This is a genomic window from Streptomyces cupreus (genome assembly GCF_014257025.1).
GTDB lineage: Bacteria > Actinomycetota > Actinomycetes > Streptomycetales > Streptomycetaceae > Streptomyces > Streptomyces cupreus.
In genome coordinates this window covers 1-48,284 of record NZ_JACMSF010000060.1, presented here as the reverse complement: position 1 = coordinate 48,284, position 48,284 = coordinate 1, and the positions used below count along the sequence as shown (strand labels likewise).

The following is a 48,284-nucleotide window of genomic DNA, read 5'->3' as shown; positions in this document are numbered from 1 at the left end:
CCCACAGCGTCGACCTTACGACCAGCAAACCCGACATATGACACCGGGTGCGGCCGCCGGGGCGTCTTTGACGCAACCCTGACGGACCGCACCCGGCGGCGGGGTCCCCGGCTCAGGAGGGGTGTGCCGCAGCTGCGCAGCGGAAAGGGCCGCACCCCGAGGGGTACGACCCTGTGCCACCTGTCTGTCTATCGGACCTCGGTGATCTCCGGACCACGCTGCAACTGCCCCATGCCGCCGGAGAACCGGGATCCGGCCTCCTCTTGCTGGACCCCCTCGGGGACCATCTGGGCGTCGTTCGGCAGCTTCAGGACGATCGGGTCGCGGGGCGCCATCGGGCCCTCGCCGCGGACCACGACCGTGTCCCGGAAGATCTGCTCCAGCAGCCCGGCCGCCTGCGGCTGCACCGCGCCCTGGCCCGAGATCACTCCGCGCAGGAACCAGCGCGGACCGTCCACACCGACGAACCGCACGACCTGGAAGCCGCCCGTGCCGTCCGGCAGTTGGACCGGGACCTGCGCCCGCAGCTCCCAGCCGAGGGGACCCTCGACCTCGTCGATGATGCCGCCCTGCTGGGTGATGCCGGCGCCGATCTCCTCGCGCACCTCGCCCCAGATGCCCTCCCGCTTGGGAGCGGCGAAGGCCTGGAGTTGGATGGCGCTGTCGCGCAGGACGACGGTCGCCGCGACGATCGCGTCGCCCGCGACCTCGACCCGCAGTTCCATGCCCTCGACTCCGGGCACGAAGAGCCCGCCCAGGTCGACCCGGCCCTCGCCGGGCTCGCGCACCTCGGTGCTGTCCCACGGACCGTCGGGCCGCGGCTCCGGCTCCAGACGCACGCGCTCGCGCGTGCCCTCGTCGTCCGCCTCGGTGTCGACGCCGTCGACGACCTGCTCGGGCTCGCCGGCCGCGTCCTCGGCGGCACCCTTCTTCTTGCGACGTCCGAACACGTCACTGTCCTTCCCGGTCGGATACGACCGAAGCGTATCTAGTCCCACCCGTCGTGCCGCCGTCGGCGGCCTGACCGCTTGTGCCGCGCCCGCCGTCCACGGCTGCGTGCCCACCGGTGGACCCGAAGCCCCCCTCGGCCCGCGCCGAGTCGGGAAGCTCCGCGACCTCCTGGAAGCGGACCCTCTCGACCTGCTGGACGACCAGTTGGGCAATCCGGTCGAAGCGCTCGAACCGCACGGACTCGCGCGGGTCGAGATTCACCACGATCACCTTGATCTCCCCACGGTACCCGGCATCAACCGTCCCCGGGGCATTCACGAGGGCGACACCGCAGCGGGCGGCCAGTCCGGAACGTGGGTGCACGAAGGCCGCGTACCCCTCGGGGAGCGCCACAGACACCCCCGTCGGCAGCACCGCGCGCTCCCCCGGCTTCAGTTCACAGGCCTCGGTGGTGCGCAGATCCGCGCCCGCGTCGCCGGGATGCGCGTACGACGGAAGCGGTACGTCCGGGTCGACGCGGCGGAGCAGCACGTTCAGAGGGTCACGGCTCACGGGTTCACCTCGAAGGCGCGGGCACGCCGCACCTGGTCCGGGTCGCTCATGGCGGCCTGGATCTCCTCCTGGCGGCCGTTGTCGATGAAGTGGTCGACCTTGACCTCGATGAAGAGCGCGTCGGCGCGGACGGCGACCGGTCCCTCGGGGCCGCCGACGCGTCCGGTGGCGGTGGAGTAGATCTTCCGCCCGGCCACCGCGGTCACCTCGGCCTGAAGATGCAGCACGGTGCCGACCGGTACCGGCCGCCGGAAGTCGGTCTCCAGACGTCCGGTCACGGCGATGGTCCGCAGCAGCCAGTTCAGCGAGCCCAGGGTCTCGTCGAGGGCGGTCGCGAGGATGCCGCCGTGCGCGAGGCCCGGCGCGCCCTGGTGTTCGCGGCGCACGGTGAACTCGGCGGTGAGGGAGACCCCTTCGCCCGCCCGCGCCTGGAGGTGCAGCCCGTGCGGCTGCTCACCGCCACAGCCGAAACACTGTCCGTAGTGCGCGCCGAGAAGCTCACCGGGCTCGGGAGCATCAGGATGTCGCACCGGTTTCACGGCGTCGGCCGGGGGTTGAAGGCTTGCGGATGTACCACTCACAGCCGCAGACCTTACCCGCGCGTCGGCGCCTTCCGGACACCGTGCCAAGCTTGGATCCATGCAGCTCTCCGCCACCCCGTACGAAGAACGCCTCACCGCCCCCCGCTCGTGGTGGCTGATGTCGGTGCTGGTCGGCTTCTCCCTGGCGCTGATCGCCCTCCCGTTCGGCACCCTGCCGATGCTCGGCGCGCTGGCCGGCGGCACGGCCGCGGCGGCCGTGGTGGCCAGCTCGTACGGCTCGGTGCGGATCCGGGTGGTGGGCGGCTCGCTGATCGCGGGCGAGGCGAAGATCCCGGTCACCGCGCTGGGCGAGGCGGAGGTCCTGGAGCGCGAGGAGGCCCGGGCCTGGCGCACGTACAAGGCCGACACCCGCGCCTTCCTGCTGCTGCGGGCCTACATCCCGACGGCGCTGCGCGTGGAGGTCACCGACCCCGAGGACCCGACGCCGTACCTGTACCTGTCGACGCGGGAGCCGGAGGCTCTGGCGGAGGCCATCAAGGCGGCCAAGGCGGACAGGCACAGGTGACCGGCGGGTCCCCGGCAAGGGGACCCGGAGCGCGGCACCTCAGCTTCCGGACCTGCCGCGTCCGAGGCGCTTGCGGCCGACTTCCTTGGTGACGTCCCCGATCGTCAGCGGATCGGCCGGCGCCTCCAGCGGCGGAAGGTCCGCCAGCGCGTCCCAGGGCACCTGGATCCTGCGCAGGTCCGCGCGGATCCGGTCGGCCAGCTTCTTGGTGTCCCGGCGGTTCATCAGCGCACCCACGGCCGCGCCCACCATGAACGGCATCAGGTTCGGCAGATTGCGCACCATCCGCTTCATGATCTGCTGACGCAGCTGGTGCTTCATATGGGTGTTCAGCGCGGAACTCACCGTCGACGGCTTGGTCACGTCGATGCCGCGCTCCCCCGACCAGGAGTCCAGGTACGCGGTGGAGCGCTGTTTCAGGTTCCCCGGCGGTCGTACGCCGTAGACCTCGTGGAGTTCGGCGATCAGCTTCAGCTCGATCGCGGCGACTCCGGTGATCTCCGCGGCCAGCTCGGTCGGCATGGCCGGCGGCACGGGCAGCATGGCGGCCGCGCCGACGCCGGCACCGACCGTCGATGTCGCGGTCCTCGCACCCGCCACGAGCTTGTCGGCGAGCTGTTCGGGGCCGAGCCCCGGGAACTGTCTGCGCAGGGTCGCGAGGTCCCGTACGGGCACCCGCGGGGCGTTCTCGATGATCCGGTCGGTGAGGTAGGCGAGGCCCGCCTTGGCGCGGCTGCCGCCCTTGCGGACGCCTTCCCAGGCCTTCTCCCGGATCACCGCCGCCCGTCGACGCGCGGCGGGCACCCGAGGCTGAGCCGGCGCCGGCAGATCGCCAGGGCCGGCCGCCGGTTCGAGCGAGGCCGATCCATCGGTGGATGAGCCTCGCCCGTCGTCACGCGCGCCGAAGGGGCCGCCGGGCGGCCCTTGGTCCGCTTCCCGCACGTGGAAGCGGCGCTTCCAGGGAGGGGTCGAGCCAGTCACGGCCGACCCTTCCTCAGTCGCAGTCGCGGCAGATCGGCTGACCGTTCTTCTCCCGGGCCAGCTGGCTGCGGTGGTGCACCAGGAAGCAGCTCATGCAGGTGAACTCGTCCTGCTGCTTGGGCAGCACCCGGACGGCCAGCTCCTCGTTCGAGAGGTCCGCGCCGGGCAGCTCAAGGCCTTCCGCGGCCTCGAACTCGTCGACATCCACCGAGGAGGTCGACTTGTCGTTCCGCCGGGCCTTGAGCTCTTCAAGGCTGTCCGAGTCGACGTCGTCGTCGGTCTTGCGTGGGGTGTCGTAATCCGTTGCCATGTCGCTCTCCCCCTCTGGGTGTCTGCGGTGTCTCCAGCGCACGTAACGCGTGAGAGGCCGGACTTGTGCCCGACCCGAGGCGGAGATTTTGCCTCACATCAAGGTCTGTTACTCAATCGACACCCAACCGGACTCCTCAAGAGTGATCGGCTTGGATGGCGAACGGGACCGTACACGGTCCTAATGCCGCACTTCAAAGGCGTCTCACCGTGTACTTCCCGTGATCAGGACCCCCGAAAACCCGGATTTTCCCGGCTTTCCGACAGGTCGCATGATCACGGAGAGTAGATGGCCGGAAATTCGCCCTTGTGATCGATCACACACGGTACCCCCGACTTCGCGCCCTGAAAATTCCGCGCAAAGCGAACATCCCCATGTCGCCTCATCGATCTCAGACGGGCAGGGCGACTCTCATCACCAGCCCGCCGCCCTCGCGCGACTGCGCCGCGATGTGCCCGCCGTGCGCCCGGGCCACGGACCGCGCGATGGACAGACCGAGTCCGACGCCCTTGTCACTGCCCGTGCGCTCGGTGCGCAGCCGCCGGAACGGCTCGAAGAGATTGTCGATCTCGTACGCGGGGACGACGGGCCCCGTGTTCGACACGACGAGCACCGCCTGGCCGTGCTGGAGCTCGGTGGTGACCTCGACCCAGCCGCCCTCGGGGATGTTGTACCGCACGGCGTTCTGCACGAGGTTCAGGGCGATCCGCTCCAGCAGGACGCCGTTGCCCTGGACCACCGCGGGATCGCGCTTGCCACGGATCTCCACGCCCTTGGCCTCCGCCTCGCCGTGCACCTGGTCGACTGCCTGCTCGGCCACCTCGGCGAGGTCGACGGGCTTGCGCTCGACGATCTGGTTGTCGCTGCGGGCGAGCAGCAGCAGGCCCTCCACGAGCTGCTCGCTGCGCTCGTTCGTCGCCAGCAGCGTCTTGCCGAGCTGCTGGAGCTCCACCGGCGCGTTCGGGTCGGACAGATGGACTTCCAAGAGCGTGCGGTTGATCGCGAGCGGTGTGCGCAGCTCGTGCGAGGCGTTGCCGACGAAGCGCTGCTGGGCGGTGAACGCCCGCTGGAGGCGCTCCAGCATGTCGTCGAAGGTGTCCGCCAGCTCCTTCAGCTCGTCGTCCGGGCCGTCCAGCTCGATCCGCCGGGACAGGTCGGAGCCGGCCACCGCGCGGGCGGTGCGGGTGATCCGGCCGAGCGGCGACAGGACGCGGCCCGCCATGGCGTAGCCGAAGGCGAAGGCGATGACGGCGAGGCCGAGCAGGGCCAGCAGGGAGCGGCTGAGCAGAGTGTCCAGGGCGTGCTGGCGCTGTTCGTTCACGCACTCGTTGAGCGCGTGGTTCAGCTCGTCCGCGGGCAACTGGCTGGAGCGCAGCGTGCACGTCTCGCTGGCCACCTGGCCGGAGACGATCTTGAAGGGCAGATCGCTGCCGACGTTCATCGCGCTCGCGGCGAGCAGATAGATGATCGACAGCAGCAGGATGCCGGCGATCAGGAACATGCCGCCGTAGAGCAGGGTGAGCCGTATGCGGATCGTCGGGCGCAGCCAGGGGAGGGGCTGCACCGGCCTTCTCGGGTCCCAGGTCGGCTTGGGCGGCGCCTGGGGCGGTGCGGGGGTCGCTGCCATGGGGAACTCAGATCCGGTAGCCGGAGCCGGGGACGGTGACGATGACGGGGGGCTCGCCCAGCTTGCGGCGCAGCGTCATGACGGTGACGCGGACGACGTTGGTGAACGGGTCGGTGTTCTCGTCCCAGGCCTTCTCCAGCAGCTGCTCCGCGGAGACGACCGCGCCCTCGCTGCGCATCAGCACCTCAAGGACGGCGAACTCCTTGGGCGCGAGCTGGACCTCCTTGCCGTCGCGGAAGACCTCGCGGCGGTTGGGGTCGAGCTTGATCCCGGCGCGCTCCAGGACGGGCGGCAGCGGCAGGCTGGTGCGGCGGCCGAGGGCACGCACGCGTGCCGTGAGCTCGCTGAACGCGAAGGGCTTGGGGAGATAGTCGTCGGCGCCGATCTCCAGGCCCTCGACACGGTCGCTGACGTCACCGGAGGCCGTGAGCATCAGCACGCGGGTGGGCATGCCGAGCTCGACGATCTTGCGGCAGACGTCGTCGCCGTGCACGAGCGGGAGGTCGCGGTCGAGGACGACCACGTCGTAGTCGTTGACGCCGATGCGCTCCAGGGCGGCCGCACCGTCGTACACGACGTCGACGGCCATGGCCTCCCGGCGCAGTCCGGTGGCCACCGCATCGGCGAGCAGTTGCTCGTCCTCGACGACGAGTACGCGCACGTCGCTGTTCCTTCCTCTGTCCACCCGCGTAGCGCCGCTCCGGGCGCGCGGGCAGGGGTCTGCTGGGGTGTGTTGGCCTCCATCCTGCCCTTTTCGGCCATAAGTCGGCGGTAAGACGGGTGAGTGACGGATGAGGGACGGGTGTGAGGACCCGGGAATGCGAGATTTTCTTGGTGGGTTGAGGTTTCCGTGATTGAGAGCGGGGGGAGGACGGCTTTACACCCCGCGATCACGCTCCGCTTCTGCCACACCACCATGCGGTACGGAGCAGTCCGCTTTCCGCAGAGCGGTCGTGGATGTCCGGCACCGTCGCCGCCCGGCAGGGGCAGCACGCCGGGCACCCACAGGAGACGTGATCGCCCCTTCCGAACGGCACACCCCCGTGCCACCGACCCACGACCCAGGACGAGGGGGCACAGCATGGACGCATTCACCGCAGGGCTTCTGCAGCGCATAAGGGCGACCGAGTCCGACCTGACGCGGGCTCGTGACGAGGGCGACGAGTTCCTCGTCGAAGTGGAGCAGGGCGAACTCGACGACCTGCGCCGCCTCGCCGCCGAGCACGGTGTGGAAGTCGGCGCGTCCAGCGTCTGACCAGCACTTACGCACTACAGTGGGCCCCCGGCGAATCCAGCGCCGGGGGCCCGCTCTGTGCCCGGCCTGTCGCGCCGGGCTGCCCGCTCAGTCGTGCCAGGCGCCGAATTCCTCCAGCAGGCGCTGGAGGGGCTCGAAGACGCCCGGGGTGGCCGCGACCGCAAGGTGGGCCGCGGGGCGCTCTCCGGGGCGTCCACCGGTCAGGGCGCCCGCTTCCCGGGCGATCAGGTCGCCGGCCGCGAGGTCCCAGGGGTGCAGGCCTCGCTCGTAGTAGCCGTCCAGCCGGCCCGCGGCCACGTCGCACAGGTCGACCGCGGCCGAGCCGGAGCGCCGGATGTCCCGCAGCAGCGGGATCAGTCTGTGGGCGACCTCGGCCTGGTGGACCCGGACCCCGGTCACATAGTTGAAGCCCGTGGAGACCAGCGCCTGCTCCAGGGGCGGCGCCGGGCGGCAGGCCAGTGCGCGCTCGCCCTCCCAGGCACCCGTGGCCCAGGAGCCGGCGCCTCGTACCGCGTGGTACGTCTCGCCGCGCATCGGGGCCGCGACGACGCCGACGACGGTCTCGCCGTCCTGCTCGGCGGCGATGGAGACGGCCCAAGTCGGCAGTCCGTACAGGTAGTTGACCGTGCCGTCGAGCGGGTCTATCACCCAGCGGACCCCGCTGGTGCCCTCGGTGGAGGCGCCCTCCTCGCCGAGGAAGCCGTCGTCCGGGCGCTGTTCTGAGATCAGGTCGGTGATCAGCTTCTCGGCGGCGATGTCCATCTCGGTCACCACGTCGATCGGGCTCGACTTGGTCTTCGCCACCGCGAGATCGGCCGGGCGTCCGTCGCGCAGCAGGTCGCCCGCGCGGCGCGCGGCCTCCTGGGCGAGACGGAGCAGGTCCGAGTGCAGGGGGTCGGTCACGGGGCTCCTCAGGCGTAGGGGCTGTCGGCGCCCGCGGCGGCGGGCCGGGGGGCGCGGGCCGGGCAGCAGCCGACCGGGCAGAGGTTGTGGCTCGCGCCGAGCGCGCCCAGGGCGCACGGCGTGACGGCCCGTCCGCTCTCGGCGGCGGCCCGCTCCAGGACGAGGTCACGGACGGCGGCGGCGAACCGAGGGTCGGCGCCGACGGTGGCCGAGCGGCGCACCGGCAGCCCCAGCTCCTCGGCCTTCGCCTCGGCCTCGGTGTCGAGGTCGTACAGGACCTCCATGTGGTCCGAGACGAAGCCGATGGGAGCCATCACCACGGCCGGGACACCGGCGCCGTGCCGCTCCTCCAGGTGGTCGCAGATGTCGGGCTCCAGCCACGGGATGTGCGGGGCGCCGGAGCGGGACTGGTAGACGAGCTGCCAGGGGTGGTCGACGCCGGTGCGCTCGCGGACGGCGTCGGCGATCAGCCGCGCCACGTCCAGGTGCTGCTCGACGTACGCCCCGCCGTCGCCGTGGTCCTCGACCGGACCCGAGGTGTCGGCGGCGGAGTTCGGGATGGAGTGGGTCGTGAACGCGATGTGGGCGCCGTCCCGGACCTCCTCGGGGAGGTCGGCCAGCGACCGCAGCACACCGTCGATCATGGGCTCCACGAAGCCCGGGTGGTTGAAGTAGTGCCGGAGCTTGTCGATCTTCGGCGGCTCCAGGCCCTCGGCCTCAAGCGCGGCGAGCGAGTCGGCGAGGTTCTCGCGGTACTGGCGGCAGCCCGAGTACGAGGCGTAGGCGCTGGTGGCGAGGACCAGGATGCGGCGGCGGCCGTCGCGCACCATCTCGCGCAGGGTGTCCGTCAGATACGGCGCCCAGTTGCGGTTGCCCCAGTAGACCGGCAGGTCCAGGCCGTGGTCGGCGAAGTCCTTGCGCAGGGCGTCGAGCAGTGCGCGGTTCTGGTCGTTGATGGGGCTGACCCCGCCGAACAGGAAGTAGTGCTGTCCGACTTCCTTCAGCCGTTCCTTGGGGATGCCGCGCCCTCGCGTCACGTTCTCCAGGAACGGAACCACGTCGTCCGGGCCCTCGGGGCCACCGAAGGAGAGCAGGAGGAGGGCGTCGTAAGGGCTGGCATCGAGCACGTCTGGCATGCGTCCGATCCTGCCACCCGGCGCTGACAGCCGGGAAACGGCGGGGTGTCGACCTGGGTGCGCGACCGGCCGGTCGGGTGCGTTAGGGTCACCTAACTCGTAAGCTGTATCGGCCATGTACACGCCTTACGCGGTGCCTCGCGCGCCGCCATCCCGCGACCGGAGATCCCGTGCCCAGCCCCTACCGCGCCCTGTTCGCCGCCCCCGGCTCCAAGGGCTTCTCCGCCGCGGGCTTCCTCGGCCGGATGCCCCTGTCGATGATGGGGATCGGTGTGGTGACGATGGTGTCCCAGCTGACCGGGCGGTACGGCCTGGCCGGCGCCCTGTCGGCCACCATCGCGCTCGCCGCCGCGGTGGCCGGGCCGCAGGTCTCGCGTCTTGTGGACCAGTACGGCCAGCGGCGCGTGCTGCGTCCGGCGACGCTCGCCTCACTCGCCGCCGCGGCCGGGCTGCTGTTCGCCGCGCACTACGGCTGGCCGGACTGGACGCTCTTCGTGTTCTGCGCCGGCATCGGGTGTGTGCCGAGCGTCGGCGCGATGATCCGGGCCCGCTGGGCGGCCCTGTACCGGGGCACCCCGCAGCTGCACACCGCGTACTCCTTCGAGTCCGTGGTGGACGAGGTCTGCTTCATCTTCGGGCCGATCATCTCCATCGGTCTGTCCACGGCCTGGTTCCCGGAGGCGGGCCCGCTGCTCGCCGCCTGCTTCCTCGCGGTCGGCGTCTTCTGGCTCACCGCCCAACGTGCCACCGAGCCCGAGCCGCACCCGCGCGAGCGGCACGAGAGGCGCGGCGGCAGCGCCCTGCGCTCCCCCGGCCTCCAGGTCCTGGTGGCCACCTTCGTGGCGACGGGAGCGATCTTCGGGGCCGTCGACGTGGTCACCGTGGCCTTCGCCGAGGAGCAGGGCCACAAGGGCGCCGCGAGCGTCGTCCTCGCCCTGTACGCGGCCGGTTCCTGTGTGGCGGGCGCCGTGTTCGGGCTGCTGCATCTCAAGGGGGCGCCCGAACCTCGCTGGCTGCTGGGCATATGTGCGATGGCCGTGAGTATGATCCCCCTCCTACTGGTCGGAAACTTGCCGTTTCTGGCCGTGGCGCTGTTCCTTGCGGGGCTCTGCATCGCTCCCACGATGATCACGACGATGTCCCTCATCGAACAGCACGTACCACGCGCGCAACTGACCGAGGGCATGACCTGGGTGAGCACCGGGCTCGCGGTCGGGGTCGCGCTCGGCTCCTCCGTGGCCGGCTGGGTGATCGACGCGGCCGGTGCGCGGGCCGGGTACGGGGTTCCGGCGGTCTCCGGAGCCGTCGCGGTCGCGGTCGGTTTCCTCGGGTACCGCCGGCTCAGCAGACCGGCGCCGGGTCGGGGAGGCACCGTTGAGCAGCACAGCGAGCGGGAAGAACGGCACGTGGCGTAACTGGGGCGGGAACGTCTCCGCCCGCCCCGCGCGGGAGGTCACGCCCGCCTCGGTGGAGGAACTGGCGGATGCCGTGCGCAAGGCCGCCGAGGACGGTCTGAAGGTGAAGGCCGTCGGGACCGGCCACTCCTTCACGTCGATCGCGGCCACCGACGGTGTGTTGATCCGCCCTCAACTGTTGACCGGCATCCGCAACATCGACCGGAACGCCATGACCGTCACGGTGGAGGCCGGTACCCCGCTCAAGAGGCTCAACATGGCCCTGGCCCGCGAGGGTCTGTCGCTGACCAACATGGGCGACATCATGGAGCAGACGGTCTCCGGGGCCACCAGCACCGGCACCCACGGCACGGGCCGGGATTCGGGCTCGATCGCCGCCCAGATCAAGGGACTTGAGCTGGTGACCGCCGACGGGTCGGTCCTCGCCTGCTCCGAGAAGGAGAATCCGGAGGTCTTCGCCGCCGCCCGGACAGGCCTCGGCGCGCTCGGCATCGTCACCGCGATCACCTTCGCCGTGGAACCGCTCTTCCTGCTGACGGCCCGCGAGGAGCCGATGACCTTCGACCGGGTCACCCGCGACTTCGACGAACTGTGGGCCGAAAACGAGCACTTCGAGTTCTACTGGTTCCCGCACACCGGCAACACCAACACCAAGCGCAACAACCGCAGCGCGGGCCCGGAGCGTCCGGTGGGACAGCTCAAGGCCTGGTTCGAGGACGAGTTCCTCTCCAACGGCGTCTTCCAGGCCGCGCAGTGGGTAGGCCGCGCGGTGCCGGCCACGATCCCGGCCATCGCCCAGATCTCCAGCAGGGCGCTGTCCGCGCGGACGTACACGGACATTCCCTACAAGGTCTTCACATCACCGCGCCGGGTGCGCTTCGTGGAGATGGAGTACGCCGTCCCGCGCGCGGCAGCCGTCGAGACGCTGCGCGAACTGAAGGCGATGGTCGACCGCTCGGACCTCAAGGTCAGCTTCCCCGTGGAGGTGCGCACCGCCCCGGCCGACGACATCACCCTGTCCACCGCGTCGGGCCGGGACAGCGCGTACATCGCCGTCCACATGGCCAAGGGGACGCCGTATCAGCGGTACTTCACCGCCGCCGAGCGCATCTTCACGGCCCACGAGGGCCGGCCGCACTGGGGCAAGGTGCACACGCGGGACGCCGACTACTTCGCCGGCGTCTACCCGCGCTTCGGCGAGTTCACGGCGCTGCGGGATCGCCTTGACCCTGACCGGCTGTTCCAGAACGACTACTTGCGGCGGGTGTTGGGGGCGTAGCCGACGCGCCGTGGCCGAGGCCGCGTGCAGGGGGATCCATTAGTTCCGTTTCTGCGGATTGGGTGAAGTACGCCACGTTCAAGATCCCAGAACCACTCAACCGACGGCCGAGTCAGGCTTCTTGCCAGAAGTTGGGCGGCGTGCCAATCCACGCACGTGGCCCAAATGGAGTACTGTTGCGAGCCCTGGGTCCGGTCTCCCGCCAGGACGTCCGTGGCCTTCAAGGACCGCCGGGAGGGGGCTAGTTGCACAGGGTGACGGAGTTGGTCACTTAGCGTTGCGAATAGGTAACCGTGCCATAACGGCGATCCAGGGCCCGCGCCCGACACGCCGGGCAACTCGGCAAGGTTGTGGCAGGCTGCACCCGGGCAGGCCACACTCGACTAGCGGAAGCAGCGACGCACGTGACGTCGGCAGGCACCACCCGGGAGGTCCCCATGCCCGAACTGCGTGTCGTGGCCGTCTCCAATGACGGCACACGGCTGGTGCTGAAGGCTGCCGACGCAACGGAGTACACGCTTCCGATCGACGAACGGCTCCGCGCCGCCGTACGCGGCGACCGCCCCCGCCTCGGCCAGATCGAGATCGAGGTGGAGAGCCATCTCCGCCCCCGCGACATCCAGGCGCGTATACGCGCGGGTGCCACGGCGGAGGAAGTCGCGCAGATGGCGGGCATTCCGGTCGACCGCGTCCGTCGCTTCGAGGGCCCCGTGCTGGCCGAGCGTGCCTTCATGGCCGAGCGGGCCCGCAAGACCCCGGTCCGCCGCCCCGGCGAGAACGCCGGTCCCCAGCTCGGCGAGGCCGTCCAGGAGCGGCTGCTGCTGCGCGGCGCCGAGAAGGACACCGTGCAGTGGGACTCCTGGCGCCGCGACGACGGCACCTGGGAGGTGCTGCTGGTCTACCGGGTCGCGGGCGAACCGCACTCGGCGAGCTGGACGTACGACCCGCCCCGGCGGCTCGTCCAGGCCGTCGACGACGAGGCCCGCTCGCTGATCGGCGAGTCCGACGACCTCGCCGCGCCGGAGCCCAGCTTTCCGTTCGTCCCGCGTATCGCCCGGCTGCCGCGCGACCGCCCGCTGGACCGTGCCCTGGATCGCGAGCGGCCCAGCCTGCCGGCGCCCGAGCCGGCCGAGGAGACCGCGAGCGAACGGGACTCGCTGACCAGTCTGTTGGAGGCCGTCCCGAGCTTCCGCGGCGACCTCGTCGTACCGGAACGGCCGTCGGAGACTCCTGCTCCGGAGGAGCCGCCCGCCGCCGAGCCCGCGGCGGAGGAACCCCCGGCGCCCGCGGCGTCGGCCGGTTCCGCCTACGCGGACGTCCTCATGCCCCGCTCCGTCGGCGCCCACCGGGACCGCCTCATCGGCGCGACCGACCGCCAGGCCGAGGCCGACGGCGTCCGCCCGGGCCGCCGCGCGGCGGTCCCGAGCTGGGACGAGATCGTCTTCGGCACCCGCCGCAAGAAGCAGGAGTAGTCGGTCGTACGCCTGATGAGGCAGCCGTAGGAACGTCTGGGCCCGCGCCGGTCGGTGCGGGCCCGGTTCTGTTGCTACTGCGGGTCCGGGCCCACCGCCACCGGGCGGGACGGGTCCGCGGACCACTCGGACCAGGAGCCCACATAGAGCGCGGCCGGGATGCCGGCGACGGCGAGGGCCAGGACCTCGTGGGCCCCGGAGACGCCCGAGCCGCAGTACACGCCGACCGCGGTGCCGTCGTCGGCGCCGAGGGCCTTGAAGCGTGCGTGCAGTTCCTCGGCGGGCAGGAAGCGGCCGTCAGCGGCGACGTTCTCGTTGGTCGGCGCGGACACGGCGCCCGGGATGTGTCCGCCGACGCGGTCGATCGGCTCCACCTCGCCCCGATAGCGCTCCCCCGCGCGGGCGTCCAGCAGCAGCCCGGAGCGGGCCAGGGCAGCGGCGCCGTCCGCGTCGAGCAGACCCGCCGCGCCGGGGTTCGGCTGGAAATCGCCCTCCGTCGGGGTCGGTACCGAGGTCTCCAGCGGGCCGTCCCAGGCCGGCAACCCGCCGTCGAGGACTCGCACGTCCGGGTGACCCGTCCAGCGCAGCAGCCACCACGCGCGTGCCGCCGCCCAGCCCTGTCCGCCGTCGTACACGACCACCGGGCGCCCGGCCGTGACGCCCGCGCGGCGCATCGCGGCGCCGAACTCCGCGAGGTCCGGCAGCGGGTGCCGGCCGGCCGCCCCGGGGGTGGACGCGAGCTCTTCGTCCAGGTCTACGAAGACCGCGCCGGGGAGGTGTCCGGCCGTGTACTCGGCCCGTCCGTCGAAGGGCGGCTCGCCCGCCGCTAGAGCCACGCTCAACTGCCAGCGGACGTCCAGCAGCACCGGCGGACGGGATCCTGCCAGGTCGCTCGCGAGTTCGGTTGCGGAGATGATGGCGTTCATGGCCACCATCCTCGCGCACGGGGTGGCCGCAACGTCCATGTCCGGCTACTCTGCTCGGCCGGACAGCCCCGATCACGAGGCGTACGGGATCGGGCACATGCTGTACAGCCGATCGACACCCGTGGGCAATCACACGGAAACGGACGAGAAACGGCACACCGGGCATCCTCCGGGCACACGCGCGGGACGGCGGCGCGCCCGGGACGCGCTGCATCACGGGTGGTGCGAGCATCGGCACGGGGATCGGGAGAGCGGAATCGACGCGGCCACCGCGAGGGGCCGAGGAGAGAGTGACGATGACCGAGGCACGGGGGTCGGCCGGCCTGAACGGCGAAGCGCATGCTCGGCACGCGCCCGGCTCGCCCTGCTGGGTGAGCCTGATGGTGCACGGGCTGGCCGCGACCCAGGAGTTCTACGGTGAGCTGTTCGGCTGGGAGTTCCGGCCCGGACCGCAGCAGCTCGGCCCGTATGTGCGGGCGCTGCTCGACGGGAAAGAGGTGGCCGGAATCGGCCAGCTCCCGCCGGACCGGCATCTGCCCATCGCCTGGACGCCGTACTTCGCCTCGACGGACGTGGACCTGACGGCCGAGACGGTACGGCTGTGCGGTGGCACGGTGGGGGTGGGCCCCCTGGACGCCGCCGAGGCCGGCCGCCTCGCGATCTGCTCCGACCCCTCCGGCGCCGTCTTCGGCGTCTGGCAGGCCGCGGCCCACCTCGGCATCGCCCTCACCGGCGTCCCCGGCACCCCGGTCTGGAACGAGCTGCTGACCTTCGAGACGGCCGGTGTGGCCAAGTTCTACGAAACGGTGTTCGGCCACGAGCAGCAGAAGGTGGTCTCGGCGGACTTCGACTACGTCACCCTCCACCTTGGCGGCCGCACCATCGCCGCGATCCTCGGCCTCGGCCAGTCCCTCCCCCGCGACCGGGGCCCCCACTGGATGACCTTCTTCGAGGTGGCGGACACCGACGAGGCAACAACCCAGGCCGCCTCCCTGGGCGGCCACATCCTCACACCCCCGCACGACAGCGCCCTGGGCCGCATGTCCACGGTGAAAGACCCGGAGGGCGCAAGATTCTCCCTGCTCCAGAGTCGGCCCTGACCTTCCGGGTGCCCTAGGCCGAAGGAACCGGCAGTACGTCCGGGGACAGGGCCGCCGCTCTCGCCGTGGCGGCTGTCATGCGGCGGCGGTGGTGGCGGCGGCAGAGGACCTCGTAGCCGATCGTGTCCGACTGGTCGACGTCGCCTACGACCACCTGCGCGCCCTCTACCACCATCTCGCCGCCCACCGTGCGGGCGTTGTGGGTTGCGCGGGCTCCGCACCAGCACAGGGCTTCCACCTGGAGGACCTCCACCCGGTCGGCCAGTTCCACCAGGCGTTGGGAGCCGGGGAAGAGCTTGGAGCGGAAGTCGGTGGTGATGCCGAAGGCGTAGACGTCGAGGCTCAGGTCGTCCACCACGCGCGCGAGTTGGTCGATCTGCTCCGGGGCCAGGAACTGCGCCTCGTCGGCGATGACGTAGTCCGCGCGGCCGCCCTGGGAGAGATGGTCCACCAGGTACGCGTACAGGTCCTGACCGTCCTCGACCTCCACCGCGTCCGTGACCAGGCCGAGGCGCGAGGAGAGCTTGCCCTCGCCCGCGCGGTCGTCGCGGGTGAAGATCATGCCGACCAGGCCGCGCGCCGAGCGGTTGTGCTCGATCTGGAGAGCCAGCGTCGACTTCCCGCAATCCATCGTCCCGGAGAAGAACACCAGCTCGGGCATGGGGTGTTGAGCACCTTTCGGCAGCGGAGTCGGAGGTGGGCCTGGCGTCAGGAGCGTACTTCGAGCAGCGGCACCAGCTGCTCCGCGGGGGTCATCGAGCCATGGTTGCCGACCATCGCCGACTCCTTCGGCTCCCGCTCGGAGGCGATGATCAGCACATCGTCGCGAGCGGCCGCGACCACGTCGCCGATCCGGGCGTACACCCGCTCGTCGATGTGCGGCCCGAACCAGCCCGCCGCTATCGCCTCCTCCCGCGAGGCCACCCAGAACTGCTCGCCGAGCACCTCGCGCCAGCAGGTCAGGACGTCGTTCTCGGCGCCGGGCACCGCGTAGACATGGCGCGCGCGGCCCTCGCCGCCCAGCAGGGCGACCCCGGCGCGCAGCTCCCAGTCCTCGTCGAAGTCGATGCGGTGCTGCTCGTCGAAGGGCACGTCGACCATGCCGTGGTCGGCGGTGACGTACAGCGCGGTGCGCGGCGGCAGTTGCTCGGCGAGGCGCTGGACGAGCCGGTCGACGTACATGAGCTGCCCGCGCCACATGTCGGAGTTGACGCCGAAGCGATGCCCCGCGCCGTCCACCTCGGCGTAGTACGTGTAGACCAAGGACCGGTCACCGGCGGCCAGTTGCTCGGCCGCGAGATCCATCCGCTCCTCGCCGCTCAGCCGCCCGATGAAGGCGCCGCCGCTCAGCGCCACCTTGGTCAGTGGGGTGTTCTCGAAGGCCGGCGACGACACCTGCGCGGCATGCACACCCGCGTCGTGGGCGAGCTGGAAGACGGTGGGGTACGGCTGCCAGGGCCGCGGCGCGGTCCAGGGCTGCCAGCGCAGCTGGTTCATCAGCTCGCCGGTCTCGGGATTGCGCACGGTGTACCCGGGCAGTCCGTGCGCCCCGGGCGGCAGGCCGGTGCCGACGGAGGCGAGGGAGGTCGCGGTGGTCGCCGGGTAGCCGGTGGTGAGCGGCCGTCCCGTGCCGCCGCGGGAGCTGGCGAGGAGCGACGTCATGAACGGGGCGTCCTCGGGGTGCGCCTTCAGCTGCTCCCAGCCGAGGCCGTCGATCAGGAACACGCAGTTCCGGTCGGCCGGGACCAGCTCGCTGATCGCGGCGGTCATGCCCGGTACGCCGAGGCCGGCGGCCAGGGTGGGCAGCAGATCGGCGAGCGAGCCCGCGCCGTACTCGGGCAGGGGGGCGGAGTCGAGGGGCAGGGGCTGTGGGTGTTGCTCCCAGGTGGGATCGGAAGGGGCGGGCGCGGAGCGCCCTCGATCATGGGCGGTGGGGGGCGACGGGTGGGTCATTATCGGGCGGTGTCCGCGGTCGCCTCGGAGAGCGCCTGCGCGAAGGCGAGCGTCTGGCGCACCGTCTCCGGGCCGTCGCCGGCCTCGCTGACGCGCAGGCTGAGGTCGTCGGCCGTGGAGCTGCCCGTGTAGCCGTGGTCGGCCTCGCAGTTGGGGTCGCCGCAGGCGGCCGGCTCCAGGTCGATCCGGGAGACCGCGCCCCAGCCGATGGTCAGCACGACCTCGCGGGGCAGCGTGCCCGGCGTGTACGACTCCGGGTTCGCGACCACCCGGCTGAGGACGACCGACGAGATCCGGCCGATCTTCACCGACTCCGTGGACGTCGTGGCGTACGGGGTCGGGGAGGTGGTGTCCGCGGCCTGCTCGTCGGTGTGGCTGACGATGAAGCGGTTGTCGGTGAGGACCAGCACGGTGACATGCCGCCGCACCTCGTTCTGGTCGAACGTGGTCTCCTGGTGGACCAGGTACGACCGGATGGGCTCGCCACCCACAGCGGCCTCCACCGCCTCGGCCACGAGGGCCGGGTAGTAGCCGCTGCGCTCGATCGCCGCTCGCAGCCCCTGGGTCGTCGTACTGGTCTTGGCCATGGCCCCCATCCTACGGGGGCCCACTGACTGCGAGGGACCGCTCGCGCCGGTCAGTAGGCGGGGAGCGTGCGCGGGCCGAGGTCGTCACGGGCGGGGGGCGGGGCCAGCCGTACGGTGGCGCCGAGCACGGTCAGACCGTGCGGGGCGACGACGACCGGCTCCAGGGTCACGGCGACGACCTCCGGGTGGTCGTGGACCAGGCGCGACACCCGCAGCAGCAGCTCTTCCAGCGCCGGGGTGTCGACCGGGGTGGAGCCGCGCCAGCCGAACAGGAGGGGCGCGGTCCGGATCGAGCGGACGAGCGAGGTCGCCTCCCGGTCGGTGACCGGGATCAGCCGGTGTGCCATGTCCCCGAGCAGCTGAGAGGCGGCCCCGGCGAGCGCGAACGACAGCACGGCGCCGGCCGCCGGGTCGATCACGGCCCGTACGACGGTGTCGACCCCGCGCGGCGCCATGGCCTGCACGACCGGCCGCAGCTCCTCCGGCTTCCCGAACAACTCGACCAACTCGGCGTAGCCCCGCCGCAGTTGCTCCTCGTCGGCGAGATCCAGCCGTACGCCGCCCAGGTCGGCGCGGTGTCGCAGGTGCGGCGCGGTGGCCTTGAGGGCGACGGGGTAGCCGACGGCGCGGGCGGCTTCGACGGCGGCGTCGGGGGTGGGTGCGGGGAGTGCGCGCCGCACATGGATGCCGTACTTCCCGAGCAGGTCACAGGTCTCGTCGGATCCGAGGGTGAGCCCCTGCCCGCGCGCGAGCAGCCCGTCGATGAGCGAGGCGGCCCCCCGCTCGTCGATGTCGTCGTACTCGGGCACCCGCCCGGGCTCAGCGGCCTCCCGCCGCCACTGGGAGTACTTCACGGCTTCGGCGAGGGCCCGGACGGCACGCTCGGCGGCGGGGTAGGCGGGGATGAGGCGGGGTTCGCGGGGAGGTCCTCCGGCAGGCGGCTCCGTCGTGCTGCGGGCATCCGTCTCCGCCCCGCCGCGAGCCGCCGGTTCCGTCAGGGCCCGGGCACCTGTCCCCGTCGAGCCGCGGGCATTGGTGCCGCCATGGGCTGCACCCGTCCCGCTGACAGGCGGCGCCTCGTCAGCGCCGGGCCGCGCGTCCGGCCCCGCCTCGGCCACAGCTCCGGGTGCCGTGCTCGCCGCCGCCGACAGCGCCTCAGCCAACCCACCCAGCTCCACATGCACCACCAGCACCGGCTTCCCCGGCACCTCCTCCGCCGCCGACCGCAGCGCCTCGGCCAGCACCGCGTCCCCCACCGACGGCTCCCCGAGCGCCGGAATCGCGGTCACCACGACGGAGTCGCACATATCGTCGGCCAGCGCCCGCGACAGGGCCCGACGGAAGTCCTCCGCCGACGCCCCGGTCGTCAGGTCCAGCGGCGGCAGCGGTCGTAGCCCCTCGGAGAGGCAGGCGTCGTACGTCAGCAGCCCCAGCGACTCGGAGTTCCCGAGGATCGCCACCCGCGGCCCGGCCGGCAGCGGCTGGCGGGCGAGCAGCAGCCCCGCGTCGACCAGTTCGGTGATCGTGTCCACCCGGATCACCCCGGCCTGCCGCAGCAGCGCCGACACGGTGGCGTGCGGCAGCCGAGTCGCCCGTACGGCATGTCCCTGCGGCGCCGCCCCGCCGTGCCGCGCACCCTGCACCACGACCAGCGGCTTCGCCGCCGCCGTACGCCTCGCGAGCCGGGTGAACTTGCGCGGGTTCCCGATGGACTCCAGGTACATGAGGGCGACATCGGTGTCCGGGTCGTCGTACCAGTACTGGAGGACGTCGTTGCCGGACACGTCGGCCCGGTTCCCGGAGGAGACGAAGGTGGACACACCGGTGACCCCGGTGACCCCTCCGCCGCGCCGGTGCAGCCGGGACAGCAGCGCGATCCCGATGGCTCCGGACTGGGCGAACAGCCCTATCCGCCCGGGCCGCGGCATCTCGGGTGCGAGCGAGGCGTTCAGCCGTACGTCCGCCGAGGTGTTGATGACCCCGAAGGCGTTCGGCCCGATGATCCGCATGCCGTACGCGCGCGCGTGCCGGACGAGTTCGCGCTGGCGCTCCCGGCCCTCGGGCCCGCTCTCGGCGTAGCCGGCGGAGACCACGACCAGTCCCTGGACGCCGTGCTCACCGCACTCGGTGACGACCTCGGGGACCTGCTCGGCGGGCACGGCGACGACCGCGAGGTCGACATGCCCGTCGATGTCGCGCACCGAGCGGTACGCGGGCACCCCGGCGAGTTCCTTGAGCTCCTCGGGGAACGCCAGGTTCACGGCGTACAGCGGACCGCGGAACCCGCCCTCCCTGATGTTGTCGAGGACGCCCCGGCCCACGCCGCCGGGGGTGCGGCCGGCGCCGATGACGGCCACGGAGCCGGGGACCAGCAGCCGTTGCACGGACCGGGCCTCGGCGCGCTGTTCGCGCGCGTGCTGCACGGCGAGCGAGCGGTCCGTGGGCTCCAGGTCGAACTCCAGGCGGACGACGCCGTCCTCGAAGCTGCGTTTCTGGGTGTACCCGGCGTCCGTGAACACCTTGATCATCTTGGTGTTGGCGGGCAGCACCTCGGCGGCGAAACGGCGGATCCCGCGCTCGCGGGCGACGGCGCCGATGTGTTCGAGCAGGGCGGAGGCGACCCCGCGTCCCTGATGGGCGTCCTGTACGAGGAAGGCGACCTCGGCCTCGTCCGCGGGCGCGGAGGCGGGCAGCCCGTCGGCGCCAATGCGGTCATAGCGTACGGTGGCGATGAACTCGCCGCCGATCGTGGCCGCGAGTCCCACCCTGTCCACAAAGTCGTGGTGCGTGAAGCGGTGGACGTCCTTGGCGGACAGACGCGGGTAGGGCGCGAAGAAGCGGTAGTACTTCGACTCGTCCGAGACCTGCTCGTAGAAGCTGACCAGGCGCTCGGCGTCATCAACGGTGATGGGGCGGATGCGCGCGGTGCCGCCGTCGCGCAGCACCACGTCGGCTTCCCAGTGGGCGGGGTACTCGTGCCGGTCCGGCGCGCTCTGCATGGGGCCCAGAGTACGGCTCGCGTACGACAACGGCGCGAGGCAGTCTGTGGAGGACGAGTGCCGGATCGAGGCCGCGGTCCGGTGACCACACGGGACGGGACGAAGGACCGTACCGGGCACGCTTCACGTTGTGGAACACTGGTCTAGACAACCTGAGAACCTGAAGGGCAGCATCACATGGCTGAGCGCCGCGTCAACGTCGGCTGGGCCGAGGGCCTCCACGCCCGCCCCGCTTCCATCTTCGTCCGAGCCGCCACGGCCGCAGGCGTCCCGGTGACGATCGCCAAGGCCGACGGCAACCCCGTCAACGCGGCCTCCATGCTGGCGGTCCTGGGCCTGGGCGCCCAGGGCGGCGAGGAGATCGTGCTCGCCTCCGACGCCGAGGGTGCGGACGCCGCCCTCGACCGTCTGGCGAGGCTGGTCTCCGAGGGCCTCGAAGAACTCCCCGAGACCGTCTGAGCACATAACGGTCGCGGCGCTCGCCGCTTCCCCGAAGGGCTCGTCCGAATTACCGGGCGGGCCCTTCACATTTCCCGGTTTCAGGCAGCGAAAATAATCCCCCGGGAATTACATCCTCTTTGTATACGGCGCGCATGTTAATGCCGCAGGCCCGACATGTTTACGGGATGTTGCGAATTCCTCACACGGTCGGCGCGCTCCCCGCCGCCGGGGAACCGCAGCCGGTGCGTGCCGCTGGAGCGCTCGGTGTGCACGGCGGTGATCGCCCGTGCGCGCTCGCTGTCCCCGCGCGCCACGGCGTCCACGATCGCCCCGTGCTCCGCCCAGGCGTCCACGGGGCTGGCCGAGGCCTCCACGGAGTACATCCAGGCGATCTTGTGCCGCAGCTGGGTCAGCATCGAGGTCAGCGCGGGGCTGCCGGAGGCCTGGGCGAGCGTCTCGTGGAACCAGCCGCCCAGGGAGCGCAGATCCTCGCTGTTACCCCTTCTGGCCCGCTCCTGACCGAGCCTCACCAGGCCGCGCAGCACCTTCAGATGCGCCTCGGTGCGCCGCTGGGCGGCCCGGGCGGCGCCGAGCGGCTCCAGCAGGGAGCGCATCTCCAGCAGGTCGGCGGCCTCCTGCTCGGTCGGTTCCGCGACGCACGCGCCCGCGTGCCGCCGGGTCACCACGAAGCCCTCGGCCTCCAGCGTGCGCAGGGCCTCGCGGACGGGGACGCGGGAGACGCCGTAGCGGCGCGCGAGCAGTTCCTCGGTGAGTCGGCTGCCGCGCTCGTAGACACCGGCGACGATGTCGTCCCGGATCGCCGTGCATACCGAGTGCGCCGGAATACGCATGACCGACCTCCGCTTTAATCCCCGTGAAACGTCGACGACTGACGTGTGTTCAGTGACTCTATTGCAATGAGCCGGAATTTCCGACGGCGGGCCGGAATCCATGGATATTTTTTGGACAGCGGGGGATCACAAACGCCGAAAACCCCGGCTCGGGGAGCCGGGGTCCTCGCAGGCGGAGCCGGGTGTCGTCAGACGCTCACGCCGTGCGAGCGGAGGTAGGCGACGGGGTCGATGTCCGAGCCGTACTCGGCGGTCGTACGGGCCTCGAAGTGCAGGTGTGCCCCGGTGACGTTGCCGGTGGCGCCGGAGAGGCCTATCTGCTGGCCCGGGGTGACGCTCTGGCCCACCGAGACGCCGATGGACGACAGGTGCCCGTACTGCGTGTACGTGCCGTCGTGCATCTTGATGACGATCTGGTTGCCGTAGGCCCCGCCCCAGCCCGCCTCGACGACGGTGCCCATGCCGACCGAGCGGACGGCGGTGCCGCTGGAGGCGTGGAAGTCGACACCGGTGTGGCTGCCCGAGGACCACACGGCGCCGCCGGCCTTGTAGCTCGTCGAGACGTAGGAGCCGGAGATCGGGGAGACGAAGGTGTTCAGGCGCTTGCGCTCGGCCTCGCGGGCGGCGCGCTCCTTGGCCGCACGGGCCTTCGCGGCGGCCTCGGCGGCCTTCTTGCGGGCCGCCTCCTCCGCCTTCTTCTCCGCCGCCGCCTCGTCGGCCGCCTGCTGCTGGGCGGCGGCCTGGGCGTCGATCTGCTCGGCGACCGAGTCGCCGATGCTGATGACGGGGGTGAGACCGGTCTGCTCGGCGGAGGTCTCGGCGGCCAGCGCCGGGCTCGCGAGGGTGCCGATGACGCCGGTGGTGGTGAGCGCCGCGACACCCGCCGCGCGGGCGGTGGTGCGCTGCATCCTGCTGGGACGACGGTGCTTCCCGGTGGCGCGCGTGAACGCCATGTAGTGGCTGGTCCTTTCCTTCCCTCTCGCCTACCGGGTTAGCTGACGGGTTCGGAGCAGGAAGGTCTCCTACGGACCCCCTCGCTCACGCGCGGGCGTCCGATTCACCCCAGGGACTGCGGTGGGTCCCCGGCTCCCCTGGCTCGCGCCGTACGGGGACTCGGCGATGACTGTCCGGTGCCGCGGATGCGGCGCACTGCCTGACGGACAGCCCGGACGACGCTAAACGGGGCAACTTTCAATCCCCAAACGGATCAGGGCTTTTGTAGCGCATGCCACAGGTCAGACAGGCAACCTCTCCCTCAATTCGGACATAAGGGGGCCCTGGTGACGCTTCCGTCACCAGGGCCCCACACGCGCGTGGTCGCGTGTTCACGTCCGAGGGTGTGTCTACTCGGCCGTCACGACGGTGACTTCGCCGATGGCGAGGGCCTCGACAGCCTCCTTGATCTGCGCCGCGTCACCGACCAGAACGGTCACCAGCCGGTCCACCGGGAAGGCACTCACGACGGCCGCGGTGGCCTCCACGGTGCCGGTCGCGGCGAGCTGGCGGTAGAGCGTGGCCTGATAGTCGTCGGGCAGGTGCTGCTCGACCTGGTCGGCCAGGGTGCTCGCCACGGCGGCGGCCGTCTCGTACTTCAGCGGCGCCACGCCGACGAGGTTCTGTACGGCGACGTCCCGCTCGACGTCGGTGAGCCCGCCCTCGGCGAGGGTGCGCAGCACCGTCCACAGGTCCTTGAGGGCGGGGCCGGTGTTGGGGGTGTCGACGGAGCCGCTGATCGCGAGCATCGAGGCACCGGTGCCATCGGGGGCGGAGCGCAGGACCTGCCCGAAGGAGCGCACGCCGTAGGTGTAGCCCTTCTCCTCGCGCAGGACGCGGTCCAGGCGGGAGGTGAGGGTGCCGCCGAGGCAGTACGTGCCGAGGACCTGCGCGGGCCACACCCGGTCGTGCCGGTCGGGTCCGGCGCGGCCGATCAGCAGCTGGGTCTGGACGGCTCCGGGGCGGTCCACGATGACGACGCGGCCGGTGTCGTCGGCGGTGACCGGGGGCACGGGCCGCGGCTCGGCGACGGAGCCGGTCCAGGAGCCGAGGGTGTCGGCGAGGAGCGCGTCGAGATCGGTGCCGGTGAGGTCGCCGACGACCACGGCGGTGGCCGTGGCGGGGCGCACATGCCGCTCGTAGAAGGCGCGTACGGCCGCGGAGTCGATGGCCGCGACGGTCTCCTCGGTGCCCTGACGCGGGCGCGACATGCGCGCGGTCGCCGGGAAGAGCTGCTTGGACAGTTCCTTGGCGGCGCGCCGGGAGGGGTTGGCCAGCTCGTGCGGGATCTCGTCCAGGCGGTTGCGGACCAGCCGTTCGACCTCGCTGTCGGCGAACGCGGGCGCCCTGAGGGCGTCGGCGAGCAGACCGAGCGCCTTGGACAGGCGGGAGACCGGCACTTCGAGGGAGAGCCGGACGCCGGGGTGGTCGGCGTGCGAGTCGAGGGTGGCGCCGCAGCGCTCCAGCTCGGCGGCGAACTCCTCGGCGGTGTGCTTGTCGGTGCCCTCGGAGAAGGCCCGGGCCATGATCGTGGCGACGCCGTCCAGGCCGGCCGGCTCGGCCTCCAGAGGCGCGTCCAGGAGGATCTCGACGGCGACGACCTGCTGGCCGGGGCGGTGGCAGCGCAGGAGGGTCAGGCCGTTGTCGAGGGTCCCGCGCGTGGGCGCCGGGAAGGCCCAGACCTTCGGCTCGCCCGCCTGGGGCTGGGGGTGGAACTCCATCGTGGCGAGCTCGGTCACTTGGCCGTCTCCTCGTTCTCGTCGCTTGCTTCCACGGTGGCCGCGGACTCCAGGTCTTCGGTGGGTTCCTCGACGGTCTCGGTGGGGACGGTCGGCTCGTAGACGAGCACCGCGCGGTTGTCGGGGCGCAAGCGGGCCTTGGCGACCTCCTGGACCTCCTCGGCGGTCACCTCCAGCACGCGCCCGACGGCGGTGAGGGCGAGCTGCGGGTCGCCGAACAGGACGGCGTAGCGGCACAGTTCATCGGCGCGGCCCGCGACCGTGCCGAGCCGGTCCAGCCACTCGCGCTCCAACTGGGCCTGGGCGCGCTCCATTTCCTCGGCCGTGGGACCCTCCGCGGCGAACCGGGCGAGCTCCTCGTCGATCGCGGCCTCGATGACCGGGACCTCCACGTCACCGGAGGTCTTCACGTCCAGCCAGCCCAGGGAGGGCGCTCCGGCGAGCCGCAGCAGGCCGAAACCGGCGGCGACGGCCGTACGGTCGCGGCGTACGAGACGGTTGTAGAGACGGGAGGACTCGCCGCCGCCGAGGACGGTCAGGGCCAGGTCGGCGGCGTCGCACGCGCGTGTGCCGTCGTTCGGGAGGCGGTAGGCGGCCATCAACGCCCGCGCGGGAACCTCCTCGAAGACGACCTCGCGCAGCTGCTCGCCGATGATCTCCGGCAGCGAGCCGTCGCGCGGGGCGGGCTTGCCGTCGTGGGAGGCGATGGAGCCGAAGTACTTCTCGACCCAGGCGAGCGTCTGCTCCGGGTCGATGTCGCCGACGATCGACAGCACGGCGTTGTTGGGCGCGTAATACGTACGGAAGAACGCGCGCGCGTCCTCCAGCGTCGCCGCGTCCAGGTCGGCCATCGAGCCGATCGGCGTGTGGTGGTAGGGGTGGCCCTCCGGATAGGCGAGGGCGGTCAGCTTCTCGAAGGCCGTGCCGTAGGGGACATTGTCGTAGCGCTGGCGGCGCTCGTTCTTCACGACGTCCCGCTGGTTCTCCATCGACTCGTCGTCCAGTGCGGCCAGCAGCGAACCCATGCGGTCCGCCTCCAGCCACAGCGCCAGCTCCAGCTGGTGGGTGGGCATGGTCTCGAAGTAGTTGGTGCGCTCGAAGCTGGTGGTGCCGTTCAGCGAGCCTCCCGCGCCCTGCACCAGCTCGAAGTGACCGTTGCCCTTGACCTGGGCGGAGCCCTGGAACATCAAGTGCTCGAAAAGGTGAGCCAGACCGGTACGCCCCTTGACCTCGTGGCGCGAGCCGACGTCGTACCAGAGGCACACCGCCGCGACCGGGGTCAGGTGGTCCTCGGAGAGCACCACGCGCAGGCCGTTGGCCAGGCGGTGCTCGGTCGCTGTCAGGCCGCCGGAGCCTGCCTGGGCTGTGGCCGTGTGACCCATGGGCATGTACGTCCTTCCGATCGCGGACGCGGTCGTCGAAACCGCGGTTTTCCTGCCGGTCCTGCCACTGTATGCAAGCGTGCGCGGCCTCGGCGAAGTTCCCGGACGACATACGCCGACAGCGGATCGCGTAGCCTGCGGGCAGCCGTGAGCGGAGGTCCCCCTCCGCGCCGGACCGGACGGCGGACGCCGGGTCCTGGTCCGGGTTGTCAGTGCCGCGGTCCACAATGGTCCGCATCAGATCCAGTTCACGCGTCAGCATGAGCGCCCCGTAGGTGAGCGCACAGAAAAAGGAGCCTTGGCAGCGATGGCCCGCCGCAGCACGAAGACCCCGCCGCCCGACGACTCGTACGAGGAGAAGATCCTCGACATCGACGTCGTCGACGAGATGCAGGGCTCCTTCCTCGAGTACGCGTACTCGGTCATCTACTCCCGTGCCCTGCCGGACGCCCGTGACGGCCTCAAGCCGGTGCACCGCCGCATCGTCTACCAGATGAACGAGATGGGCCTGCGCCCCGACCGCGGCTATGTAAAGTGCGCGCGCGTGGTCGGCGAGGTCATGGGTAAGTTGCACCCGCACGGCGACGCCTCGATCTACGACGCGCTGGTGCGCATGGCGCAGCCCTTCTCGATGCGCGTCCCGCTGGTCGACGGCCATGGCAACTTCGGCTCGCTCGGCAATGACGACCCGCCGGCCGCGATGCGGTACACCGAGTGCCGCCAGGCAGCGGCGACGAGCCTGATGACGGAGTCGATCGACGAGGACACGGTCGACTTCACGCCCAACTACGACGGCCAGGAGCAGGAGCCGGTGGCGCTGCCCGCCGCGTTCCCGAACCTCCTGGTCAACGGCTCCTCCGGGATCGCGGTCGGCATGGCCACCAACATGCCGCCGCACAACCTCGCCGAGGTCATCACGGCCGCCCGCCATCTGATCCGCCACCCGAACGCGGATCTGGACACCCTGATGCGGCACATCCCGGGCCCTGACCTGCCCACCGGAGGCCGGATCGTGGGCCTCGCCGGCATCCGCGACGCCTACGAGACGGGCCGCGGCACCTTCAAGATCCGCGCCACGGTGTCGGTGGAGACCGTGACGGCGCGCCGCAAGGGCCTCGTCGTCACCGAGCTGCCCTTCACGGTCGGCCCCGAGAAGGTCATCGCCAAGATCAAGGACCTGGTCGGCTCGAAGAAGCTCCAGGGCATCGCCGACGTCAAGGACCTCACCGACCGCGAGCACGGTCTGCGCCTGGTCATCGAGATCAAGAACGGTTTCGTGCCGGAGGCGGTCCTGGAGCAGCTCTACAAGCTGACGCCGATGGAGGAGTCCTTCGGCATCAACAACGTCGCCCTGGTCGACGGCCAGCCCCTCACCCTGGGCCTCAAGGAGCTGCTGGAGGTCTACCTCGACCACCGCTTCGAGGTCGTCCGGCGGCGCAGCGAGTTCCGCCGCACCAAGCGGCGCGACCGGCTGCACCTGGTGGAGGGCCTGCTCACCGCCCTCATCGACATCGACGAGGTCATCCGGCTGATCCGCTCCAGCGAGAACAGCGCGCAGGCCAAGGAGCGCCTGATGGGGCGCTTCTCGCTCTCGGAGATCCAGACGCAGTACATCCTGGACACCCCGCTGCGCCGGCTCACCAAGTACGACCGCATCGAGCTGGAGGCGGAGAAGGACCGGCTGAACGAGGAGATCGCGGAGCTGACCCGGATCCTGGAGTCGGACGCGGAGCTGCGCAAGCTGGTCTCCGCCGAACTGGCCGCGGTGGCCAAGAAGTTCGGCACCGAGCGGCGGACGGTCCTGCTGGAGTCGGCGGGCGCCCCGGCGGCGACGGTGCCGCTGCAGGTGGCCGACGACCCGTGCCGGGTCCTGCTGTCCTCGACGGGTCTGCTGGCCCGTACGGCGAACGGCGACCCGTTCGCGGAGGACGGCGACGCCAAGCGCTCCAAGCACGACGTGATCGTCTCCGCGGTGCCGGCCACGGCCCGCGGTGAGGTGGGCGCGGTGACGTCCGCGGGCCGTCTGCTGCGGATCAGCGTCGTCGACCTGCCGACGCTGCCGGAGACGGCGGCGCGGCCGAACCTCTCGGGCGGCGCGCCGCTGACGGAGTTCGTCTCCCTGGAGGGCGACGAGACGGTGGTCTGCCTGACGACGCTGGACGAGTCCTCCCCCGGCCTGGCGCTCGGCACCGAGCAGGGTGTCGTCAAGCGTGTGGTGCCCGACTACCCGTCCAACAAGGAGGAGTTGGAGGTCATCACCCTCAAGGAGGGCGACCGGATCGTCGGCGCGGTGGAGCTGCGTACGGGCGAGGAGGACCTGGTCTTCATCACGGACGACGCGCAGTTGCTGCGCTACCAGGCCGCGCAGGTGCGTCCGCAGGGCCGACCGGCGGGCGGCATGGCGGGCGTCAAGCTGACGGAGGGCGCGAAGGTCATCTCCTTCACGGCGGTGGACCCGGCGGCTGACGCGGTGGTGTTCACCGTCGCGGGCTCGCGCGGCACGCTGGACGACTCGGTCCAGACGACGGCCAAGCTGACCCCGTTCGACCAGTACCCGCGCAAGGGCCGTGCGACCGGCGGTGTGCGCTGCCAGCGGTTCCTGAAGGGCGAGGACTGTCTCTCCCTGGCCTGGGCGGGCCCCGCTCCGGCCAGGGCGGCGCAGAAGAACGGCATGCCGGCCGAACTCCCGGAGATCGACCCGCGCCGCGACGGCTCGGGCGTCTCGCTGTCGAAGACGGTGTCGGTGGTGGCGGGCCCGGTCTAGGGCTCCTGGACGGGCTCGTCCTCCGACCCCCGTACGTAGCGCAGAACGCCCCACATACCGTGTTCGTCGGCGTGTGGGGCGTCGCTCTTGCACGCGTCGAGTTCCTCGGCGAGGGCGGGCGCGTCGATGCCGGAACCGATGAGGACGAGCTGGGTGAGCCGGTCGCCGGAGGGCGCCCAGGGCTCGGGGTAGAAGCGAAGGAAGCGCCCGACGGCGTGCACGGAGTACCGGTTCAGGGTGTCGTGCGGGCCGAAGTCGACGTACCCCTTGATCCGGTAGAGCCCTTCGGGACGGCTGTCGAGGAACCCCATGAGCGAGCGCGGATCGAGGGGCTGCCCGGAGACGAACGAGACACTGTCGTACCCGGTGTGCAGATGGCCGTCACGGTCACCGTGCTCATGAAGGTCGTCGAAGGACAACTGCCCGACGCGCTCCTCGCCGGGCCGGCAGTCGAAGAGGAACTCGGGGTCGATACGGCCGTAGGCGGCGGGGACGACGGCGGCGCGAGGGGCAAGCCCACGGACGAGTGCGAGGACGCGCTCCGCCTCCGCGACCCTGTCGATCTTGTTGACGACGACGAGGTCGGCAAGGGCGAGATGGCGGTCGATCTCGGGGTGCTTGGCGCGGGTGTCGTCGAACTCGGCGGCGTCGACGACCTCGACGAGACCGCCGTAGACGATCCCCGGATGCTCGCTGGCGAGCACCATGCGGACCAGTTCCTGCGGCTCGGCGAGACCGCTGGCCTCGATGACGATGACGTCGATGCCGGCGGAGGGGGCGGCGAGGCGCTCCAGGTAGAGGTCGAGCTCACTGGCGTCGACGGCGCAGCACAGACAGCCGTTGCCGAGGGAGACGGTCGAGTCGCCGAGCGCGCCGGCCACGGCCATGGCGTCGATCTCGATGGCCCCGAAGTCGTTGACGATCGCTCCGATACGACTGCCTCCGCTGCGGTGGAGGAGATGGTTGAGGAGCGTGGTCTTGCCGGAGCCGAGGAAACCGGCGAGAACGACGACGGGGATCTGCTGCGCCGTGCGGCTCGGGACCAACGAGCGACCTCTCTCACACCTACACGTACACCGGCTCGCGGTCCGGCATCCGTACGAAGAATGAATGCCGGTCCAGGATACGAGCCGAAAGAAACCGCGCGAAGTGAACGATTGTTAGCAGCACTTGCGGGGCAGACGTTGGGCATGGCGCCGGACTGTGCGACCCTCGCTTCCCTCCGTGCGCCTCCTCTCCGCCTCCCTGCCGATCAGAGCCGCTCGGCACCCTGGGAGACGGCAAGCGCCGCCCACCGCTCGCCGGTCCCCTTCAGTCGACCCGCACCCCGACGACCGGCGGACGGCCGCCTGATTCGGGGGTTGACATGGCCACACAGATTTCTGGGATGCGCTCGCTCGGCGCATTGGTCAAGGCACGGGTCACGGCAGTGACCCGTTTCATCTCTACGACCGGTTCGCACCACCGCAGGCGAGCTGCCCTCATCGAACAGCACCGGCTCCACTTCGACCTGCTGTGCAAGGCCATGGACGATCCGGCGCTGGCCGCGGTCCTCGACACCTACGAAGCCGACATCCCGCTGGACAAGCAGCGCCAGTTCCTCTTCGCGAACGCCCTGTACGTCAACGCGCTGTTCTTCCACCGCATCGGCGCCGTCACCCTGGCCGAACTGCATGGTCATCTGCGGGTCATGTGCCAGAATCCGGTGTTCCGCGAGTACTGGGAGGCGACCCGGCATCACCGCAAGAGCCTGCCCAGCAGCTCGGAGGAGTTCGCCCTGGGGCAGATGATGGACGACCTGATCCAGGAACTCGCCGAATCGGACAGCGACGAGTGGTGGGTGGTCGGCGATCCGCCGGACGAGCCGTCGTAGCGATCGCGGCGCCCGGTCGGTCAAGTACGGATTGAACGACTTCACTCACACGCCCGGTCATATCTCCAGCCACCGGCGCACCAGAGTCGCTATCTTGTGCCCTGCCCCTCTCCGGGCGCTCCGACGGACACCAGCGCGCTCGGAGAGAGATCGCCCTGTCGGCACACCCAGACAGTCAGGCCAGGCTCGGAGGGCACCCCATCATTCAGAGCCATGAAGGCGGTATCCCCCTGTGAAGATCGTGCGCCGACTCGGTGCGACCCCTCGCGAGCGCGGAAGCGCGTCCGGCCAGACCTGCCCGGACATCTTCGAGTTGGAGGACGGTGACTTCGCCGTCATCGGAACGGATGTCACCGAGGAACTCGACGGGAAGCTCCCGCCGGACGCAGGACGCGCCGAGTACGAGCGGATCGTGGTGGTCACTCGCGAGACGCTCCTTCGCGCGAAGCGGGACATCCCAGATTCCTGAGCCCACGCCCGATCTGCCCCCACGCCATCACTCCCCAGGACGTCCACCATGGAAGCTTCCTGCCATCTCCACATAGTCCGGCGCATCGACTCGACTCCTGAGGGCGAGCGGTGCACCACCGGGCGGACATGTCCCGCCGTCTTCGAACTGTCCGACGAGAGCCTCATCGCCATCATCGGAGACCCTGCGAAGGCGATGTTCAGCCAACGGGCGGTGATCAGCCAACGACGGCTGCCCTCGGGCAAGACATTGGTGGTCATACCTCGTCACACCCTCCTGAGCGCCCTGTCGGGTCTCGACAAGGTCGCATGAGGTTCCCGGGGTCTGTCGCGTCGCTGCGGCAGGCCCCGCTTCGCTCCCACCCCCGTTCGGCGTTTTCCCTTCGCACGGCGGGGGCAGGATGTCCGGGCCGATCCGGGGGAGGGTGGCGTGGCAGGGGTACCCACGTGGCGTTCGGCGGCAAGGATCTGTGGCTTGGCTGGCCACGGCCGGAGCGGGAGTGGCTCTAGTGGGCGCCGCGTCCGTCGTGATCAGCGGATGGCTCATCGACGGAGTCGAGCGGGTCAACGGGGACCGGCAGACCGCAAGCGAACGCAGCGTCCTGGGTGACTACTTCGGTGCGGTGAGCGCCGTCTTCTCCGGGCTCGCGCTGCTCTTGCTGGTCACCACGCTGCTCTTCCAGCAGCGTGAACTCCAGCTTCAGCGCAGGGAACTCGCCCTTCAGCGTGAGGAGTTGGTCGCCTCACGCTCGGAGCTGCGGCGGAGCGCCGCGGCGGATCTGCGGGGTCTGCATGTGCAGCTCACTCAGATGCAGATGGACGATCCCTCCCTGACCGAGGTGTGGAACGACTTCCCAGGTCAGCCACATTCGGTCATAAAGCAGCATCTCTACGCGAATCTCACCTACAGCCACCTCTTACTTGCCTTCCAATGGGGGGACCGGTCGGAGGACGATCTCCTGCGCGAGGCCCGGGACATCGTGCGAAGTCCGGCATTCCGCAGGTACTGGGCCGCCTCGCGTTCCCTGAAGGCGTCTCTGCCTCCCGATTCGGACGAGGGGCGCATGTTCCGCCTGTTCGAGCGCGCCATCGCCGAGACGGGCGGGGGCGATCCGTCCGGGCCTGGGGCGGGGGCGGGATCGGGCGCGGGGGCTGGGGCCTAGCACCGCCCCGGCGGACCAGACCCGCCCGTCACGCCGCCGGCACCGCCACCGGCGCCCCCGGCCCCACATACCGTGCCGTCGGGCGGATGATCTTTCGGTCCTCCGCCTGTTCCAGGATGTTGGCGCTCCAGCCGACCACGCGGGCCGCCGCGAAGGTCGGAGTGAACATCTCGCGGGGCAGGCCGCAGAGTTCCATGACCACGCCTGCGTAGAACTCGACGTTGGTGTGGAGTTCGCGGCCGGGCTTCAGTTCGGCGAGGATCGACTCGACCTGGCGCTCCACCTCTACCGCGAAGTCGACGCGGGGGCCGCCGAAGCGCTGGGCGATCTCGCGGAGCATGCGGGAGCGGGGGTCCTCCGTGCGGTAGACGGCGTGGCCGAAGCCCATGATGCGGTCGCCGGCGAGGACGCGTTCGCGGATCCAGGGGTCGATGCGGTCGGGCGTGCCGATCGCGTCCAGGGTGTCCAGCGCCCGGCTGGGGGCGCCGCCGTGCCGGGGGCCGGACAGCGCGCCGACCGCTCCCACCAGGCAGGCCGCCACATCCGCTCCGGTGGAGGTGATGACCCGTGCCGTGAAGGTTGACGCATTGAATCCATGGTCAATGGTTGAGATCAAGTATTGCTCGACGGCCCTGGCCCGCACCGGATCCGGTTCCGAGCCCGTCAGCATGTACAGGTAGTTCGCCGCGTACGACAGGTCCTCGCGCGGCTCGACCGGCTCGAGCCCCTCGCCCAGTCGGTACAGCGCCGTCAGCAGCGTCGGTACGGCGGCCGCCGCGGCGAGCGTGTCCCGGCGGCGTTCGTCCGCGTCGATGTCGTACACCGGGCGGAAGCCCCGCACCGCGCCGAGCAGCGACAGCGCGGTGCGCATGCCGGCCAGAGGGCCGGAACCGCCCGCGCCCGTGCTCGCCCTGGCGATGGCGGGCAGGACCGTGCACACCTCGTCCGGCAGCCGTCGTAGCGCCGCGGTCTCGGCGGCGAAGGCCGCGGCCCGTTCGGCGTCCGGCAGTTCGCCGTGGACCAGCAGATGCCAGACGTCCTCGAAGCCGCGGGTCTGCGCGAGTTCGACGGCCGAGTACTGGCGGTAGTGGTAGAAGCCCTCCAACCCCCGGACGTCACCGATGGCGGTATCGGTGACGACGACACCGGCGAGTCCCCGCGGCGCCTCGACGAGAGCAGTGGCAGACCTGTTGACGGACATGATTTCCTCCCTGGACTTGATTCGACTGTCCATGCTTGACTCAATACCTGTCAATATTGATTAAATCAATGTAAGCATCAATATGTTGTCCCGGCGGATACGGTGAGCCCCATGCGCGATCACGAGCCCGGCTCCGGTCACACGACCCGGCGGCTGACCACCAAAGAGGCCGCCGAACTGCTCGGCGTGAAGCCCGAGACCGTCTACGCGTACGTCAGCCGCGGTCAGCTCAGCAGCCGGCGCGTACCCACCGGCCGGGGCAGCACCTTCGACGCGAAGGAGGTCGAGGCGCTCGCCCGGCGCAACCGGCGCGAGAGCAGCGGGACTTCGGGCTCAGGCGGCGAGCTTTCGGTGCGGACCCGTATCACGTTCATCGACACGGACCGGTACTACTTCCGGGGCGTCGACGCGGCCGAACTCGCCGTCCGCCACTCCTACGAAGAGGTAGCCGAGTGGCTGTGGACCGGGCAGTTGCGCCCCGGCATCGCCTTCACCGCCCCCGAGGCCACGGTCGCCGTCGCCCGCCGCGCGGTCGACGCCCTGCCCGAACACGCCAGCCCCACCGACCGGTTGAGGGTCGCCGCCATCGCCGCCGCAACCGCGGACCCGCTGCGCTTCGACCTGTCCGAGGATGCGGTCCTGGGCACCGCACGCAGCCTCATCCCGACCCTTGTCGCCGCCCTGCCGCCGGTCCGGCGCGACCACCGCGACACGGGCCCGCTGGCCCACCGGCTGTGGGCCCGGCTCAGCGGCCACGAGGCCGACGAGGCGTCGCTGCGCACCCTGGACACGGCGCTGGCCCTGCTGGTCGACCACGACCTCGCCGCGTCGACGCTCGCCGTACGCGTCGCCGCGTCCGCCCGCGCCCACGCCTACGCGGCCGTCTCCGCGGGCCTCGGCGTCCTCGAAGGCCCCCTGCACGGCGCGGCCAGCGGGCTCGCGCACCGGATGCTGCTGGACGTCCTCGACCGCGGCGACGCGGCCCCGGTGATCGCCGAGGAGCTGCGGGCCGGCCGCCGCATTCCGGGCCTCGGCCACCGGCTCTACCCCGGCGAAGACCCACGCGCGCGTGTGCTGTTCGGGCTGCTGGAGGAGATCCCGCGGGCCGCGCCGGCCCTCGCGGCGGCCCGCGACATCGTCGCCACGACCGCCCGCCACACCCCGCTGCACGCCAATGTCGACCTGGCACTGGCCGTGCTCACCGCCTCCAGCGGCATGCCCGCCACCGCGGGCGAGACGATCTTCGCCGTGGCGCGGACCGCGGGCTGGATCGCCCACGCCCTGGAGGAGTACGGCGAACGCCCGCTGCGGATGCGCCCCAGCGGCCACTACGTGGGCCCGAGGCCGCCGCAACCTCTGCCGGAGTAGGACACGAGTGGTCCGGTGAGCCACTCTCGATCAGGTCAGGTTAGGCTCACCTTCGTGAGTACTTGCTCAAGTGACTCCCGGGCTCTCGACGAGCCCATCGCGGGCACCGCGGCGACCGCGAGGACCTGGCTGCTGCTGGAGCAGCCCGGTCCGTGGGGTGCCAAGGCGCTCACGTCGAGCCATCTGGACCCCGCACTGGGCCGTGCCCTGGAGACGGCCGCCAAGGGCACCGGCGTGCGCGTGGCGCTCATCCGCCGCCCCGGACGGCACGCCGACCGCGGCACGGCCGTCGAACGCCGGGTGTACGCCGCCCACACCGCCCCCAAAAGCGCCTGGCTGCACGCCGCCACCATCCGCGATCCGCGCCGGCTGCTCGACCTCGACTTCGCCGCGCTCGGCCAGGGCGACCCCCGCTCCTTCGACGCGGCGCTGCAGGCGAGCCCGCACACGGGCGACCCGCTCGCGCTCGTGTGCACCAACGGCAAGCGGGACCGCTGCTGCGCCCTCCTCGGCCGCCCCCTCGCCGCCGAGCTCGACGCCTCCGGCGTCGGCGGCGTCTGGGAGGTCACCCATCTGGGTGGACATCGCTTCTCGCCGACGCTGCTCGTCCTGCCCTACGGCTACGCCTACGGCCGGGCCGAGGCGCACACCGTGAAGGAGATCCTGCACCAGGTGCGGGAGGGGCGGATCGTCGTCGAGGGCTGCCGTGGGAACTCCGCCTGGGAACGGCCCGGGCAGGCGGCCGAGCTGGCCGTGCGTACGGCCGTGGGTGAGTACGCGGCGGACGCGCTGAGCGTCGTGCGCACGGACGGCGCGGCGCCGCGCTGGACGGTGACGGTCGCGCACGCCGACGGACGGCACTGGCATGTCGTCGTCGCCCAGGGAGCCGCGCTGCCGCCCCGCGCGGAGAGCTGCGAAACCTCGGTGCTGGGCTCTCCCGCGCACATGGAGGTGGTCGCGGTGCGGGAGCTTGCGACCTCGACGGCGCTGGCGAGCTGACCTCAGGGTGGACCGCCCCGTCCACCCTTGATCACCCCGTCCATCATTGATCAAGAGATCCAGGTCACACCCCTTCGGTGGTCCGGGCGCGTCCACGTACCGTCTTGGGTATGAGCCCCACACCCCCCGCGCGCCGCCTGCGCCTCGGCCTGCCGCGGCGGATGTTCTCGCAGGTGCTGCTGATGCAGGTGGCCATCGCGGCGGGAGTCGCGGTGCTCGCGACCGGACTGTTCCTCGCTCCGCTCGGCAACCAGCTCGACGACCAGGCGATGCGCCGGGCCCTCGCGATCGCCCAGACGACCGCCGTCCAGCCGCAGATCGCCGAGGACGTCGTGAACACGCCCCCGACGGCCGGCGGACCGGTCCAGCGGGAGGCGGAGCGGATCCGGAAGGCCACGCAAGCCGAGTACATCGTGGTGATGGACTGGCGGGGCGTGCGCTGGTCGCATCCCACGCCCGGTGAGATCGGCAGGACCGTGTCCACCGACCCCGGGCAGGCCCTGGCCGGCCACGAGGTCATGCAGATCGACGACGGCACCCTCGGCCGCACCGCCCGCGGCAAGGTGCCGCTGCGCGACAGCGACGGGGACATCGTGGGCGCGGTCTCGGTCGGGATCGCGTACGACAGTGTCCGGGCACGGCTGATCCACGCGATCCCGGAGCTGCTGGCATACGCGGGCGGGGCGCTGGCCGTGGGCGCGCTGGCCGCCTGGCTGATCTCTCGGCGGGTCCATCGACAGACCCGTGACCTGGCCTTCTCCGATATCTCGGGGCTGCTCGCGGAGCGCGAGGCGATGCTGCACGGCATCCGGGAGGGCGTGGTCGCCCTGGACCGCACGGACCGTATCCGTCTGCTCAACGACGAGGCGCGCCGACTGCTCGGCATCGGCGACGAGGCAGTCGGCCGCTCCCTGGACGAGGCGCTCGGGGAGGGCCGTACGACCGATGTCCTGGCCGGCCGGGTCACGGGCACCGATCTGCTCACCGTGCGCGGCCAGCGCGTGCTGGTCGCCAACCGGATGCCCACCGACGACGGCGGCGCCGTGGCCACCCTGCGCGACCGCACGGAGCTGGAGCAGCTCGGCCGGGAGCTGGACTCCACGCGCGGTCTGATCGACGCCCTGCGCGCCCAGGACCATGAGCACGCCAATCGCATGCACACTCTTCTGGGGCTGCTGGAGCTGGAGATGTACAACGACGCCGTGGAGTTCGTCGGCGAGGTGGTGGGCGACCACAGGGCCACCGCGGAACAGGTCACCGAGAAGATCCAGGACCCGCTGCTGGCGGCGCTGCTGGTCGGCAAGGCGACCGTGGCCGCCGAACGCGGGGTCGCGCTGCTGGTGTCGGACCGGACACGGCTCCCGGACCGGTTGGTCGACCCCAGGGGCATCGTGACGATCGTCGGCAACCTCGTGGACAACGCCCTGGACGCGGTCGCGGGGACGGCGCACGCGCGCGTGGAGGTCGAATTGCGCACCGAAGGGCGCGCCGTCGTCCTCAGGGTGTGTGACACGGGGCCGGGTATCCCGGCCGCGCACCGCGAGTTGATCTTCACCGAGGGCTGGTCCACGAAGGAGGCGCCGGCCCATCGTGAGCGTGGGATCGGCCTCTCCCTGGTGCGCAGGCTCGCCGAACGGCAGGGCGGCAGCGCCGGCGTCGATCAGGCGCACGGTGGCGGCGCGGAGTTCACCGTCGTCCTGCCCGAGGCACTCACCGAGCCGGACGTGGAACCGGCCCTGACCGGGCCCACGGCCCGCACTGCCGAGGAGGAGTCGCGATGATCGAGGTCCTGGTCGTGGACGACGACAGACGGGTCGCACAGGTCAACGCCGCCTACGTCGAGAAGGTGCCGGGCTTCCACGTGGCCGGTGAGGCGCACAGCGCGGCCGAGGCGCTGCGGCGGGTCGAGGAGCTGCCCCGGGTGGATCTGGTCCTGATGGACCATTACCTGCCCGACGAGACGGGCCTGTCGGTCGTCCGGGAGATGCGGCGACGCGGCCACCGGACCGACGTGATCATGGTGACGGCGGCCCGGGACGTCTCCACGGTGCAGGAGGCGATGCGGCACGGCGCGCTGCAGTACCTGGTCAAGCCGTTCGCCTTCGCGGGCCTGCGCGCCAAGCTGGAGGCGTACGCGGAGCTGCGCCGCACCCTCGACGGCGGCGGCGAGGCCGAACAGGCCGAGGTGGACCGCATCTTCGGCGCGCTGTCCACACCTTCGGAGCCCGACCTGCCCAAGGGCCACTCCCCCACCACCGCTGATGTCGTTCGTCGCTGTCTGATCAGCGCCGAGGGCCCGCTGTCGGCCCAGGAGATCGCGGAACGCACCGGCGTCAGCCGTCAGACCGCGCAGCGCTATCTGAAGCTCCTGGAGCGCACGGGCCGGGCGCGACTGACCCTCAAGTACGGGGACGCGGGCCGCCCTGAACACCGTTACGTGTGGGCGACCCGCGCCTGAGGGCACGGCCGGTGGTGGGGGCGGGGGAAGCGGCCGTACCCGCCCTGTACATACGGATCCGGCGGGCCGTTGTCTCCGGGAGCGCCCCGATGGCTATGCCGCTCCCGCTCCGGTGAGCGACCGCACCTCGGTTTCGGCGTGCTTGGCCTCGTCCGGGATCTCGGCGGAGGTGACCGTGCCGAGCCAGCCGGCGACGAAGCCGAGCGGGATCGAGACGATGCCGGGGTTCTGGAGCGGGAACACCTGGAAGTCGACGCCGGGGAACAGGGATTCGGGGCTGCCGGACGCGACGGGCGACAGCAGTACGAGCGTCAGGGCCGGGATCAGGCCGCCGTACACCGCCCATACGGCGCCGCGGGTGGTGAAGCCGCGCCAGAACAGTGAGTAGAGCAGCACGGGCAGATTGGCGGAGGCGGCGACGGCAAAGGCGAGGCCCACCAGGAAGGCGACGTTGAGGTCCCGGGCGAGCAGGCCGAGGGCGATGGCGACGACACCGATGGCGACGGCGGCGACGCGTGCGACGGCGACCTCGCTGCGCGCTTTGGCGTGCCGGCGCCGCAGTGACGCGTACAGGTCGTGGGCCACGGACGCGGAGGAGGCGAGGGTGATCCCGGCGACCACGGCGAGGATGGTGGCGAAGGCGACGGCGGCGACGACCGCGAACAGAACCGTTCCGCCGGTGGAGTCGGAGCCGCCGCCCAGATCGAGGGCCAGCAGCGGTACGGCCGTGTTGCCCGCGGCGTTCGAGCCGCGCACCGCGTCGGGGCCCACGATCGCGGCCGCGCCGAAGCCGAGGACGATCGTCATCAGGTAGAAGCCGCCGATGAGCCCGATCGACCAGACCACCGAGCGCCGGGCGGCCCGCGCGGTGGGCACGGTGTAGAAGCGGGACAGGATGTGCGGCAGGCCCGCGGTGCCGAGCACGAGGGCGAGTCCGAGGCTGATGAAGTCGAAGCGGGCGGTCCAGTCGGCGCCGTACTTGAGTCCGGGCGCCAGGAACGATTCGCCGTGGCCGCTGCGCTCGGCCGCCGTGGACAGCAGCTGGTCGAAGTCGCCGTGGAAGCGCACCAGGACGAGCACGGTCAGGGCGATGGTCCCGCCGAGCAGCAGGACCGCCTTGACAATCTGGATCCAGGTGGTGGCCCGCATCCCTCCCAACGACACATAGATCACCATGAGCGCGCCGACGCCGATGACGGTCCAGGTCTGCGCCGCCTCGCCCTGGCCGCCGAGCAGCAGCGCGACCAGGCTGCCCGCACCCACCATCTGAGCCACCAGATACAGAACGGACACGGTGACCGAGGAAGTTCCCGCCGCGATTCGCACAGGCCGCTCGCTCATCCGCGCGGCCACCACGTCGGCGAGGGTGAACCGGCCGCAGTTGCGGACCAGTTCGGCGACCAGGAACAGCACGACGAGCCAGGCCACGAGGAAGCCCACGGAGTACAGCAGTCCGTCGTAGCCGTAGAGCGCGATGAGCCCGGAGATGCCGAGGAAGGAGGCGGCCGACATGTAGTCACCGGCGATGGCAAAACCATTCTCCATCGGCGAGAAGAGCCGGCCGCCGGCGTAGAACTCCTCGGCCGAGCCGTGCCGGTGGCGGCTCACCCAGGTCGTGATCGCCAGGGTGACGGCGACGAACGCGCCGAACAGCAGCAGCGCCAGGGTCTGGTGATCCCCCGTCACGAGGAGCCGCCTCTCATGCCACGGGTCAGCTCCTGGGTGTCCCAGCGCAGTTCGAGCGCGGCACGGTCACGGCGCAGGCGCGCGTGCCGGGCGTAGGCCCAGGTGAGCAGGAAGGTGGTGAGGAACTGCCCGAGCCCGGCGAGCATCGCCACGTTCACCGCGCCGGCCACGGGCCGGGCCATCAGCCCCGGTGCGGTGGTGGCGGTCACGACGTAGCCGACGTACCAGGCAAGAAAGCCGATCACAGCCGGTACCACGAACCTCCGGTACCGGCTGCGCACTTCCTGGAAGGCGGCGCTGCGCTGCACCTCCACGTAGACGTCCGCGGCCGTGGCCCCGTCCGCGCGCTGAGCACGGCCCTGCGGTACGGCCGCGGGGGTGTCGTCCGACTCGCCCCAGCCGGAGGCCAGGGCGTCGTACCAGGGGTCGTCGTACCGCACGCTCCCGGCCGGCTCGACCGGGTCCGACCTGTCGGAACCACCCTCGCGCGCGCGGGAGTGACCGTTGCTTGAGTGCATGCCCAAGGATGGACAGAACGGGAAGATCCCTGACTCTTGTTCTCCTCGCTCTTCACCCCATCAGGTGATTTGTCCCGCATAGGCGGCGTGCGGCCGTTCGCATACGCGTAAGCCGGGGCGGGTGGTGGCCGAAGACCCGCCACGCCCCACCCCGGCCCGAGATCTACGCGTCGATGCGCGACCGGTCCAGCGTCGCCGCCGAGGAGGAGATGAACTCCTTGCGCGGTGCCACGTCGTTGCCCATCAGCAGGTCGAAGACCTGCTCGGCCGCCTCCAGGTCGGAGAGGTTGATGCGGCGCAGGGTGCGGTGGCGCGGGTCCATCGTGGTCTCGGCCAGCTGGTCGGCGTCCATCTCGCCGAGGCCCTTGTAGCGCTGGATCGAGTCCTTGTAGCGGATGCCCTTGGTCTGGAACTCCATGAGCTTGTCGCGCAGTTCGCGGTCCGAGTACGTGTAGACGTACTTGTCCTGGCCCTTCTTGGGCTGGACGATCTCGATCCGGTGCAGCGGCGGCACGGCCGCGAAGACGCGTCCCGCCTCGACCATGGGCCGCATGTAGCGCTGGAACAGCGTGAGCAGCAGACAGCGGATGTGGGAGCCGTCCACATCGGCGTCGGTCATCATGACGATCTTGCCGTAGCGGGCCGCGTCGATGTCGAAGGTCCGGCCCGAGCCCGCTCCTATGACCTGGATGATCGCGCCGCACTCGGCGTTCTTCAGCATGTCGGTCACGGACGACTTCTGGACGTTGAGAATCTTGCCGCGGATCGGCAGCAGCGCCTGGAACTCGGAGTTCCGGGCGAGCTTGGCGGTGCCGAGCGCGGAGTCTCCCTCGACGATGAACAGCTCGCTGCGCTCGACGTCGTCGCTGCGGCAGTCGGCGAGCTTGGCGGGCAGGGAGGACGACTCCAGGGCGGTCTTGCGGCGCTGCGCGTCCTTGTGCTGGCGGGCGGCGATACGCGTGCGGGCTGCGGCGACCGCCTTCTCCATGACCACCCGGGCCTGGGCGGCCGCGTCCCGCTTGGTGGACGTCAGGAACGCCTTGAGCTCCTTGGTGATCACGGTGTTCACGATGCGGCGGGCCGCCGAGGTGCCGAGGACCTCCTTGGTCTGGCCCTCGAACTGCGGTTCGGCCAGGCGCACGGTGACGACGGCGGTGAGGCCCTCCAGGGCGTCGTCCTTGACGATGTCGTCCTCGGCCACGCGCAGCAGCTTCTTGGCGCGCAGCACCTCGTTGAGCGCGCTGGTCACGGCCGTCTCGAAGCCCGCGACGTGGGTGCCGCCCTTGGGGGTGGCGATGATGTTCACGAACGACTTCAGGATCGTGTCGTATCCGGTGCCCCAGCGCATCGCGACGTCGACGTCGAGCTCGCGAGTGACCTGCGTGGGCGTCATCTGGCCGTGCTCGTCCAGGACCGGGACGGTCTCCTTGAAGGTGCCCTGCCCGGAGAAGCGGAGGACGTCGTTGACCGGCTTGTCGGTGGCGAGGTACTCGCAGAACTCGCTGATGCCGCCGTCGAAGCGGAAGGACTCCTCGCCCTTGCTGCCGTCCTGGCCGAGACCGAGCTCGTCGCGCACGACGATGGTCAGGCCGGGCACGAGGAAGGCCGTCTGGCGAGCGCGCTGGTGGAGGTTCTCCAGCGAGAGCTTGGCGTCCTTGAGGAAGATCTGGCGGTCGGCCCAGTAGCGCACGCGCGTGCCGGTGCGGGTCCTGGGGATCTTCCTGGCCTTGCGCAGTCCGCCCTTGGCCTCGAACTTGGCGTCGGGCCCCTCGGCGGCGAAGGCGCCGGGGGCGCCGCGCCGGAAGCTGATGGCGTGGGTGTGTCCGCTGCGGTCCACCTCGACGTCGAGCCGGGCGGACAGGGCGTTCACCACGGAGGCGCCGACGCCGTGCAGGCCACCGGAGGCGGCGTAGGAGCCGCCGCCGAACTTGCCGCCGGCGTGCAGCTTGGTCATGACGACCTCAACGCCGGACAGGCCGGTCTTGGGCTCGACGTCGACGGGGATGCCCCGGCCGTTGTCCCGGACCTCGACCGAGCCGTCGTCATGGAGGACGACCTCGATGTGGTCGCAGTAGCCCCCGAGGGCCTCGTCGACGGAGTTGTCGATGATCTCCCAGAGGCAGTGCATCAGACCGCGGCTGTCGGTCGAGCCGATGTACATGCCCGGGCGCTTGCGCACCGCCTCAAGGCCCTCAAGGACGAGCAGGTGCCGCGCGGTGTAGTTGGAACCGTCCCGGTCTGCTCCTGCCAGCAGCGCTGTGGACGGCACGGACGTCTCGGCGGTCACGCGGTTCGCTCCTCGCTGAATTTCAGTTGGTGCCCTCTGGGGTAAGGGCGCGGCTTCGGTTGCCGCTCAGAGGGTACCGAGGCCTGGTAGAGCCGGTGTAACGCCACCCTCGTCTGTCGGCAGACTAGTCCAGAGTCGCATACCTGTTCGATCCCTCGATGGAGTGAAGTACATATCACGTTCCCTTCCAGGCATGAACCATTTAGGCTCCGGGCACGTCCTCCTGAACAAACCGGCAATCCAGCCGGGGGGACCGACACCGACCGACAGCGCGAACCCGTACGACACATAGACACGCAATACGGCACATTCGCCGCCAACCGGCAGCAGCCAGCCGCCTGGAAAGATTTTTCAAGGAAAAGCCACGAGCGGGAACGTTTTCGGGCTGGTTGGATGTTGACCCTGGTACGACAGCTCGTCGAGCTAGAGAAGAGGCGACGTGACTACTGTTCTGACCCCCGCGAGCCCGCTGACGGCCGCCGATCGCTGCGACCGTTGCGGCGCCCAGGCATACCTGCGCGTCGTCCTGGTAAGCGGCGGAGAACTGCTCTTCTGCGCCCACCACGGCCGCAAGTTCGAGCCGGGACTCAAGAAGATCGCCGCTGAGATACAGGACGAGACGGAGCGGCTGACGGCCGTTCCCGCCACCGCCGAAGATGAGCGCTGACCACTCGCGTCCACGACGAGCCAACTCCAGGCATTAGGCCGGCGTACGGGCGGCTGCCCCTGATCCTCCAGGGGCAGCCGCCCGTACGCGTTGCCGAGCCGCTCAGGCGCTCTCAGGAGGCCGTGCGCGGCCCTCTCGTGGCGCCGACGTTCCAGCCCGGCCTTGCCAGGGCGTCGGACACGCGCGTGTACACCCCGGGGCTGCGCGGCCGGCCGCAGCCGCTCCCCCAGGACACCAGCCCGACCAGCCGCCCCTCGGCGACCAGCGGCCCCCCGCTGTCCCCCTGGCAGGCGTCCCGGCCGCCCTGCACCTCTCCGGCGCACAGCATGCTGTCGGCACGATAGGAGCCCCCACCGCCGCCTGGGTACGCCTGCTCGCACAGGGCGTCGGGCAGCACGTGCACGCGTGCCGCCCGCAGACCCGACGTATAGTCGCCGCCGCCGGTCGCATCACCCCACCCGTAGACCACGGCCCGCGTGCCCGGCGTGTACGCCGGATCCCCGGCCGCCGCCATCGCGATCACCGACCGCCGCGGCAGGGGCTCGGCCAGGGTGAGCACGGCGAAGTCCCCCGCGTTGGTGACGTCGTCGTATCCCGGGTTCACCCACGTCTTGCGTACGTCGATCTCCCGGCCCTCGTCCGTGAGCAGGTCCGTGCGGCCCGCGATGACACTGAGGTCCTCGACTTGGTCCGGCGGCCCCCCGAGGATGTCCTCACTCAGACAGTGGGCCGCGGTGAGCACGGTGGACGGGCCGACGGCCACGCCGCCGCAGAACTGCCCCGAGCGCGTACCCCCAAAGCGGTCACGGCTGGACAGCGCCACCGTCCAGGGGTGGTCGGAGACATCGACCGGGAAACCCCCGACGACGACGCTGTCGGCGGCCGCCGGTGCGGCGGCCGCGAGCGGTATGACGGTCGCGGCGGCGGCCAGGACCAGCGGCCCGGCCAGCGCCCGGACAAGGGGACGACGCATGCGCGCTCCTCACTCAGAGGTGGTCATGAGAAACCCAGCGTCATCCACCCCGCCGCGCCCCGCACCCGCGCGGGTACGCCAAAGGCCCGGCTCCCGCTCGGGGAACCGGGCCTTGTGTGTCGTACGACCGCGACCTAGTCGAGGTAGTCGCGCAGCACCTGGGAACGCGACGGGTGACGCAGCTTCGACATGGTCTTGGACTCGATCTGGCGGATGCGCTCACGCGTCACGCCGTACACCTTGCCGATCTCGTCGAGGGTCTTCGGCTGACCGTCGGTGAGACCGAAGCGCATCGAGACGACGCCCGCCTCGCGCTCGGACAGGGTGTCGAGGACGGAGTGCAGCTGCTCCTGCAGGAGCGTGAAGCTGACCGCGTCGGCCGGGACGACGGCCTCGGAGTCCTCGATGAGGTCACCGAACTCGCTGTCGCCGTCCTCGCCCAGCGGGGTGTGCAGCGAGATGGGCTCCCGGCCGTACTTCTGGACCTCGATGACCTTCTCGGGGGTCATGTCGAGCTCCTTGGCCAGCTCCTCCGGGGTGGGCTCGCGGCCCAGGTCCTGGAGCATCTGGCGCTGCACGCGCGCGAGCTTGTTGATGACCTCGACCATGTGCACCGGGATACGGATGGTGCGGGCCTGGTCGGCCATGGCGCGGGTGATCGCCTGACGGATCCACCAGGTGGCGTACGTGGAGAACTTGTAGCCCTTGGTGTAGTCGAACTTCTCGACCGCGCGGATCAGACCGAGGTTGCCCTCCTGGATGAGGTCCAGGAACAGCATGCCGCGGCCGGTGTAGCGCTTGGCCAGGGAGACCACGAGGCGGAGGTTGGCCTCCAGGAGGTGGTTCTTGGCGCGGCGGCCGTCCTCGGCGATGATCTCCAGCTCGCGCTTGAGCTTGGGGGCGAGCTTGTCGGCGTTGGCCAGCTTGTCCTCGGCGAACAGACCGGCCTCGATGCGCTTGGCGAGCTCGACCTCCTGCTCGGCGTTGAGCAGCGGGACCTTGCCGATCTGCTTGAGGTAGTCCTTGACCGGGTCGGCGGTGGCACCGGCGGCGGCGACCTGCTGGGCGGGCGCGTCGTCCTCGTCCTCGTCGGAGAGCACGAAGCCGGCGCTCTCGGCACCCTCGGGCTCCTCGCCGGGCTTGACCTCTTCGAGGACCTCTTCCTCGACCAGCTCGGCGTCGTCCTTCTTGGCGGTGGTCTTCTTGGCCGCCGTCTTCTTGGCGACGGTCTTCTTCGCGGCCGCCTTCTTGGCGGTCGTCGTCTTCTTGGCAGCGGCCTTCTTCGCGGGTGCCTCGTCCTCGACGGCCGCCTCGGCTGCGGGTGCCGCAGGCGTGGCGGTGGCGGTGGCCTTCTTGGTGGTCACCGTCTTCGCCGCGACCGTCTTGGTGGCGGTGCGCTTGGCCGGACTCTTCGCTGCGACGCTCTTTCGGGTGCGCTTGGGCTCCGCGGCACTGACCATCAGCGTCACACCCTCTTCCTCGAGGATCTGGTTGAGGCTGCGCAGTACGTTCTTCCACTGAGTGGCCGGAATCTGGTCAGCTTCGAAGGCCCGACGCACGTCATCGCCGGCGATCTGCCCCTCAGCCTTTCCCCGCTCAATGAGCGCCATGACAGAGACGGACTCGGCGATCTCCGGCGGGAGCGTACGGGATGTGCTGGCCGACACGAACAACCTCTCGGAACGTTGGAAAACGGCTTCCGGCCCCGTCCACAGCGGACAGGAGCCGACCACCGGCCTGGGGATGGGCCGACGGTGCGGGCGGGGGCCGGGGAGATGCACAGCGCCTTCTATGGCGTCCGTATTCCCTCCGCGGCTGTCACCTCTTAGGTCATCGCGCTGTTCGCACGAGCGTTACGCCCAATCTGCGTGGCCCGAGTCACACCCCGTAAGCGCTCAAAAACGGTCAGATATGGGCAGGGGAGGTCAGCCGGAGGCCTGGTCCACGCTGGGCCACCCGCGCCGCCGCCTCGCCGCACCGTCGGACCCCGCAGGATCACCCGGATCCTGCGGGGTCCGACGGGAGGCGGTTCGCCGGCCGGGCGATGCCACAGGAGGGGGGAGGCATCGCCGGCCGCGCCGCCCGTGGGCGCGGTCAGTGCTCGCGCGGGGCGGGCACCACGCGCTCCACCTCTGGGTGGACCGTGAGAAGTTGCCGCATCGCCGCCTCCGCGCCCGCGCCGTCGCCGGCGGCGAGGGCGTCGACGATCCGGGCGTGGTGCGCGAGCGACGACTCGTTCGGCCGGTCACAGCCCGTGACCGGACCTCCGGAGACCTGGAGCGCGGCCGACACGATCCCGGACAGGTGCTCCAGCATGCGGTTGCCGGCGACCTGGATGAGCAGGCCGTGGAACTCGGCGTCGGCGCGGGAGAAGGTGAGCGCATCACCCTGCCCCATGGCATGGCCCATGATCTCGACCATGTCGGCCAGCCGCTGCTGAACGTCCTCGCGACCGTGCCCGGCGGCCAGACGCGCGGCCAGCGGCTCGATCGTCCAGCGCAGCTCGCTCAGCTCACGCCGCTGGTCGTCGCGCTGCGGCCCGAAGGCCCGCCACTCGATGATGTCCGGGTCGAGGAGGTTCCAGTCACTGACGGGACGCACGCGCGTGCCGACGTTCGGCCGGGCGCTGACCAGGCCCTTGGCCTCCAGGACGCGGAGCGACTCACGGACGACGGTGCGGGAGACCTCGAAGCGCTGGCCGATCTCCTCGGGCACCAGCGGGCGGTCGGCGCCCAGGTCGCCGGAAACGATCATCTGGCCGAGCTGCTGGACGAGTTGGCCGTGCAGTCCGCGGCCACGGCTGCCTGCGGCGCGCCGGCCCACGCGGCCCAGCTCCTGGTCCGCGCCCTCCCAGGAGGGGACTGCGACGCGGTCGGCGACAGGGGCCTCGGCGTAGGGGTAGCGGTCGAGTTCGCCCGGGCCGGCGAGACCGGAGTCGGCGGCGCGGGCGGCGGTCATCATGGTGTGCGCAAGGGTACTCACGGATCCTTTGTCGGCGCCCTCTCCAACTCCCTTGAGGTCTTTGGTGAAAAGCACACGAAAGGGTGATCGCTCACCCCGTCGCAATTGACGCCTTATCGGAAAGAAATGGGCTTTCCACGGGGAGTTGTGCGCACAGTGGGCGCCGAAAGCGGACGAACAGTCGTCATCGGACCCTGCCACGCAGGGTCATGAGCAGATACGCGCACAGCAGCGCGGTCAGCGACAATGTCAGCGCGCCGCCCACAGGTTGGGCAACCACACGCGCGGCGGCCGCCAGATATCGCTCTCCCCCGAAGGGCCACTGCATCAGCAGCACCTCCCTCAGCCGCAACGGAAACCCGGCCGCCGACCGCACGGCGGGCCCCTCCAGCACCTTGCGCACCAGCGGTACGACGAGGATGGGCACTGCCACCACCGCGGCGAGCCCGGCACTGGTGGAACGGAACACTCCCGCGGCCAGCACACCGGCCCAGGCACACCCCACCAGCAGCCCGATCCAACTCACCCCCAGCGAAACCCAGTCCGCGGGAACCTCCACGACCTCCCGTCCGTATACGAGATACAGCACTTCGGCATCACACCCCACCGTGAGAACAGCCAGCGCCAGCGCGGTGACCCCGGAGACGAGGAGCTTTGCGGCAAGCAGCCCCAGCCTGCGGGGCACGGTGCCGCGATCCGCCGCCAGCGCCGGGTGGCGGAACTCGTCTCCGAAGGCCAGCGCGCCGAGCAGCCCCGCACCGAGCGCCGCGGGCGGCAACGGCATCTCCCGCGGCCAGCCGGCCAGCAGCCGCGCCTGCGGGGTGTGCCCGATACGGGCGAGCACCAGCGCGGTGAGAGCGGAGACGACGAGCACGGCGGCAGCTGTGAGGAACCCGGTGCCGACACCGGCGGCTCGGCGGAGTTCGTAGCGGAGGGGGC

43 protein-coding genes, 1 pseudogene and 1 riboswitch are annotated in these 48,284 nt (G+C 71.0%); of the genes and pseudogenes, 17 read left to right on the top strand and 27 right to left on the bottom strand.

From position 1 onward, the window contains the following. Window positions 1-188: 188 nt before the first annotated feature. The 3 genes from H4N64_RS36200 to H4N64_RS36190 are packed head-to-tail and all read right to left on the bottom strand — an operon-like array spanning window position 189 to window position 2,084. Window positions 189-950, bottom strand: coding sequence for a DUF3710 domain-containing protein (locus H4N64_RS36200; protein ID WP_186286840.1), 762 nt, complete (start codon window positions 948-950; stop codon window positions 189-191). A gap of 1 nt (window position 951) precedes the next feature. After that, on the bottom strand, window positions 952-1,503 hold the full coding sequence (gene dut, locus H4N64_RS36195) for a dUTP diphosphatase (protein ID WP_186286839.1): 552 nt from the start codon (window positions 1,501-1,503) through the stop codon (window positions 952-954). Then, window positions 1,500-2,084 (bottom strand): hotdog domain-containing protein, encoded by a 585-nt coding sequence (locus H4N64_RS36190; RefSeq protein ID WP_186286838.1) that lies wholly within the window; start codon window positions 2,082-2,084, stop codon window positions 1,500-1,502. The genes dut and H4N64_RS36190 overlap by 4 nt, the downstream gene beginning before the upstream one ends. 58 nt (window positions 2,085-2,142) lie before the next feature. Here H4N64_RS36190 and H4N64_RS36185 point away from each other — a divergent pair, with 58 nt between their 5' ends. Next, window positions 2,143-2,610, top strand: a complete 468-nt coding sequence (locus H4N64_RS36185) for a DUF3093 domain-containing protein (protein WP_186286837.1) — start codon at window positions 2,143-2,145, stop codon at window positions 2,608-2,610. Between the two features lie 39 nt (window positions 2,611-2,649). Here H4N64_RS36185 and H4N64_RS36180 read toward each other — a convergent pair whose 3' ends face one another. From H4N64_RS36180 to H4N64_RS36165, 4 genes are all read right to left on the bottom strand, one after another. Then, window positions 2,650-3,591: a hypothetical protein gene (locus tag H4N64_RS36180; RefSeq protein WP_186286836.1), complete on the bottom strand. Its 942-nt coding sequence runs from the start codon at window positions 3,589-3,591 to the stop codon at window positions 2,650-2,652. 13 nt (window positions 3,592-3,604) lie between these two features. Next, window positions 3,605-3,901 (bottom strand): DUF4193 domain-containing protein, encoded by a 297-nt coding sequence (locus tag H4N64_RS36175; protein WP_003997302.1) that lies wholly within the window; start codon window positions 3,899-3,901, stop codon window positions 3,605-3,607. Between the two features lie 391 nt (window positions 3,902-4,292). After that, the gene (locus H4N64_RS36170) at window positions 4,293-5,528 is read right to left on the bottom strand and encodes a sensor histidine kinase (RefSeq protein WP_186286835.1); all 1,236 of its coding nucleotides are present in this window, start codon (window positions 5,526-5,528) and stop codon (window positions 4,293-4,295) included. A 7-nt stretch (window positions 5,529-5,535) separates the two neighbouring features. Next, window positions 5,536-6,189, bottom strand: a complete 654-nt coding sequence (locus H4N64_RS36165) for a response regulator transcription factor (RefSeq protein WP_003997304.1) — start codon at window positions 6,187-6,189, stop codon at window positions 5,536-5,538. Window positions 6,190-6,609: 420 nt separating this feature from the next. Between H4N64_RS36165 and H4N64_RS36160 the strand changes: the two genes are divergently transcribed. Further along, on the top strand, window positions 6,610-6,783 hold the full coding sequence (locus H4N64_RS36160) for a hypothetical protein (RefSeq protein WP_186286834.1): 174 nt from the start codon (window positions 6,610-6,612) through the stop codon (window positions 6,781-6,783). A gap of 87 nt (window positions 6,784-6,870) precedes the next feature. On the opposite strand, the gene H4N64_RS36155 is transcribed toward H4N64_RS36160, so the two are convergent. Both H4N64_RS36155 and H4N64_RS36150 read right to left on the bottom strand, forming a co-directional pair. After that, entirely contained in the window at window positions 6,871-7,686 is an 816-nt protein-coding gene (locus H4N64_RS36155; RefSeq protein WP_186286833.1) for an inositol monophosphatase family protein, read from the bottom strand. An 8-nt stretch (window positions 7,687-7,694) separates the two neighbouring features. Then, entirely contained in the window at window positions 7,695-8,822 is a 1,128-nt protein-coding gene (locus tag H4N64_RS36150) for a ferrochelatase (RefSeq protein WP_186286832.1), read from the bottom strand. A gap of 170 nt (window positions 8,823-8,992) precedes the next feature. On the opposite strand from H4N64_RS36150, the gene H4N64_RS36145 reads away from it, so the two are divergent. The 3 genes from H4N64_RS36145 to sepH all read left to right on the top strand — a co-directional run bounded on the left by H4N64_RS36145 (window position 8,993) and on the right by sepH (window position 12,988). Beyond that, the gene (locus H4N64_RS36145) at window positions 8,993-10,237 is read left to right on the top strand and encodes an MFS transporter (RefSeq protein WP_186286831.1); all 1,245 of its coding nucleotides are present in this window, start codon (window positions 8,993-8,995) and stop codon (window positions 10,235-10,237) included. After that, window positions 10,197-11,516, top strand: a complete 1,320-nt coding sequence (locus H4N64_RS36140; protein WP_186286830.1) for a D-arabinono-1,4-lactone oxidase — start codon at window positions 10,197-10,199, stop codon at window positions 11,514-11,516. Before H4N64_RS36145 ends, H4N64_RS36140 begins: the two co-directional genes overlap by 41 nt. 437 nt (window positions 11,517-11,953) lie before the next feature. Then, window positions 11,954-12,988 (top strand): septation protein SepH, encoded by a 1,035-nt coding sequence (gene sepH, locus H4N64_RS36135; protein ID WP_186286829.1) that lies wholly within the window; start codon window positions 11,954-11,956, stop codon window positions 12,986-12,988. 74 nt (window positions 12,989-13,062) lie between these two features. Here sepH and H4N64_RS36130 read toward each other — a convergent pair whose 3' ends face one another. Then, window positions 13,063-13,914 (bottom strand): sulfurtransferase, encoded by an 852-nt coding sequence (locus tag H4N64_RS36130; protein WP_186286828.1) that lies wholly within the window; start codon window positions 13,912-13,914, stop codon window positions 13,063-13,065. A gap of 296 nt (window positions 13,915-14,210) precedes the next feature. On the opposite strand from H4N64_RS36130, the gene H4N64_RS36125 reads away from it, so the two are divergent. Next, complete coding sequence (locus H4N64_RS36125; protein ID WP_186286827.1) at window positions 14,211-15,014, top strand: VOC family protein; 804 nt, start codon at window positions 14,211-14,213, stop codon at window positions 15,012-15,014. A 13-nt stretch (window positions 15,015-15,027) separates the two neighbouring features. On the opposite strand, the gene H4N64_RS36120 is transcribed toward H4N64_RS36125, so the two are convergent. Genes H4N64_RS36120 through H4N64_RS36105 form a run of 4 tightly spaced genes read right to left on the bottom strand, consistent with a single transcriptional unit; the run spans window position 15,028 to window position 20,553 of the window. After that, window positions 15,028-15,675: a thymidine kinase gene (locus tag H4N64_RS36120; RefSeq protein ID WP_186286826.1), complete on the bottom strand. Its 648-nt coding sequence runs from the start codon at window positions 15,673-15,675 to the stop codon at window positions 15,028-15,030. A gap of 47 nt (window positions 15,676-15,722) precedes the next feature. Beyond that, window positions 15,723-16,967, bottom strand: coding sequence for an alkaline phosphatase family protein (locus H4N64_RS36115; RefSeq protein ID WP_186286825.1), 1,245 nt, complete (start codon window positions 16,965-16,967; stop codon window positions 15,723-15,725). Next, a complete protein-coding gene (locus tag H4N64_RS36110) occupies window positions 16,967-17,554 on the bottom strand; it encodes a DUF5998 family protein (RefSeq protein ID WP_186286824.1) in 588 nt (195 codons plus the stop codon). Before H4N64_RS36110 ends, H4N64_RS36115 begins: the two co-directional genes overlap by 1 nt. A gap of 50 nt (window positions 17,555-17,604) precedes the next feature. Beyond that, window positions 17,605-20,553, bottom strand: coding sequence for a bifunctional acetate--CoA ligase family protein/GNAT family N-acetyltransferase (locus tag H4N64_RS36105; RefSeq protein WP_186286823.1), 2,949 nt, complete (start codon window positions 20,551-20,553; stop codon window positions 17,605-17,607). A 177-nt stretch (window positions 20,554-20,730) separates the two neighbouring features. On the opposite strand from H4N64_RS36105, the gene H4N64_RS36100 reads away from it, so the two are divergent. Beyond that, the gene (locus H4N64_RS36100) at window positions 20,731-21,012 is read left to right on the top strand and encodes an HPr family phosphocarrier protein (protein ID WP_186286822.1); all 282 of its coding nucleotides are present in this window, start codon (window positions 20,731-20,733) and stop codon (window positions 21,010-21,012) included. Window positions 21,013-21,149: 137 nt separating this feature from the next. Here H4N64_RS36100 and H4N64_RS36095 read toward each other — a convergent pair whose 3' ends face one another. The 4 genes from H4N64_RS36095 to H4N64_RS36080 form a co-directional block, all read right to left on the bottom strand. Continuing rightward, the gene (locus tag H4N64_RS36095) at window positions 21,150-21,845 is read right to left on the bottom strand and encodes a GntR family transcriptional regulator (protein WP_186286821.1); all 696 of its coding nucleotides are present in this window, start codon (window positions 21,843-21,845) and stop codon (window positions 21,150-21,152) included. A gap of 188 nt (window positions 21,846-22,033) precedes the next feature. After that, a complete protein-coding gene (locus H4N64_RS36090) occupies window positions 22,034-22,798 on the bottom strand; it encodes a M23 family metallopeptidase (protein WP_186286820.1) in 765 nt (254 codons plus the stop codon). A gap of 12 nt (window positions 22,799-22,810) precedes the next feature. Further along, window positions 22,811-22,974: riboswitch (cyclic di-AMP (ydaO/yuaA leader) on the bottom strand. 214 nt (window positions 22,975-23,188) lie between these two features. Further along, window positions 23,189-24,577, bottom strand: a complete 1,389-nt coding sequence (locus H4N64_RS36085; protein ID WP_186286819.1) for an insulinase family protein — start codon at window positions 24,575-24,577, stop codon at window positions 23,189-23,191. Beyond that, window positions 24,574-25,965 carry a M16 family metallopeptidase gene (locus H4N64_RS36080; protein WP_186286818.1) on the bottom strand — a complete coding sequence of 464 codons (1,392 nt, stop codon included), beginning with the start codon at window positions 25,963-25,965 and terminating at the stop codon, window positions 24,574-24,576. Before H4N64_RS36080 ends, H4N64_RS36085 begins: the two co-directional genes overlap by 4 nt. Before the next feature lie 301 nt (window positions 25,966-26,266). On the opposite strand from H4N64_RS36080, the gene H4N64_RS36075 reads away from it, so the two are divergent. After that, a complete protein-coding gene (locus tag H4N64_RS36075) occupies window positions 26,267-28,723 on the top strand; it encodes a DNA gyrase/topoisomerase IV subunit A (RefSeq protein WP_186286817.1) in 2,457 nt (818 codons plus the stop codon). Here the strand turns inward: H4N64_RS36075 and H4N64_RS36070 are convergent. After that, a complete protein-coding gene (locus tag H4N64_RS36070; RefSeq protein ID WP_186286816.1) occupies window positions 28,720-29,769 on the bottom strand; it encodes a CobW family GTP-binding protein in 1,050 nt (349 codons plus the stop codon). The two genes, H4N64_RS36075 and H4N64_RS36070, sit on opposite strands and share 4 nt — an antisense overlap. A gap of 320 nt (window positions 29,770-30,089) precedes the next feature. Between H4N64_RS36070 and H4N64_RS36065 the strand changes: the two genes are divergently transcribed. From H4N64_RS36065 to H4N64_RS36050, 4 genes are all read left to right on the top strand, one after another. Next, on the top strand, window positions 30,090-30,596 hold the full coding sequence (locus H4N64_RS36065; protein WP_186286815.1) for a DUF6082 family protein: 507 nt from the start codon (window positions 30,090-30,092) through the stop codon (window positions 30,594-30,596). Window positions 30,597-30,828: 232 nt separating this feature from the next. After that, window positions 30,829-31,065 (top strand): hypothetical protein, encoded by a 237-nt coding sequence (locus tag H4N64_RS36060; protein ID WP_186286814.1) that lies wholly within the window; start codon window positions 30,829-30,831, stop codon window positions 31,063-31,065. A gap of 48 nt (window positions 31,066-31,113) precedes the next feature. Beyond that, on the top strand, window positions 31,114-31,377 hold the full coding sequence (locus tag H4N64_RS36055; RefSeq protein ID WP_186286813.1) for a hypothetical protein: 264 nt from the start codon (window positions 31,114-31,116) through the stop codon (window positions 31,375-31,377). Window positions 31,378-31,534: 157 nt separating this feature from the next. After that, on the top strand, window positions 31,535-32,227 hold the full coding sequence (locus H4N64_RS36050; protein ID WP_336246898.1) for a DUF6082 family protein: 693 nt from the start codon (window positions 31,535-31,537) through the stop codon (window positions 32,225-32,227). A 28-nt stretch (window positions 32,228-32,255) separates the two neighbouring features. Here H4N64_RS36050 and H4N64_RS36045 read toward each other — a convergent pair whose 3' ends face one another. Further along, window positions 32,256-33,428: a citrate synthase/methylcitrate synthase gene (locus H4N64_RS36045; RefSeq protein WP_186286812.1), complete on the bottom strand. Its 1,173-nt coding sequence runs from the start codon at window positions 33,426-33,428 to the stop codon at window positions 32,256-32,258. Window positions 33,429-33,539: 111 nt separating this feature from the next. On the opposite strand from H4N64_RS36045, the gene H4N64_RS36040 reads away from it, so the two are divergent. The 4 genes from H4N64_RS36040 to H4N64_RS36025 all read left to right on the top strand — a co-directional run bounded on the left by H4N64_RS36040 (window position 33,540) and on the right by H4N64_RS36025 (window position 38,253). Then, window positions 33,540-34,796, top strand: a complete 1,257-nt coding sequence (locus tag H4N64_RS36040; RefSeq protein ID WP_186286811.1) for a citrate synthase — start codon at window positions 33,540-33,542, stop codon at window positions 34,794-34,796. Between the two features lie 54 nt (window positions 34,797-34,850). After that, window positions 34,851-35,795, top strand: coding sequence for a sucrase ferredoxin (locus H4N64_RS36035; protein ID WP_186286810.1), 945 nt, complete (start codon window positions 34,851-34,853; stop codon window positions 35,793-35,795). Window positions 35,796-35,905: 110 nt separating this feature from the next. Further along, on the top strand, window positions 35,906-37,576 hold the full coding sequence (locus tag H4N64_RS36030; protein WP_186286809.1) for a sensor histidine kinase: 1,671 nt from the start codon (window positions 35,906-35,908) through the stop codon (window positions 37,574-37,576). Beyond that, window positions 37,573-38,253: a response regulator gene (locus H4N64_RS36025; RefSeq protein WP_186286808.1), complete on the top strand. Its 681-nt coding sequence runs from the start codon at window positions 37,573-37,575 to the stop codon at window positions 38,251-38,253. Before H4N64_RS36030 ends, H4N64_RS36025 begins: the two co-directional genes overlap by 4 nt. A 93-nt stretch (window positions 38,254-38,346) precedes the next feature. Here H4N64_RS36025 and H4N64_RS36020 read toward each other — a convergent pair whose 3' ends face one another. The 3 genes from H4N64_RS36020 to H4N64_RS36010 all read right to left on the bottom strand — a co-directional run bounded on the left by H4N64_RS36020 (window position 38,347) and on the right by H4N64_RS36010 (window position 42,744). Next, window positions 38,347-39,939, bottom strand: a complete 1,593-nt coding sequence (locus tag H4N64_RS36020; RefSeq protein WP_186286807.1) for a sodium:solute symporter family transporter — start codon at window positions 39,937-39,939, stop codon at window positions 38,347-38,349. Beyond that, window positions 39,936-40,457 carry a DUF485 domain-containing protein gene (locus H4N64_RS36015; protein ID WP_186286806.1) on the bottom strand — a complete coding sequence of 174 codons (522 nt, stop codon included), beginning with the start codon at window positions 40,455-40,457 and terminating at the stop codon, window positions 39,936-39,938. Before H4N64_RS36015 ends, H4N64_RS36020 begins: the two co-directional genes overlap by 4 nt. A gap of 163 nt (window positions 40,458-40,620) precedes the next feature. Next, on the bottom strand, window positions 40,621-42,744 hold the full coding sequence (locus tag H4N64_RS36010; RefSeq protein ID WP_186286805.1) for a DNA gyrase subunit B: 2,124 nt from the start codon (window positions 42,742-42,744) through the stop codon (window positions 40,621-40,623). 439 nt (window positions 42,745-43,183) lie between these two features. Here H4N64_RS36010 and H4N64_RS36005 point away from each other — a divergent pair, with 439 nt between their 5' ends. Continuing rightward, window positions 43,184-43,411, top strand: coding sequence for a DUF7455 domain-containing protein (locus H4N64_RS36005; protein WP_186286804.1), 228 nt, complete (start codon window positions 43,184-43,186; stop codon window positions 43,409-43,411). A 112-nt stretch (window positions 43,412-43,523) separates the two neighbouring features. Here the strand turns inward: H4N64_RS36005 and H4N64_RS36000 are convergent, their stop codons facing one another. The 4 genes and pseudogenes from H4N64_RS36000 to H4N64_RS35985 form a co-directional block, all read right to left on the bottom strand. Continuing rightward, window positions 43,524-44,384: a S1 family peptidase gene (locus H4N64_RS36000; protein ID WP_186286803.1), complete on the bottom strand. Its 861-nt coding sequence runs from the start codon at window positions 44,382-44,384 to the stop codon at window positions 43,524-43,526. Between the two features lie 134 nt (window positions 44,385-44,518). Continuing rightward, complete coding sequence (locus H4N64_RS35995) at window positions 44,519-46,051, bottom strand: RNA polymerase sigma factor (protein WP_186286802.1); 1,533 nt, start codon at window positions 46,049-46,051, stop codon at window positions 44,519-44,521. A 427-nt stretch (window positions 46,052-46,478) separates the two neighbouring features. Further along, window positions 46,479-47,366 (bottom strand): FCD domain-containing protein, encoded by an 888-nt coding sequence (locus H4N64_RS35990; RefSeq protein ID WP_186286801.1) that lies wholly within the window; start codon window positions 47,364-47,366, stop codon window positions 46,479-46,481. A 163-nt stretch (window positions 47,367-47,529) separates the two neighbouring features. Then, window positions 47,530-48,284 (bottom strand): annotated as a pseudogene (locus tag H4N64_RS35985) (ABC transporter ATP-binding protein); the annotation flags it as partial.

What these genes read in the sequence shown, in the direction of transcription:
- sepH (WP_186286829.1), top strand. Translation starts at nt 11,954, where the DNA reads ATGCCCGAACTGCGTGTCGTGGCCGTCTCCAATGACGGCACACGGCTG.
- H4N64_RS36100 (WP_186286822.1), top strand. Translation starts at nt 20,731, where the DNA reads ATGGCTGAGCGCCGCGTCAACGTCGGCTGGGCCGAGGGCCTCCACGCC.
- H4N64_RS36095 (WP_186286821.1), bottom strand. Translation starts at nt 21,845, where the DNA reads ATGCGTATTCCGGCGCACTCGGTATGCACGGCGATCCGGGACGACATC.
- H4N64_RS36120 (WP_186286826.1), bottom strand. Translation starts at nt 15,675, where the DNA reads ATGCCCGAGCTGGTGTTCTTCTCCGGGACGATGGATTGCGGGAAGTCG.
- H4N64_RS36110 (WP_186286824.1), bottom strand. Translation starts at nt 17,554, where the DNA reads ATGGCCAAGACCAGTACGACGACCCAGGGGCTGCGAGCGGCGATCGAG.
- H4N64_RS36160 (WP_186286834.1), top strand. Translation starts at nt 6,610, where the DNA reads ATGGACGCATTCACCGCAGGGCTTCTGCAGCGCATAAGGGCGACCGAG.
- H4N64_RS36130 (WP_186286828.1), bottom strand. Translation starts at nt 13,914, where the DNA reads ATGAACGCCATCATCTCCGCAACCGAACTCGCGAGCGACCTGGCAGGA.
- H4N64_RS36090 (WP_186286820.1), bottom strand. Translation starts at nt 22,798, where the DNA reads ATGGCGTTCACGCGCGCCACCGGGAAGCACCGTCGTCCCAGCAGGATG.
- H4N64_RS36045 (WP_186286812.1), bottom strand. Translation starts at nt 33,428, where the DNA reads ATGTCCGTCAACAGGTCTGCCACTGCTCTCGTCGAGGCGCCGCGGGGA.
- H4N64_RS36000 (WP_186286803.1), bottom strand. Translation starts at nt 44,384, where the DNA reads ATGCGTCGTCCCCTTGTCCGGGCGCTGGCCGGGCCGCTGGTCCTGGCC.
- H4N64_RS36115 (WP_186286825.1), bottom strand. Translation starts at nt 16,967, where the DNA reads ATGACCCACCCGTCGCCCCCCACCGCCCATGATCGAGGGCGCTCCGCG.
- H4N64_RS36105 (WP_186286823.1), bottom strand. Translation starts at nt 20,553, where the DNA reads ATGCAGAGCGCGCCGGACCGGCACGAGTACCCCGCCCACTGGGAAGCC.
- H4N64_RS36015 (WP_186286806.1), bottom strand. Translation starts at nt 40,457, where the DNA reads ATGCACTCAAGCAACGGTCACTCCCGCGCGCGCGAGGGTGGTTCCGAC.
- H4N64_RS36170 (WP_186286835.1), bottom strand. Translation starts at nt 5,528, where the DNA reads ATGGCAGCGACCCCCGCACCGCCCCAGGCGCCGCCCAAGCCGACCTGG.
- H4N64_RS36125 (WP_186286827.1), top strand. Translation starts at nt 14,211, where the DNA reads ATGACCGAGGCACGGGGGTCGGCCGGCCTGAACGGCGAAGCGCATGCT.
- H4N64_RS36075 (WP_186286817.1), top strand. Translation starts at nt 26,267, where the DNA reads ATGGCCCGCCGCAGCACGAAGACCCCGCCGCCCGACGACTCGTACGAG.
- H4N64_RS36040 (WP_186286811.1), top strand. Translation starts at nt 33,540, where the DNA reads ATGCGCGATCACGAGCCCGGCTCCGGTCACACGACCCGGCGGCTGACC.
- H4N64_RS36175 (WP_003997302.1), bottom strand. Translation starts at nt 3,901, where the DNA reads ATGGCAACGGATTACGACACCCCACGCAAGACCGACGACGACGTCGAC.
- H4N64_RS36080 (WP_186286818.1), bottom strand. Translation starts at nt 25,965, where the DNA reads ATGCCCATGGGTCACACGGCCACAGCCCAGGCAGGCTCCGGCGGCCTG.
- H4N64_RS36030 (WP_186286809.1), top strand. Translation starts at nt 35,906, where the DNA reads ATGAGCCCCACACCCCCCGCGCGCCGCCTGCGCCTCGGCCTGCCGCGG.
- H4N64_RS36065 (WP_186286815.1), top strand. Translation starts at nt 30,090, where the DNA reads ATGGCCACACAGATTTCTGGGATGCGCTCGCTCGGCGCATTGGTCAAG.
- H4N64_RS36025 (WP_186286808.1), top strand. Translation starts at nt 37,573, where the DNA reads ATGATCGAGGTCCTGGTCGTGGACGACGACAGACGGGTCGCACAGGTC.
- H4N64_RS36185 (WP_186286837.1), top strand. Translation starts at nt 2,143, where the DNA reads ATGCAGCTCTCCGCCACCCCGTACGAAGAACGCCTCACCGCCCCCCGC.
- H4N64_RS36055 (WP_186286813.1), top strand. Translation starts at nt 31,114, where the DNA reads ATGGAAGCTTCCTGCCATCTCCACATAGTCCGGCGCATCGACTCGACT.
- H4N64_RS36150 (WP_186286832.1), bottom strand. Translation starts at nt 8,822, where the DNA reads ATGCCAGACGTGCTCGATGCCAGCCCTTACGACGCCCTCCTCCTGCTC.